This is a genomic window from Asanoa iriomotensis, from assembly GCF_016862515.1.
In the GTDB taxonomy this organism is placed as follows: Bacteria; Actinomycetota; Actinomycetes; order Mycobacteriales; family Micromonosporaceae; genus Asanoa; species Asanoa iriomotensis.
Genome location: NZ_BONC01000046.1, coordinates 1 through 56,108, shown reverse-complemented (window position 1 = coordinate 56,108; position 56,108 = coordinate 1). Strand labels below are relative to the sequence as shown.

The 56,108-nt window shown below is 71.4% G+C and carries 57 protein-coding genes and 1 riboswitch (1 of these 58 running past the window's edge); of the genes, 38 read left to right on the top strand and 19 right to left on the bottom strand.

Translation table 11 applies throughout. The features are described from left to right. The 5 genes from Air01nite_RS27625 to Air01nite_RS27605 all read right to left on the bottom strand — a co-directional run. Positions 1–695, bottom strand: partial view of an NAD-dependent epimerase/dehydratase family protein gene (locus Air01nite_RS27625; protein WP_203706237.1) — the 5' portion only. Its footprint begins 193 nt before the window's first position; only the first 695 of its 888 coding nucleotides appear in the window; its start codon is at positions 693–695; its stop codon lies off the left edge, out of view. Further along, positions 679–1,503, bottom strand: a complete 825-nt coding sequence (locus Air01nite_RS27620; RefSeq protein ID WP_203706236.1) for a carbohydrate ABC transporter permease — start codon at positions 1,501–1,503, stop codon at positions 679–681. Before Air01nite_RS27620 ends, Air01nite_RS27625 begins: the two co-directional genes overlap by 17 nt. Then, positions 1,500–2,471: a carbohydrate ABC transporter permease gene (locus tag Air01nite_RS27615; protein ID WP_203706235.1), complete on the bottom strand. Its 972-nt coding sequence runs from the start codon at positions 2,469–2,471 to the stop codon at positions 1,500–1,502. The genes Air01nite_RS27620 and Air01nite_RS27615 overlap by 4 nt, the downstream gene beginning before the upstream one ends. Beyond that, positions 2,472–3,830 (bottom strand): extracellular solute-binding protein, encoded by a 1,359-nt coding sequence (locus Air01nite_RS27610; RefSeq protein ID WP_203706234.1) that lies wholly within the window; start codon positions 3,828–3,830, stop codon positions 2,472–2,474. A gap of 113 nt (positions 3,831–3,943) precedes the next feature. Continuing rightward, a complete protein-coding gene (locus Air01nite_RS27605) occupies positions 3,944–4,951 on the bottom strand; it encodes a LacI family DNA-binding transcriptional regulator (RefSeq protein ID WP_203706233.1) in 1,008 nt (335 codons plus the stop codon). 159 nt (positions 4,952–5,110) lie between these two features. On the opposite strand from Air01nite_RS27605, the gene Air01nite_RS27600 reads away from it, so the two are divergent. From Air01nite_RS27600 to Air01nite_RS27580, 5 genes are all read left to right on the top strand, one after another. Further along, positions 5,111–5,701, top strand: coding sequence for an AMP-binding enzyme (locus tag Air01nite_RS27600; protein ID WP_203706232.1), 591 nt, complete (start codon positions 5,111–5,113; stop codon positions 5,699–5,701). A 318-nt stretch (positions 5,702–6,019) separates the two neighbouring features. Then, positions 6,020–6,394, top strand: coding sequence for a hypothetical protein (locus Air01nite_RS27595; RefSeq protein WP_203706231.1), 375 nt, complete (start codon positions 6,020–6,022; stop codon positions 6,392–6,394). A gap of 22 nt (positions 6,395–6,416) precedes the next feature. Further along, on the top strand, positions 6,417–6,851 hold the full coding sequence (locus Air01nite_RS27590) for a hypothetical protein (RefSeq protein WP_203706230.1): 435 nt from the start codon (positions 6,417–6,419) through the stop codon (positions 6,849–6,851). Positions 6,852–6,894: 43 nt separating this feature from the next. Further along, entirely contained in the window at positions 6,895–7,311 is a 417-nt protein-coding gene (locus tag Air01nite_RS27585; RefSeq protein ID WP_239091010.1) for a roadblock/LC7 domain-containing protein, read from the top strand. A gap of 71 nt (positions 7,312–7,382) precedes the next feature. Further along, positions 7,383–8,666 carry a D-alanyl-D-alanine carboxypeptidase family protein gene (locus Air01nite_RS27580; RefSeq protein ID WP_203706228.1) on the top strand — a complete coding sequence of 428 codons (1,284 nt, stop codon included), beginning with the start codon at positions 7,383–7,385 and terminating at the stop codon, positions 8,664–8,666. Between the two features lie 4 nt (positions 8,667–8,670). Here Air01nite_RS27580 and Air01nite_RS27575 read toward each other — a convergent pair whose 3' ends face one another. The 3 genes from Air01nite_RS27575 to Air01nite_RS27565 form a co-directional block, all read right to left on the bottom strand. Then, positions 8,671–10,944 carry a putative bifunctional diguanylate cyclase/phosphodiesterase gene (locus Air01nite_RS27575; protein ID WP_203706227.1) on the bottom strand — a complete coding sequence of 758 codons (2,274 nt, stop codon included), beginning with the start codon at positions 10,942–10,944 and terminating at the stop codon, positions 8,671–8,673. 61 nt (positions 10,945–11,005) lie between these two features. Further along, positions 11,006–12,190, bottom strand: a complete 1,185-nt coding sequence (locus Air01nite_RS27570) for an FIST signal transduction protein (RefSeq protein ID WP_203706226.1) — start codon at positions 12,188–12,190, stop codon at positions 11,006–11,008. Between the two features lie 148 nt (positions 12,191–12,338). Beyond that, complete coding sequence (locus Air01nite_RS27565; RefSeq protein ID WP_239091009.1) at positions 12,339–15,101, bottom strand: M14 family zinc carboxypeptidase; 2,763 nt, start codon at positions 15,099–15,101, stop codon at positions 12,339–12,341. A gap of 300 nt (positions 15,102–15,401) precedes the next feature. Here Air01nite_RS27565 and Air01nite_RS27560 point away from each other — a divergent pair, with 300 nt between their 5' ends. Together Air01nite_RS27560 and paaK are read left to right on the top strand one after the other, a co-directional pair. Then, positions 15,402–15,692, top strand: coding sequence for a DUF4287 domain-containing protein (locus Air01nite_RS27560; RefSeq protein ID WP_203706224.1), 291 nt, complete (start codon positions 15,402–15,404; stop codon positions 15,690–15,692). A gap of 8 nt (positions 15,693–15,700) precedes the next feature. Next, a complete protein-coding gene (paaK, locus tag Air01nite_RS27555) occupies positions 15,701–16,975 on the top strand; it encodes a phenylacetate--CoA ligase PaaK (RefSeq protein ID WP_203706223.1) in 1,275 nt (424 codons plus the stop codon). Here the strand turns inward: paaK and Air01nite_RS27550 are convergent. The 3 genes from Air01nite_RS27550 to Air01nite_RS27540 form a co-directional block, all read right to left on the bottom strand. After that, a complete protein-coding gene (locus Air01nite_RS27550; protein WP_239091008.1) occupies positions 16,972–18,072 on the bottom strand; it encodes an acyltransferase family protein in 1,101 nt (366 codons plus the stop codon). The two genes, paaK and Air01nite_RS27550, sit on opposite strands and share 4 nt — an antisense overlap. 99 nt (positions 18,073–18,171) lie before the next feature. Further along, positions 18,172–18,804: a maleylpyruvate isomerase N-terminal domain-containing protein gene (locus Air01nite_RS27545; RefSeq protein ID WP_203706221.1), complete on the bottom strand. Its 633-nt coding sequence runs from the start codon at positions 18,802–18,804 to the stop codon at positions 18,172–18,174. A gap of 14 nt (positions 18,805–18,818) precedes the next feature. Continuing rightward, positions 18,819–19,241 carry a TOBE domain-containing protein gene (locus tag Air01nite_RS27540; RefSeq protein WP_203706220.1) on the bottom strand — a complete coding sequence of 141 codons (423 nt, stop codon included), beginning with the start codon at positions 19,239–19,241 and terminating at the stop codon, positions 18,819–18,821. Positions 19,242–19,416: 175 nt separating this feature from the next. Between Air01nite_RS27540 and Air01nite_RS27535 the strand changes: the two genes are divergently transcribed. From Air01nite_RS27535 to Air01nite_RS27515, 5 genes are all read left to right on the top strand, one after another. Beyond that, on the top strand, positions 19,417–20,607 hold the full coding sequence (locus Air01nite_RS27535; RefSeq protein WP_239091007.1) for an acyl-CoA dehydrogenase family protein: 1,191 nt from the start codon (positions 19,417–19,419) through the stop codon (positions 20,605–20,607). After that, entirely contained in the window at positions 20,604–21,680 is a 1,077-nt protein-coding gene (locus tag Air01nite_RS27530) for an acyl-CoA dehydrogenase family protein (protein WP_203706219.1), read from the top strand. Before Air01nite_RS27535 ends, Air01nite_RS27530 begins: the two co-directional genes overlap by 4 nt. Next, positions 21,677–22,429 carry an SDR family oxidoreductase gene (locus tag Air01nite_RS27525; RefSeq protein WP_239091006.1) on the top strand — a complete coding sequence of 251 codons (753 nt, stop codon included), beginning with the start codon at positions 21,677–21,679 and terminating at the stop codon, positions 22,427–22,429. Before Air01nite_RS27530 ends, Air01nite_RS27525 begins: the two co-directional genes overlap by 4 nt. Continuing rightward, positions 22,426–23,031, top strand: a complete 606-nt coding sequence (locus Air01nite_RS27520) for a TetR/AcrR family transcriptional regulator (RefSeq protein WP_203706218.1) — start codon at positions 22,426–22,428, stop codon at positions 23,029–23,031. The genes Air01nite_RS27525 and Air01nite_RS27520 overlap by 4 nt, the downstream gene beginning before the upstream one ends. A 409-nt stretch (positions 23,032–23,440) precedes the next feature. Next, on the top strand, positions 23,441–24,022 hold the full coding sequence (locus Air01nite_RS27515; protein ID WP_203706217.1) for a GtrA family protein: 582 nt from the start codon (positions 23,441–23,443) through the stop codon (positions 24,020–24,022). A 329-nt stretch (positions 24,023–24,351) separates the two neighbouring features. On the opposite strand, the gene Air01nite_RS27510 is transcribed toward Air01nite_RS27515, so the two are convergent. From Air01nite_RS27510 to Air01nite_RS27500, 3 genes are read right to left on the bottom strand one after another with little or no spacing between them, the layout of a single operon-like run. After that, a complete protein-coding gene (locus tag Air01nite_RS27510; protein WP_203706216.1) occupies positions 24,352–25,434 on the bottom strand; it encodes an alcohol dehydrogenase catalytic domain-containing protein in 1,083 nt (360 codons plus the stop codon). After that, positions 25,431–26,882 carry an aldehyde dehydrogenase family protein gene (locus Air01nite_RS27505; RefSeq protein ID WP_203706215.1) on the bottom strand — a complete coding sequence of 484 codons (1,452 nt, stop codon included), beginning with the start codon at positions 26,880–26,882 and terminating at the stop codon, positions 25,431–25,433. Before Air01nite_RS27505 ends, Air01nite_RS27510 begins: the two co-directional genes overlap by 4 nt. Positions 26,883–26,886: 4 nt before the next feature. Next, positions 26,887–27,570 (bottom strand): TetR/AcrR family transcriptional regulator, encoded by a 684-nt coding sequence (locus tag Air01nite_RS27500; RefSeq protein ID WP_203706214.1) that lies wholly within the window; start codon positions 27,568–27,570, stop codon positions 26,887–26,889. Between the two features lie 81 nt (positions 27,571–27,651). On the opposite strand from Air01nite_RS27500, the gene Air01nite_RS27495 reads away from it, so the two are divergent. From Air01nite_RS27495 to sthA, 7 genes are all read left to right on the top strand, one after another. Further along, the gene (locus Air01nite_RS27495; RefSeq protein ID WP_203706213.1) at positions 27,652–28,800 is read left to right on the top strand and encodes an acyl-CoA dehydrogenase family protein; all 1,149 of its coding nucleotides are present in this window, start codon (positions 27,652–27,654) and stop codon (positions 28,798–28,800) included. An 18-nt stretch (positions 28,801–28,818) separates the two neighbouring features. Beyond that, the gene (locus Air01nite_RS27490) at positions 28,819–30,003 is read left to right on the top strand and encodes a thiolase family protein (protein WP_203706212.1); all 1,185 of its coding nucleotides are present in this window, start codon (positions 28,819–28,821) and stop codon (positions 30,001–30,003) included. A 30-nt stretch (positions 30,004–30,033) separates the two neighbouring features. Then, complete coding sequence (fabG, locus tag Air01nite_RS27485; protein ID WP_203706211.1) at positions 30,034–30,795, top strand: 3-oxoacyl-ACP reductase FabG; 762 nt, start codon at positions 30,034–30,036, stop codon at positions 30,793–30,795. A gap of 538 nt (positions 30,796–31,333) precedes the next feature. Then, on the top strand, positions 31,334–32,506 hold the full coding sequence (locus tag Air01nite_RS27480; protein WP_203706210.1) for an acyl-CoA dehydrogenase family protein: 1,173 nt from the start codon (positions 31,334–31,336) through the stop codon (positions 32,504–32,506). Beyond that, complete coding sequence (locus Air01nite_RS27475; protein ID WP_203706209.1) at positions 32,503–32,958, top strand: MaoC family dehydratase; 456 nt, start codon at positions 32,503–32,505, stop codon at positions 32,956–32,958. Before Air01nite_RS27480 ends, Air01nite_RS27475 begins: the two co-directional genes overlap by 4 nt. A gap of 715 nt (positions 32,959–33,673) precedes the next feature. Then, complete coding sequence (locus Air01nite_RS27470) at positions 33,674–34,711, top strand: hypothetical protein (RefSeq protein WP_203706208.1); 1,038 nt, start codon at positions 33,674–33,676, stop codon at positions 34,709–34,711. An 18-nt stretch (positions 34,712–34,729) separates the two neighbouring features. Then, a complete protein-coding gene (sthA, locus tag Air01nite_RS27465) occupies positions 34,730–36,130 on the top strand; it encodes a Si-specific NAD(P)(+) transhydrogenase (RefSeq protein ID WP_203706207.1) in 1,401 nt (466 codons plus the stop codon). A 521-nt stretch (positions 36,131–36,651) separates the two neighbouring features. On the opposite strand, the gene Air01nite_RS27460 is transcribed toward sthA, so the two are convergent. Then, positions 36,652–37,377 carry a hypothetical protein gene (locus Air01nite_RS27460; RefSeq protein ID WP_203706206.1) on the bottom strand — a complete coding sequence of 242 codons (726 nt, stop codon included), beginning with the start codon at positions 37,375–37,377 and terminating at the stop codon, positions 36,652–36,654. A gap of 263 nt (positions 37,378–37,640) precedes the next feature. Here Air01nite_RS27460 and Air01nite_RS27455 point away from each other — a divergent pair, with 263 nt between their 5' ends. From Air01nite_RS27455 to Air01nite_RS27375, 17 genes are all read left to right on the top strand, one after another. Next, positions 37,641–38,240, top strand: coding sequence for a sulfite oxidase-like oxidoreductase (locus Air01nite_RS27455; protein WP_203706205.1), 600 nt, complete (start codon positions 37,641–37,643; stop codon positions 38,238–38,240). Continuing rightward, complete coding sequence (locus Air01nite_RS27450; RefSeq protein ID WP_203706204.1) at positions 38,210–38,974, top strand: ferredoxin reductase; 765 nt, start codon at positions 38,210–38,212, stop codon at positions 38,972–38,974. The genes Air01nite_RS27455 and Air01nite_RS27450 overlap by 31 nt, the downstream gene beginning before the upstream one ends. A gap of 11 nt (positions 38,975–38,985) precedes the next feature. Further along, positions 38,986–39,267, top strand: a complete 282-nt coding sequence (locus Air01nite_RS27445; protein ID WP_203706203.1) for a DUF6510 family protein — start codon at positions 38,986–38,988, stop codon at positions 39,265–39,267. Positions 39,268–39,292: 25 nt separating this feature from the next. After that, positions 39,293–39,625 (top strand): type II toxin-antitoxin system PemK/MazF family toxin, encoded by a 333-nt coding sequence (locus tag Air01nite_RS27440; RefSeq protein WP_239091005.1) that lies wholly within the window; start codon positions 39,293–39,295, stop codon positions 39,623–39,625. Positions 39,626–39,913: 288 nt separating this feature from the next. Further along, complete coding sequence (locus Air01nite_RS27435; protein WP_203706202.1) at positions 39,914–40,690, top strand: alpha/beta fold hydrolase; 777 nt, start codon at positions 39,914–39,916, stop codon at positions 40,688–40,690. Between the two features lie 170 nt (positions 40,691–40,860). Beyond that, positions 40,861–41,466 (top strand): cardiolipin synthase ClsA, encoded by a 606-nt coding sequence (gene clsA, locus Air01nite_RS27430; protein WP_239091004.1) that lies wholly within the window; start codon positions 40,861–40,863, stop codon positions 41,464–41,466. 20 nt (positions 41,467–41,486) lie between these two features. Continuing rightward, a complete protein-coding gene (locus tag Air01nite_RS27425; RefSeq protein WP_203706245.1) occupies positions 41,487–42,341 on the top strand; it encodes a DUF881 domain-containing protein in 855 nt (284 codons plus the stop codon). Beyond that, positions 42,342–42,674, top strand: coding sequence for a small basic family protein (locus Air01nite_RS27420; protein ID WP_089243522.1), 333 nt, complete (start codon positions 42,342–42,344; stop codon positions 42,672–42,674). A gap of 16 nt (positions 42,675–42,690) precedes the next feature. Continuing rightward, positions 42,691–43,776: a DUF881 domain-containing protein gene (locus tag Air01nite_RS27415; RefSeq protein ID WP_203706200.1), complete on the top strand. Its 1,086-nt coding sequence runs from the start codon at positions 42,691–42,693 to the stop codon at positions 43,774–43,776. A gap of 21 nt (positions 43,777–43,797) precedes the next feature. Continuing rightward, positions 43,798–44,175, top strand: a complete 378-nt coding sequence (gcvH, locus tag Air01nite_RS27410; protein WP_203706199.1) for a glycine cleavage system protein GcvH — start codon at positions 43,798–43,800, stop codon at positions 44,173–44,175. 159 nt (positions 44,176–44,334) lie between these two features. Next, positions 44,335–44,787 (top strand): oxoglutarate dehydrogenase inhibitor Odhl, encoded by a 453-nt coding sequence (gene odhI / locus Air01nite_RS27405; protein WP_203706198.1) that lies wholly within the window; start codon positions 44,335–44,337, stop codon positions 44,785–44,787. A 75-nt stretch (positions 44,788–44,862) separates the two neighbouring features. After that, on the top strand, positions 44,863–45,537 hold the full coding sequence (gene ftsR / locus Air01nite_RS27400; protein WP_203706244.1) for a transcriptional regulator FtsR: 675 nt from the start codon (positions 44,863–44,865) through the stop codon (positions 45,535–45,537). A 158-nt stretch (positions 45,538–45,695) separates the two neighbouring features. Next, positions 45,696–46,163: a bifunctional nuclease family protein gene (locus tag Air01nite_RS27395; RefSeq protein ID WP_203706197.1), complete on the top strand. Its 468-nt coding sequence runs from the start codon at positions 45,696–45,698 to the stop codon at positions 46,161–46,163. A gap of 159 nt (positions 46,164–46,322) precedes the next feature. Then, entirely contained in the window at positions 46,323–46,901 is a 579-nt protein-coding gene (locus Air01nite_RS27390; RefSeq protein WP_203706196.1) for a MerR family transcriptional regulator, read from the top strand. Between the two features lie 56 nt (positions 46,902–46,957). Then, entirely contained in the window at positions 46,958–47,290 is a 333-nt protein-coding gene (locus Air01nite_RS27385; protein ID WP_203706195.1) for an ArsR/SmtB family transcription factor, read from the top strand. After that, positions 47,287–47,763 carry an SRPBCC domain-containing protein gene (locus tag Air01nite_RS27380; protein WP_203706194.1) on the top strand — a complete coding sequence of 159 codons (477 nt, stop codon included), beginning with the start codon at positions 47,287–47,289 and terminating at the stop codon, positions 47,761–47,763. Before Air01nite_RS27385 ends, Air01nite_RS27380 begins: the two co-directional genes overlap by 4 nt. Further along, on the top strand, positions 47,760–48,389 hold the full coding sequence (locus tag Air01nite_RS27375) for a dihydrofolate reductase family protein (protein ID WP_203706193.1): 630 nt from the start codon (positions 47,760–47,762) through the stop codon (positions 48,387–48,389). Before Air01nite_RS27380 ends, Air01nite_RS27375 begins: the two co-directional genes overlap by 4 nt. Here the strand turns inward: Air01nite_RS27375 and Air01nite_RS27370 are convergent. The 3 genes from Air01nite_RS27370 to mgrA form a co-directional block, all read right to left on the bottom strand. Further along, the gene (locus Air01nite_RS27370) at positions 48,361–49,179 is read right to left on the bottom strand and encodes a hypothetical protein (protein WP_203706192.1); all 819 of its coding nucleotides are present in this window, start codon (positions 49,177–49,179) and stop codon (positions 48,361–48,363) included. The two genes, Air01nite_RS27375 and Air01nite_RS27370, sit on opposite strands and share 29 nt — an antisense overlap. Before the next feature lie 256 nt (positions 49,180–49,435). Further along, complete coding sequence (locus tag Air01nite_RS27365) at positions 49,436–50,110, bottom strand: SanA/YdcF family protein (RefSeq protein WP_308439986.1); 675 nt, start codon at positions 50,108–50,110, stop codon at positions 49,436–49,438. A 31-nt stretch (positions 50,111–50,141) separates the two neighbouring features. Further along, positions 50,142–51,140, bottom strand: coding sequence for an L-glyceraldehyde 3-phosphate reductase (mgrA, locus tag Air01nite_RS27360; RefSeq protein ID WP_203706191.1), 999 nt, complete (start codon positions 51,138–51,140; stop codon positions 50,142–50,144). Positions 51,141–51,223: 83 nt separating this feature from the next. Then, a riboswitch (glycine riboswitch) is annotated at positions 51,224–51,324 on the top strand. 87 nt (positions 51,325–51,411) lie between these two features. Here mgrA and gcvP point away from each other — a divergent pair. Next, entirely contained in the window at positions 51,412–54,234 is a 2,823-nt protein-coding gene (gcvP, locus tag Air01nite_RS27355) for an aminomethyl-transferring glycine dehydrogenase (RefSeq protein ID WP_203706190.1), read from the top strand. Positions 54,235–54,334: 100 nt separating this feature from the next. Here the strand turns inward: gcvP and Air01nite_RS27350 are convergent, their stop codons facing one another. Continuing rightward, on the bottom strand, positions 54,335–54,535 hold the full coding sequence (locus Air01nite_RS27350; protein ID WP_203706189.1) for a DUF5999 family protein: 201 nt from the start codon (positions 54,533–54,535) through the stop codon (positions 54,335–54,337). Between the two features lie 123 nt (positions 54,536–54,658). Between Air01nite_RS27350 and Air01nite_RS27345 the strand changes: the two genes are divergently transcribed. Continuing rightward, the gene (locus tag Air01nite_RS27345; protein ID WP_203706188.1) at positions 54,659–55,984 is read left to right on the top strand and encodes a chorismate-binding protein; all 1,326 of its coding nucleotides are present in this window, start codon (positions 54,659–54,661) and stop codon (positions 55,982–55,984) included. The last annotated feature ends 124 nt before the right edge of the window (positions 55,985–56,108 follow it).

Below are 56,108 nucleotides of genomic sequence, written 5' to 3'. Positions count from 1 at the left end.
GGCGCCGCGACGAACAGCACGTGCGCACCGGCCGGTGGCTCCGAGAGCGCCAGCAGGCACGCCGCCGCGGCGTCGGACGTGTGCAGATACGCCCAGAGCTCCAACGCCCCCGACCGCGGCAGAGCGGCGAACTCCTCGGCGCGCCGGGCCAACCGCGCGGAGCCGCCCAGAAAAGGGAACCGCAGCGCCGTCACCGCCATACCGTGCCGCCGTGCCATCATCGCCGCGGTCGCCTCGTCCGTCTGCTTCGACAGCGCATAAGGATCGGACACCTGCAGCGGATGCCGCGCGTCGACCGGCAGGTAGACCGGCCGCAGCGGCACCTGCGCCCACGCCAGCCCGAGCACCGACATGCTGCTGGCCACGACGGCCCGCCGCACCCCGGCCGCAGCCGCCTCCGACAGCACGACGAACGTCGCCCGGGTGTTGCCGCCGAACACGGCCAGCGGCGTGTCCAGCGTCGGCGCCGGGATCGCGGCGAGGTGGATGACCCCACCGACGTCGGCCAACGCCGCCCGGACCACCGACGGGTCGCCCGCGTCCCCGACTACCACCCGATCGGCCGGCAGGTCACCCGGGTCGGTCCGATCCAGAGCGGTCACGGGCCGGCCCGCCGACGCCAGCGCCGACAGCACGGCCCGGCCCAGCAGCCCGCCGGCGCCCGTGACCAGCACCCGGTCAGTTCTTGACCGCACCGGACAGCCCGTTGACGAAGTAGCGCTGCAGCGCGAGGAAGAGCACGATCACCGGCACGACCAGGATCAACGACCCGGCCATGATCTCGTTGTACGAGGGCACCGTGCCCGACGCCAACCGTTCCAGCGCGAGCGGCAGCGTGTACCGCGACTCGTCGTTGAGCGACACCCGGGTCAGGACGTACTCGTTCCAGGTCGGCACCGCGGTCAGCACGCCGATCGTGATCAGGGTCGGTCGGGCCAGCGGCAGGTAGACCCGCCAGAAGATGCGCAACTCGCCGGCGCCGTCGGCGGTCGCCGCGTCGTGCAGGTCGTGCGGCACGGCCCGGAAGGCGGCGGTCAGCATCAGCACGGCCAGCGGCGCGGTCCCGTTGACGAACGGCAGGATCAGCCCGGTGTGCGTGCCCAGGATGTTGAGCTTGTTCTCCAGGATCGTCAGCGGCAGCAGCACGGTGATGCTCGGCACGAACAGCAGCGCGACGAAGAACCAGAACACGAAGCGCCGGCCGGGGAAGTCGACCATCGCGAACGCGTACCCGGCGAGGCTGTAGACGACCAGCACGCCCAGCACCGTCAGGCCGGTGACCTTGAGGCTGTTGAGGAAATAGTCGAAGAAATGCAGCCGGCTCCAGGTGTCGGCGAGCGTGGCCAGCGTCGGCCGCCGCGGGATCAGGTGGCCGCCTTCGAGGATCTCGAGACGGTCCTTGAACGCGCCCGACACCATCCAGGCGAACGGGTAGAGGCTGACCACCGCGTACACGGCGAGCGCCGCATAGGCGACCACCGCGCCCGCGGACAGGCGCCTCACCGCTGCCCCCGCAACAGCCGGGCGTTGACCACGGCGAGCAGGAGCGCGGCCACGAAGATGAGCCAGCCCAGGGCGCTGGCGACTCCCAGCGTCGGCGACAGGCTCTGGAAGAACGCCTGCTGGTACGCCTTGAGCCCGAGCACGTCCGTATGCCCGGCCGGCCCGCCGTTCGTCATGATCAGGAAGATCTGGAAGCCCTGCATCGTGTCGCGCAGCCCGAGCAGCACCACCGCGACCGTGATCGGCACGAGCAGCGGCCACGTGATGTGCCGCAGCCGGCGCACCGACCCCGCGCCGTCGAGCGCCGCCGCCTCCAGCACCGCCGGGTCGATAGCCTGCAGGCCGGCCAGGTAGAGCAGCATCGCGACGGGGACGCTGCCCCAGATCATGATGACGATCAGCGTCGGCAGCGCCGTGGCCGGGTCGGCGAGGAAGCCCTGCGGCCGGGCCAGGCTGCCCAGCCCGAGCGCCCGCAGCGCCAGGTTGACCGCGCCGTCGGGCTCGAGCACGTAGCGCCAGGCGTAGTAGACGGCGACGCCCGCGGTCACGTACGGCAGGAAGAAGATCGACCGCAGCGTGCCGCGCAGCCGGGTGATGCCGTTGAGCAGGCTGGCCAGCGGCAGCGCGATCAGCACCGTGCCGCACGAGACCGCCACCATCGCGATGCCCGTGTTGACGGCCGCGTTGCGCATCTCGGGCGCCAGCCGCGGGTCGGCGAACAGGATGTCCCGGTAGTTGTCCAGGCCCACCCATTCCCAGGTCGGCGAGAACCCGTTCCACTTGGCGAAGCTCAACCCGAAGCTGTAGGCGATCGTGTAGAGCCCGAGCACGAGGAACAACACGACCGCGGGCGCGATGAACGCATAGCCCACCAGCGCCCGCCGGGCCCGCACCCGGCGGGCGCTGGTGGGGCGGCGCGGCCGGGTGACCAGCCGCGCCGCCAGGGTTGTCGTCTCGGTGGCCGTCACTTATTTCGCGTCCCACATCGCCTTGATGACGGTGTCGAGCGTCTTGCCGGTGGCTGCCGCGTCGGCCTCGCCCAGTGGCGCGAGCTTCAGCAGCGGGTTGCCCATCTCGACCTCGTCGTAGTCCGGCGGCCGGAAGCCGCGGTTGGCGGCGTCGTAGGTGTTCTCCGCGGGACCGGTGAAGAACTGCTGCAGCGCGGCGAGGTCCGTGCCGATCAGCGTCTCCGCCTGCGTGCCGAGGTCGGTGGCCGGCAGGTCGAGCGAGGCCTTGGCGAAGATGCCGGCGCCCTCGGCCGAGGTGAGGAAGTCGACCCACTGGGTCGCGGCGTCCTTGTTGGTCGTGGTCGAGGTGACCGACAGGCCGGTCAGCGCCAGCGGCGCCAGCCGCAGGTCGCTCACCGCGCCGCCGGTCGCCGGCGGGATCGGGAACGTCAGCACGTTCTCGGGCTTCATCCCGTTCTGCGCGAGGAACGCCAGCGTGAACGTGCCGCCGACGTTGAACGCCGACTTGCCCTGCGCGAACGCGATGTCGGCCTCGTCGATGCCGAGGGCGCTGGCGCCCGGCATCCAGTACGGCTTGAGCTGTGCGTAGAGGTCGAGGGTGCGCAGCCCGTCCGGCGAGCCGAAGCCGGCCGTGGTGCCCTTGCCGAACAGGGCTTCGAACTTCTGCTGACCGAGGTACGCGAACGCGAGCTGCTCGTAGATCCAGTTGAAGCCGGTCTGTGTCACCTTGAGCCCGAGCGAGAGCCCGCCCGCCGTCTTGTCGGCGGTGGTGGTCGCCTTGAGGTAGGTGAGGAACTCCTCCCAGGTCGCCGGTGGCTTCGCCGGGTCGAGGCCGGCCGCCTCCAGCTTCTGCTTGTTGGCGTAGACGATGCCGAACGTGCCCGCGGTGAACGGGACGCTGTAGAGGCTGCCGACGGTCGCGGAGGACAGCTCCTCGATGCTGTCCTTGCGCTGCTGGGTGACCCGGCCCGACTCGCGGGTGCTCGGCAGGAAGCGGTCGAGCTTGCCGTCGAAGTCGCCCTTGAGGTCGGTGAGCAGCCCGCCGCCGCCGACCCGCATGTCCTCGCCGCCGGAGTGCAGCTCGAGGACGTCGGGAAGGTCCTTGGTCTGCGCCGCGCTCTGGATCTTCGCGGTGAAGACGTCGTCGGGTGTGAACGCCTCGATCCTGACGTCGATGCCGGTCTTGGCCTTGAACGCCGCGGCGGCCTGCTGGAGCGCGTCGACGTGGGTGCGCTTGAACGTCCACATCGTCAGCGCGCCGCCGGCCTCGGCGCCCCCGTCGTCGTCGCCGCACGCGGTGGCAGTCAACGCCAGGGCGGCGGCGGCCACCGCGGCGAGAATACGTCTGTTTCCGATCATGGTCTGGCCCTCCCGCTGGACGAAGGGGATCTATCGGGCTAGCAAATCGTTAAGACTGACCGGCAATCTACTCGCAACACACAGGAAGTCAAGAGGCTCGATATCGACGGCGGTCAGGCGGACTGACGCCGGACCAACCGGGTCGGAATCACGATCTCGCGCGCTGGCCCCTCGGCACCGTCGATCCGGTCGAGCAGCAGCCGGGCGCAGGCCATGCCGATCTCGCGGGCCGGGTTGGCGATCGTCGTCAGCCCCGGCGTCACCAGGCTGGCCGCGTCGATGTCGTCGAAGCCCATCACAGCGAGGTCCTCGGGCACCCGCAACCCGCGTTCCCGGGCCGCGTCCAGCGCGCCGATCGCCATCATGTCGTTGGCGCACAGCACCGCGTCGGGCCGTTTCCGTTGCCGGATCAGCTTTTCCACGCCGTGCGCGCCGCCGGCGCGGCTGAAGTCGGTGTGCACCACCATGTTCCGCGCCGCACCGAGGCCGGCCTCGGCCAGCGCGGCGCGGTAGCCGGCGACCCGCTCGGCGGCCGGACCCTCGGCCGCCGGGCCACAGATGAAGGCGATGCGCTGGTATCCACTGTGGATCAGGTACTCGACGGCCGCACGGGCGCCGCCCTCGTCGTCGCTGTGCACCAGATCGACGCCGGGCAGCGACTGCCGGCCGCCGAGCCGGACCACCGGGATCCGCGCGTCGATCACCGGCCGCAGGTCGTCGGCGTGGGTGTGGAAGACCGCGAACGCGACGCCGTCGACCTGCCGCGAGATCATCTTGTCGAGGGCGGCGCGCTCGAGGTCGCGTACCCCGTTGGTGTTGGTGATGATCTCGTCGTAGCCCGCCGGGCCGAGCACGTCCTGCACGCCGCGGGCCAGCACCGGGTAGAACGGGTTGGTGATGTCGGGGATCACGAGCCCGATCGTCAGGCTGCGGCCGGCCCGCAGGCCGCGCGCGACCACGTTCGGCCGGTAGCCGAGCTCCGCGATCGCGTCCATGATCCGCTGCCGGGTCTCCGCCGACACCGGCCGGCGCCCGTTGAGCGCGTGCGACACCGTGGTCGCGCTGACTCCGGCGAGCTCCGCGACCTGGCCGATCCGCGGCCGGTCGCCGCGAAACGCCACTCCTGACCTCCTCGATGTGTCCCCGCGGCCGGATCCTATCGCGCGTGCAGTGACGTCCGTCGAACTAGTGGTGACACGCCGGAATCGTGTGATACCCGACGGTAGTCGTCCAGTGACCTAAAGTTACCGGCGTTTGCCACAACAGGGGAGTCACGGGGAATGGGATCGTCGCGCGTCGCGCTGCCTGGGGACGGGTGGCCGCACCTGCTGCGGGAGTGGGGGCACGAACTGCCCGCCGTCAGGCGATGGGCCGCGGAGCGGGACATTCCCGTGGCCGTCGACGCCGACCCGCGGACGATCCGCGCCCTGTTGCGCGCCACCTACCCGCGATTGGTCCCGACGCGGGTCCTGGCGCCGCCGCCGCACGACACCACGTTGTGGCTTCCGCCGTCCGTGGCCCTGCTGCACGAGGCGGGCGTGCCGCTCGCGCACGTCCTGCGCGTGCCGGAGCGGCGCCGGCCCAGCGTCCGCATCCGCGGCGGCCGGTCCGACCCGGAGGTCGCCGAGGCCGCGTTGGCGGCGGCGGACGAGGTCGAGGAGTGTGCCGTCGTGGTGCGCCGGCGGGCTCCCGCCAGCGTCCTGGTCGGCTATCTGACGCTGCTGCCCGGCTGGCACGCCGAGCCGGCGGTTCTCCGGGACTACCTCCGCGACCGGCTGCCCGCCCAACGGGTGCCGGCGAGAATGGTGGTGTTGGACCGCTTCCCGCGTACGCCCGACGGCGCGATCGACCGCGCGGCCCTGCCAGACTAGCGCGGTCTCGTTGACAGGTCCCGCGGTTACCCACCGCGATCCCGTCGACCGGACTGCCTTCGCTCCGAACAGGAATGTGACTGATACGTATCGCGACTGCCGATCTTGAGCTAACAAATCGGCGGCCGTTCGGACATCGACCGAGTGGATGATCTCCCACTTACCTGCTCAGGCGATACTTCGACAGGTTTTCGCAAAGCTGGCCCGGTCATGGAACGCTGTTCGTGGCCCCATGAGGAGCAGCCGGGCCGGCGAAGACTCCTCACCATCCGTAGTCGAATCCCGGGGCCTGACAACGGGGTCACATGGAGGAGAGTCGTGGGGAACATCGAAGCCACTCTGAAGGAGGCCATGGCGATCGACGGTGCGATCGGCGTCGCCCTCGTCGACTACACCAGCGGTCTCACCCTTGGCACGCTCGGCGGCGCGCCGACGATGGACATGCAGGTCGCCGCGGCCGGTAACACCGACGTGGTGCGCGCCAAGATGCGCACCCTCGAGATGCTCGGCATGAGTGACGGCATCGAGGACATCCTGATCACCCTCGACAGCCAGATCCACCTGATCCGCCTGATCCGGCCCCGCCGCAGCGGCGAGGCGCTTTTCCTTTACCTGTCCCTCAGCAAGTCCCGTGCCAACCTCGGACTGGCCCGTCACCAGCTGCGCCGCATAGAGGCCGAGCTAGACCTCTGACCGGTGCACGGAAGGCGATGCCATGACTGACAGGACCATGACCGAGGTCGTGTACGACACGGTCCGGGACCTTCGGGCGAACGTCCCGGAATGCGTGGCGGCGGGTCTGGTCGACATGTCGACCGGCATGCTGCTCGCGGTCGAGACCCTGGAGGACCACCCGAGCGAGGTGCTGGACCTGCTGGCGGCGGCCACGTTCGACCTGTTCCAGGGTCGCAACGTAGTGATGGTCGAGGACCTCTTCAACCGCCGCCGGGGGGTGCGGAGCGAGCGGCACTACTTCCAGGAGATCGTCGTCAACAGCGACAACCTGGTGCACGTGTTCCTGCGCAGCGCCAACCAGGACCTCGTCGCCGTAGCGGTCTGCCGCCGCGCGGCCAACATGGGCATGCTCGTCGCCCAGGCGCGCCTGGTCATGAAGCAGCTGGACGCCGGCATCGGTGGGTCGCCCACCTGACCCGCAGCGCCCGCACCCGTAAGCGATCTCGTTGGAGAGCACCGTGGTTGGCACGACTCAGGACCCCTACGCCGCCGCCCGCGCCGAGCTAGCCGCCCTGCGGCAGCAGGTCAGCGGGGTCAGTGGCTGCATCATCGCCGGTGTCGACGGGCTGTTGCTCCTGCACGACATCCTCGGGCGCAACGACAGCGAACCACACGACCTCGCGGCGCTCTCGGCGGCGGCCAACGGCATCGGCCGGACGACCGCCGGGGCGCTGCGGCAGGGCGAGTTCAGCGAGTGCACGATCCGCAACCAGCGCGGCTACTTCGCGGTGTACGCGATCGGTGACCTCGCCCTGCTCGCCGTGCTCGGCGACGACGGACTCAACGTGGCCCGCCTGCACATCGAGGCCCGCGCGGCGACCGCCCGTCTCTTGGCGCTGCTGACCCTCGCCCCGCAGCCGACCGCCTTCTCCTGAAACCAGGGGCAGCGCGAACCGTCGCCCTCCCATTTAGATAGGTGCGGGCCTGTTACGGGGGAGGGACCAGATTGTCGTACGACATTGGTGACGCGCCGACGATGGTGATCGGCCGCGTGGCGCCACCGATCCGGCGCAGGCGCCGCTGGCCGTGGCTCGTCGGCGTGCTGCTGACGCTCCTGCTGCTCGCCGGGGTGGGCTACGCGGTCGCACCGCTGCGCGCGGCGCTGCCCGCCCCGACTGTCGAGCTGACCCTGCCCACGACCATGACGATCCCGGGCAAGGCGCCGAAGCTGCCCTGGCCGGCTCACGGCCAGGCGATGATCACGGTCGAGGGCGTCGGCACGGTCGGCACCTCGGGCGACGCGACGCCGCTGCCGATCGGGAGCGTTGCCAAGGTCATGACGGCGTACGTCATCCTCACCGAGCATCCGCTCAAGGCCGGCGAGCAGGGCCCGAAGCTGACGGTCAGCGCCGAGCGCGCCGCCGCGTACCCGGCGGAGAAGCGACGGGGTGAGTCGCTGGTCGGGGTCGAGGCCGGCGAGGTGATCACCGAGCGGCAGGCGCTGCAGGCCCTGCTGCTCCCGTCCGCGAACAACATGGCCCGCGTCCTCGCCGACTGGGACGCCGGCGGCGAGGAGGCGTTCGCCGACAAGATGAACGAGACCGCGGCCGACCTCGGGATGACCGACACGCATTACAGCGATCCGTCGGGCCTCGACGCGAAGACCGTGAGCACCGCGCGCGACCAGGTGATCCTCGCGAGCAAGGCGATGCGGCTGCCGGCCTTCGCGGAGATCGTCAAGCAGAAGCAGGCGACGATCCCGGTCGCCGGCAGGGTCGAGAACTACAACGAACTGGTCGGTCGGGACGGCGTCGTCGGCGTCAAGACCGGTTCGACCGACGAGGCGGGCGGGTGCCTCTCGTTCGCGGCCGTGGTCAAGGTCGGCGGGCGCCAGATCCGGATCGTCGGCGCGGTGCTCGGCCAGCCCGGCGCGGACACGCCCGTGCAACTCGACCGCGTGTTCGCCGCGACGCGTTCACTGCTGCGGGCGACGACGGCTGCGCTCGACGTGCACACGCTGGTCGAGGCCGGCGAGCAGGTCGCCACCGTGCGCTCTCCGCTGGGCGCCGGCACGACGTTGCGGGCGACCGAGGCGATCGAGGTGGTCGGCTGGCCGGGTCTCGAGGTGCCGTTGAAGGCCGAGATTCCCGTGCTGCCGGCCGGGATCGCCGCCGGCGCCACGCACGGCCAGGTGACCACCGGGACCGGGAAGCCGGTCACCACCGCCCTGCACGCCGACGCCGCGATCGAGCCACCCAGTGCCTGGGACCGGATCGTCGCGCACCGCTGACAGGCTAGGACCTGTCACGCTGTGCCCGCAGCGCGTCGGTGGACCGTTCCACCGATAGTGGCGGGGAGAGCAGGTAGCCCTGGCCGAAGCCGCAGCCGAGGTCGAGCAAGGCGTCGAGCTGGGCCTGGGTCTCGATGCCCTCGGCGAACGCCTTCATCGACAGCGAGTCGGCCACCGCCATGATGGCGCGGACGATGCCGCGGCCGTTGTTCTGGTCCTCGTTCATCGCGGCCACGAACGCCCGGTCGATCTTCAGCCCCTCGACGGGGAACCGCTGGAGGTAGGCCAGGCTGGAGTACGACATGCCGAAGTCGTCGAGCGCGAAGTGCACCCCGGCCTCGCGCAGCGCGCTGACCTGCGACGAGATGTCCTCCGCGGTGTCCATGTGCTCGGTGACCTCGAGCCAGATGTCGGAGGGGTTCACCCCGGCCGAGCGGATCACGTCGAGCAGGTCGCCGTGCCCGCGTTCGAGCTGCACCGCCGAGATGTTGACGCCCATCGTCAGGCGGGCCTCGGGGAACTCCCGCTGCCACGCCGCGAGCTGCCGGCACGCCTGGTCGAGCACCCAGGCACCGATCGGCACGATCGCGCCGGTCTCCTCGGCCAGCGGGATGAACTCGTCGGGCGGCACGTTGCCGCGTTCCGGATGCCGCCACCGGGCCAGTGCCTCGAACGAGCGGATCGTGTTGCTCTTGAGCTCCACCATCGGCTGGTAGACCACCGAGAGCTGGCCCCGGTCGAGTGCCTCGGACAGGTCCGAACGCAGGTCGAGCCGGTCGATCGAGCGGTGCGAGGCCTCGTCGTCGAAGACCTCCAACCGGCCGGTGCCGCGGGCCTTGGCCGCGTACATGGCGGCGTCGGCGTCGCGCAGCATCGCGCTGGCCGTGGCGGTGCCCCGCCGGCCGAGCACGGCGCCGATGCTCGCCGTGACCTCGACCCGCTCGCCGCGCAGCGGGAAGTCGTCGGCCAGCGCCGCCTGGATCCGGCGGCCCATGTCGGTGAGGTCGGTCAGGTCGGACGCGCCGTTGATCAGCAGGACGAACTCGTCACCGCCGAACCGGGCCAGCATGTCACCCGGCCGGACGACCTTGCGCAGCCGCTGCGCCACCTGCTGGATCAACTCGTCGCCGGCTTCGTGGCCGAGCCGGTCGTTGACCGCCTTGAACTTGTCGAGGTCGAAGAAGAGCAGCCCGGCCGCCCCCGTCGGCGAGTCGGCCAGCGTCTCGTCGATGCGCTGCGCGGCGGTCATCCGGTTGGCGAGGCCGGTCAGCGGGTCGCGCGACGCGCGCCGGTGCAGCTCCTGCTCGCGGGCCTTGAGCCGGCGGTAGAGCTCTCCGTTGCTGATCGCGACGCTCAGGTAGCTGGCCAGCACCATGGCCACCTCGACCGCGGACTTGCTGAACGACCGGGCGCGCCGGCCCTTGGCGGCCAGCACGGCGATCACGCCGCCGTCGCGCATCACCGGGACGAGCATCATCGGGTCCTCGTCGTCGCCGGGGCCGACGTACGCCTCGCCGGTCGACAGCCTGCTCCAGCCCGGCAGGTCGGCGGCCGGGATCGGCCAGCGCTTGCCGGAGTCCTCACCGGTGTCGGCGGCCGCCGACACCTCGGCGAGCTCGTCGCGGACGGTCAGGATCCAGGTGGAGTCGGTGCCGGTCAGCTCGCGCAGCAGCAGCACCGCGTCGTCGAGCAGCGAGCCGACGTCGAGGTGGCGGGCGAGCCCCGGGCCGGCCTGGGCGAGCCGTTCGATGGCGGCGCCGCGCTCGCGCGCCTCGACGGCCGAGTACATCCGGTACGCCATCGAGAGCAGCACCTGCAGGTCGGCCGGCGTGAACAGGTCGCCGCCGCTGCGGTAGAGCACGAGCAGGTCGCCGGCGTACTCGGAGCCCACGCCGGACAGGGGTATCCAGGCCGCGGAGGAGGTCGTGACGTCGCGCAACGGCGGCGGCAGGTCCTCGGGCGGCACGCCGTGCCGGGCCGCCGCGCTGCCGGAGTTGATCACCCGGCGGGCCGTCGGCCCGACCGCCCAGCCGGTGGTGAACGCCGGGTCGTCCTCGGGCAGCCCGCACGACGCGGTGACGAACAACCGGTCGTCGATGGCCTCGGCGATGCACACGACGTCGGCCGCGAACACCTCGGAGAGCACGGTGAGCGTGCGGTCGATCAGCCGGCCCGGCGACGACGGCGTGCCGATCACCGTCAGCAGCCGGATGAGCCGGGCGGTGTCCCGGTACGCCGCCGCGGCCGCGCCCTCCGCCCGGGAAAGGGCAGCCCGCATCGTCTCCGCTTCCGAGTCGAAGCGGGGTGCCTGTGCGTCCCCGTAAGCCACCATCGGGCGGTCAGAGGGCCAACGCCGCGATGGTGGCGTTGTGGTAGCCGGCGACGCCGGTGGTCCGGGCGAACTCGCCGTAGGTGTAGTAGCCGAACGTCCGCGCGCCGCGGGCGGCCTGCTGCAGGCGGCGCACCTCCTCGTGGCCGCGCTCGCCCAGGATGTCGAGCCGGGCCACGCAGTCGAAGACCAGCACCACGGACGCCTCCTCGTCGCGGACGACGGAGTCCACCACCTGCTCACCGACCTCCAGGAGGTCGTCGGGCGCGCAGGAGACCACCTGGACGGCCGAGTACGGCGGCATCGGCGAGAACGTGCGCAGGTTGCCGTCGCTGTCGATGAACGCGCCACGGATCAGCAGCGAGCCGTCGGGTTGGATGAGCCCGAACGCGTGCTCGGAGTGGTAGCCGCCGGCCTTCTTGTAGAGCTTGGTGTCGGGACCGCCGCGGGGCCGGAAGTTCTCCCAGAAGACCTCGCGCGCCGGACGCCCGCCCAGTTCCTTGACGACCTGGCCGTCGACGTCGCTGAGCATCAGCGGCAGGCTCGTCGGCTGCCAGCCGTGCCCGCCCGCGACGTGTAGCGGGCGGTCGGAGCCGATCCAGACGGCCACCGCTGCGTCGCGCAGCACCCGGTCGCCGGCGAACACGAACGTCTCGGCCAGGCTCCGGTCGTCGGCCGCCGCTCCGCCGACCACGGGGATCTGGAAGCCGGTCACCTTGTGGATGCCGTTGAGCAGCTCCTGCTGGTCGCCGGCCAGGCCGTCGGAGAAGATCAGGACCGCCTCGTGCGGCGAGCGGACCGGCCCCGCGGCGTCCAGCGCCGCCCGGGCGAGCGCCCGCCCGGCGCGGGTGGCGTCGGCCTGCACGCCGGTGGCGTGACCGAGGCCGAACCGGTAGCCGCCCCCGGCGAGCGCGAGCACGGCGATGCCCTCGCCCGGCTCGATCAGCCGGCCGCCCTCGAGCTGGCCGGACGTCGTCGCGCCGGCGATCACCGCCGACCCGGCGGCGGCGGTCACGGTCTTCAGGACAGTCGGTAGGTCATACCGGACAGAGGCGTACACCAACACCAGATCGGGCTCTCGGCCCTCCAGCGGGCGGAATGCCTCGTCGACCGCTGCTTCGACGGCCAGTCGCGTGTCGGCACCACTGCCGGTGCCGACGCCGCTGACAGCACGGTTGCTGCTCAGCGCCCTCACCCCCACACGCGTGCGTGCTTGGACAACCACCGATTGTAGTGGTGAGGAGTGTTCGTCTTCAGGGGTGAGCGCAGTGGCCGTGGTCATAACGGGAGATGCCCGGTGGTTCCGGCAAAGCCGGAACCACCGGGCGGATACCGGGCAGTAACTAACCCACGACCGACTTGAGCGGAATGCCCGCCGCGCGCAGGTCACTGACCAGGTCGCGGAGGTACGGGTGCTCGTCGGCCGTCAGGCCGTCGGGGTTGGGGATCGTCAACCGGGCCGTCCCGCCGGCCTGGCTGACCCGTGCGGTTCCGGTGTAGCGGTCGACCACCGCCTGGGCCCGGCCCAGGTCGGCGCCGGCGACGGTGATGGCGATGGGTCGCCATTCGCCGCCCAGGTTCTCCGGTGCCGGCGCGGCCGCCGCGGCGGCCCGGGCCGGGTCCACCGTCGTCGGCGCGGCCCGGCGGGCCAGAGCCGGCGCACCCGACGGGTAGAGCACGGCGTTGGCCAGCATCTGGATGCCGCTCTCGTTGTAGGCCCGGAACAGCGGGTTGAACGCGAACAGCACCGCCCGGCCGGAGCCGGTCGGCTCGTCGACGACCGCCGCCGTGCCCTTGAGCAGGTCCTCCGACACGGTGAAGCCGTTGTGCCAGAAGGTGTCGTCGGACGGGTAGGTGACGACGTTGGTGCCCGTGGTGCTGGCGGTGAGGATCGGGTCGTCGTTGTTGAACTCGAAGTCCTCGGCCGGGCGACCGGCGCCGACCGGGCTGCTCGGGTCGACGTCGACCCGGAAGTGCGAGCCGATCACCGTGTAGTCCGGCGTCTGTGCCTTCTCGGTGGTCGACGTGAGCCCGGCCGACCGGGCGACCCGGGTGCCCTCGTTGCGCAACCCGATGTAGGTGTTGCCGGCGGCCACCCAGTTACGCAGGTTCTGCTGGCCGGCGGCGGTCAGGCCGCCGGTCGCGCTGCTGCCGTCCGGCACGAGCAGCACCGTGCGCCCGGTGAACGCGGCGGTGTTGTCGTTGATGTCGGCCGTGGTGACCGGCTTGAGGTCGAGGCCCCAGCGCTTGCCGAGCACGTAACGCGCCTCGCCGTACGAGCCGGACGTGGTGGAGATGCCCGTGCCGCGGAACAGGCCGAGGTCGGGCAGGGCGACAGCCGCGCCGACCGGGGCCTTGCGGTTGGCCGACAGCGAGACGCCGAGGCCGACGGCCCGGTCGTTGAGCGCGGTGGTCAGGCCGGCCTCGGGGAAGCTGGCCACGTCGGCGGCGTCGCGCTTGACCGCCACGCCCGCGCCGAGCAGCGCGAAGGTGAACTCCGCGGCGCCGGCCGAGTCGAGCTTGTACTGGTACGAGCCGCCCGCGGGGGCGTGGGCGCCCTTGCCGCCGGTCGGGCGGGCCACCCGCTGGACCGTCGGCTTGAGGTCGTCACCGGTGTAGATGGTGTCGATGCCCATCAGCAGCGGGTTGCTCCAGGAGGAGACGTCGTAGAAGTACGGGAAGGGGACGTACGGGTCCTCGCCCAGCGTCGCCTGGATCCAGTGCTTCTGCGGCTGTGCCATCGGGATCCAGTAGGCGCCCTTGGGCACGGTCAGGTTGGTCGCCTTCCGCCCGCCGAACACGTTCGCCGACGGCACGGTGATCGGTTCCTTGACCTCGTACACCTCGACGTCCATCGCCCGCAGCCGCTCGACCAGCCGGCGCACGTCGGCGAGCTGGCGGTCGGGGAGCAGGAAGTACGACTTGATGTTGATGTCCGGCACCGGGAACTGCACCGTGTTGTCGGGCTGCACGACCTCGTTCGGCGAAAGCGTGCCGGCCTTGCCCTCGGCCAGCGCGTCCTTCCAGATCTGGAACCAGCCGTTGAGCACCTCCTTCTTGTTGGCCGTCGCCCAGCCGATCGTCGCCCACTGGGTGTTGAACTGCTGCTGCACCCGGTCCTGGACGGCCGACGCGCTGCCCTTCTCGTACGTCATGCCTGCGGCGCCGAAGCCGGCGGCCGGCACGGTGTCGCCGTAACCCATGTAGAACAGGTCGTAGACGTCGTAGTTGAAGTAGCACTCGGTCGTGACGGTGTCGGTGCAGGCGCCGTTGTAACCGAAGGCGGCCTTGTTGGCCTCACCGATCCGGTTGATCCAGTCCACCGGCTCGCTGGCGATCTCGTGGTGGATCGGGTCGGCGTTCGGCGGGAAGAAGTACCGCCGGCTGCCCATCTCGTGCGCGTCGACGAAGACCTGCGGCGGGTACTTGCGCAGCAGCTCGATCTTGCCGTCGGTCTCCGGCTGCGACCGGGCGAACCAGTCGCGGTTGAGGTCGAAGCCGTACTCGTTCTGCCGGCGGCTGGCGGCGCGGCCGTCCGGGTTCTGCGTCGGGATGATGACGGTGAGCAGGTTGTCGTTGCGGTCGCGCACGTCGCAGGACAGGCCCGCGGCGAGCTCGTAGAGCGACTTGAGCGCCGCGTCCGCGCCGCTGGTCTCGCCGCCGTGCACGTTGCCGGCGATGTAGACGATGGCCGGGTCGTCGTGCGCGATCCGGGCCGCCTTGGAGGCCGCCATGGTGCGCGGGTCGCGCAGGTCGCGGATGTTCTCCGCGATCCTGGCCAGGCCGTCGGTGGTCACGTGGGAGGGGTCGGAGACGATCGCGTACGGCAGCGGCTGGCCGGTGACGCTCGTGGCCATGACGCCGGTGGTCACGCGGTCGGAGGCGGCGTCGACCGCGGCCACGTACCGCCGGATCTCGTCGTTGGTGACGACCCGCTGCTGGCCGAGGCCGAGCGGGAAGCCGAGGAACGACTCCGGACTCGGCACGTCGGTCAGTCGGGCCTGTGGGTTGGGGTCACAGGCAGGCCGAGGGGGGTTCGCGCCCGCTGGGGCACCGTTGAGCAGCGGCAACGTGCCGGCGAGCAACAGCGCTGTCGCTGCACCCACAAGCCGTCTTGCGCGGTTCGGTAGTCGCAATTGAACCCGCTTCCCTTCCCGGAAAGGTGGAGTGAAAGGCGAAAGGAGCCTATGACCTGGCATTTCCAAGGGTCAAGATCCGAATGGCCGAGCCCATTTATCCCCGCGAATAGCTGGAAATACCACCGAACCGGGCGCAGTCTATCGTGGACGATCGGGGCACCGGGTGTCGAGGAGAAAAATCCCGTCACGTTGTCGAAACCGGCGCGGCTCGTTCGCAGCACTGGTGAAGGCCGCCCGCCGGGCGGCGCGAACCGCAAGGAGACGGACATGTCGTTCCAGGCCTACCTCGACGCCGCCGAGGACAAGACCGGCAGGACCCCGCGCCAGCTCGTCGACGAGGCGCGCGCCAAAGGCTACGACGCGCCGTCGGTCAAGGCGACCGTCATCGTCGAGTGGCTGCGCGACGAGTACGGCCTCGGCCGGGGCCACGCCATGGCGCTGGTGCACGTCATCAAGAAGGGCCCGCAGATCTCGTCGAAGCACGTCGGGCGGGCGGGATCGCACGGCGACGCGTCGGACCTGCTCTGGCTCGACGGCAAGGCGACCCGGCCGGCATAGTGGGCGGCATGCCGCTTGAACCCATCGAGCGGGCGTCGGTCGACGAGCTGCGCTCCCTCCAGCTGGAACGACTCCGCTGGTCGCTGCGGCACGCGTACGACAACGTCCCGCACTACCGGTCTTCTTTCGACGCGGCCGGCGTACACCCGGACGATCTGAAGTCCCTCGACGACCTCGCGGCGTTCCCGACGACCAGCAAGGACGACCTGCGGGCCAACTACCCGTTCGGGATGTTCGCCGTGCCACGCGAGCAGGTCGTGCGGGTGCACGCGTCGTCGGGCACGACCGGGCGGCCGACGGTGGTCGGCTACACGAAGGAAGATGTCGCCACCTGGGCCACGCTGATGGCCCGGTCGATCCGGGCCGCCGGCGGGCGCCCGGGCGACGTCGTGCACATCGCCTACGGCTACGGCCTGTTCACCGGCGGGCTCGGTGCCCACTACGGCGCCGAGGAGCTCGGCTGCACGGTGGTGCCGGTGTCGGGCGGCATGACGCCGCGCCAGGTGCAGCTCATCCAGGACTTCGAGGCGTCGATCATCATGGTGACGCCCAGCTACCTGCTCGCGATCGTCGACGAGATGGAGCGGCAGGGCGTCGACCCGCGCTCGACCTCGCTGCGGGTCGGCATCCTCGGCGCGGAGCCGTGGACCGAGGACATGCGCCGCGAGATCGAGGAGCGGCTCGGCATCGACGCGGTCGACATCTACGGCCTGTCGGAGGTGATGGGGCCGGGCGTGGCCAACGAGTGCGTGGAGACCAAGGACGGCCCGCACATCTGGGAGGACCACTTCTACCCGGAGATCATCGACCCGCTGACCGGTGCGGTGCTGCCGGACGGCTCGTTCGGTGAGCTCGTGTTCACGTCGCTGACCAAGCAGGCGATGCCGGTGGTGCGCTACCGCACCCGCGACCTGACCCGGCTGCTGCCCGGCACCGCGCGCCCGATGCGCCGGATGGCCAAGATCACCGGCCGCACCGACGACATGATGATCGTGCGTGGGGTCAACCTCTTCCCGACCCAGATCGAGGAGCTCATCCTGGGTACGCCCGAGCTGTCGCCGCATTTCCAGTGCGTGCTGACCCGTTCGGGGCGCCTTGACGAGCTGGCCGTGCGGGTCGAGCGGCGGCCGGACGCGGCGCCCGACCGGGCCGCGGCGGCCGCCGGCGCGCTGGCATCGGCGGTCAAGTCGCGGATCGGCGTGACGATCGCGGTGGAGGTGCTGGAGCCGGACCAGGTCGAGCGCTCGATGGGCAAGATGCGGCGGATCGTCGACAACCGTTAGATGGGCAACAGGCGCGGGCGGCGACGGGCCGCCAGGTCCTCCACCCAGCCGACGTGGATGACGATCAGCGCGAGCAGCCACAGGGCGATCGCGGCGTACCCGACCTCGGCCACGGTGTCGCCGACCACCCACACCTGCAGCAGGTCGCCGACCGGGAACGCAGCGGTGATCGCGGCGTTGTTCCACAGGTAGATGGTCACGGCGCGCGAGTTGAGCAGGGTCACCGTCTTGTCGGTGCGGCGATGGCGGGCGAGCCAGTCCATTCTCGGCGCCAGGCGCAGCAGGACGAGCACGAAACCGATCGAGTAGACCGCGTACGCCACCGGGCTGTCTTCCAGGTCGGTGCCGCTGGTGACCGCCCAGCCGATCGCGGCGCTCGTGGTGATCGCGGAAACCACCAGGACCAGCGGGAACCTCAACCGGCGTAGGTCGCCGTCGCGGTGCGCGAAGCCGAGCACCCAGCAGGCGGCGAAGGTCAGCACGTTCTCGACCACCGAGGCGGCGCGGTCACCGAACGGCCAGGGGGCGAGCTCGTAGAGCGGCAGCAGGACCAGCGGGGCGAGCGCGGTGAAAATGCGGGCTTTGCGATAGAGGGCGAGCAGGGCGGGGGAGAGGACCACCAGCCAGAGGTAGGTGACCAGGTACCAAAGGATGCCGCTGACGGGCGCGGCCCATTCGGTCGACGGTGGGTCGGCGACCGGCAGCAGCCACAACAGCAGCGTCGGCCAGGTCGGGTGGTCGTCCCAACCGACGACGAGCATCGCGGGTACGATCACCGCGCCGAGCACCCACAGGGCCGGCAGGAGCCGGCGCAGCCGGCTGCGGACCGCGCGGGCGGCCGAGCGGTCGACGGAGCGGGCCATCAGCGAGCCGCCGAGCGCGAACATCACGCCCATGGCGGGGTAGCCCAAGCCCAGCCAGGCCACCGGGAACAGGTGGTAGAGCACCACGCGGACGAGGGCGGCGGCGCGCAGGAGATCGAACCAGCGGTCGCGGCCGTTGCCGGTTTCGGCGGGTGCCGGCAGCGGCACTGTCGCGGTCGCGGTCACGGTGCGATGGCGTGGCGGCCCGACCCAGCCGTCCTCACTCACGGTCACCGGCCGACGGTAGCGGCGTCCGGCGTCCGGTGTGGGCTGTTGGTACTCCCGGCGGGCGACGGCCGTCCGGTCGGTCATCGCACCCGAACGAGCCGTAACTTACAGCGCCGAGATGGTCTCCGGCGCGCGCTCGCGGCGGCTGAGCGCGCGCAGCACGGCGGTCTGGCCGTAGCGGGCGACCGACAGCTCGGTCAGCAGGCCCAGCACCGGCGTGATGACCCGCGCCGGGAAGGCCGGGGTCGGCACCCCGACGCTGACGGCGAGGTCGTCGCTGTGCACGGCGATCTCCATCATGCGGGTGAGCAGCAGGTCGTCGAATCTCAGCGCCCAGCCGGTCCAGGGGAGCAGGGTCGGCCGGTCTTTGTTTGCTTCGGGCAGTCGGGTTTCGAGGGTGGCGAGCTCGGCGCGGGCCTGCGCCAGGACGGCCGCATGCCCGCCCGCGGCGAACTCGTCGCTCTGGGCGCGGATCGCCACGTTGGCGGGCGCGTCGGCGTCCTCGCCGAGCCAGGCCGCGGCGCCGTAGTGCGCGAGCAGGTCGCGCGGCTCCTGGTCGGCGACGTCGGCGTCGACCAGCGCGGCGACGAGGTGGATCTGGCGGGCGAGGTGGCCGGCGAGCCCACCGACGCTGAAGTCGGCCAGAGCGCTCGGGCCGGCCCAGCGCTCGTCCACCGCGGGGTCGGCGAGCAGGTCGACGGCGATGGCCGCCGCCTCGAGGTAGGCGCCGCTATGCATGCCCCCGACGATAGCTAGTCGATCGCCACGCTCACCTCGGTGGCCTTGACCAGGGCGAGCACCTCGTCTCCCTCGCTGAGGTCGAGGTCGTTGACGGCGTCGTTGGTGACCACCGCGGTGAGCGCGCCGCCGCCGTCGACCGCCACCTTGAGCGTGGTCATCGCGGCGCCGCCGGTCAGCGAGGTGATCCGGCCGGGGAGCTGGTTGCGGATGCTCAGGTCGCCGACCGCGCCCGTGGCGAGCGCGACGTCGGTCGACTTGACCAGCATGGTGACCTGCTGGCCGGCGATCAGCTGGAGGTCGTCGGCGCTTTCCCGGGTGATCGCCGCGGTCAGCTCCTGCCCGCTGGCGAGCTGCGCCTTCACCGAGGCCATGGCCTCGCCGCGGGACACCGAGAGGATGGTGCCGTCGAGCTGGTTGCGGATGCTCAGTCGCATTAGCCTGTCCATTCGCGATCTTTGGTATGCGTTTGTCCCCCACCATCCTCCCCTCGGGCGCGAACGCCAAACCGCGCGACACACCCCTGGCCCAGGCTGCGGATGGCTTTGTCGCCGCTCGGCCCGTAGATTGCAGTGTGAGTGCAAATTCTTGTTCGCTGGACGAGGGGGCGCGATGGCGTCGCTGATCACCGAGGCTTCTCTGCGGTCGCGGATCTCGGAGTTCCTGGCCGCCCACGACCCGGCTTCGGCGGGTCGGCTCGCGTTCCTGCGCGCCCGGTTCGACGCCGGGCTGGCCTGGGTGCACTTCCCCGAGGGGCTCGGCGGCCTCGGCGCGGGTCGGGCCCTGCAGCCGGTCGTCGACGAGGCGTTCGCCGCGGCCGGCGCGCCCGACAACCGGCCGGGGCGGATCGGGATCGGCCTCGGGATGGCGGCGCCGACCGTGCTCGCCCACGGCACCCCCGAGCAGCGGGCGCGCTGGTTGCGTCCGTTGTGGACCGGCGAGGAGGTGTGGTGCCAGCTGTTCAGCGAGCCCGGCGCCGGCTCCGACCTCGCCGGGCTGGGCACCCGCGCCCGCCGCGACGGTGACGACTGGGTGCTCGACGGCCAGAAGGTGTGGACCTCGATGGCGCACGTCGCGCGCTGGGCCATCCTGCTCGCCCGGCACGACCCTTCGCTGCCCAAGCACGCCGGTCTGACCTATTTCGTGCTTGACATGACCGCACCCGGCGTCGAAGTGCGCCCGCTGCGCCAGCTCACCGGCGAGGCCGAGTTCAACGAGGTCTACCTGACCGGTGTACGGATACCCGACGAGCATCGGCTCGGTGAGGTCGGCGAGGGCTGGAAGGTCGCGCAGACCACGCTGATGAACGAGCGGGTGTCGATCGGCGGTGGCGCGCTGCCCCGCGAGGGCGGCATGATCGGCGTCCTCGCCAAGGCGTGGCGCGACAACCCGGCGCGGCGCACCCCCGGCCTCCACGACACTGTGATGCGGCTCTGGGTGCGGGCCGAGGCGGCCCGGCTGACCGGCCTGCGGGTCCGGCAGCAGTTGGCCGCGGGAGCGCCCGGGCCGGACGGCTCGGCGGTGAAGCTCTCGTTCGCGACGCTCAACCAGCAGATCTCGGCGGCCGAGTTGGACCTGCTGGGCGACGAGGGGCTGCGCCGGGACTCGTGGGCGATGGGCCGGCCCGAGGAGGTCGACTTCACCGGCCGCGACCCGGGCTACCGCTACCTGCGGGCCAAGGGCAACTCGATCGAGGGCGGCACCTCCGAGGTGCTCCGGAACATCATCGCCGAGCGGGTGCTGGGCCTGCCCGCCGAGCCGCGGGTCGACACCCGCGTCCCGTGGAAGGATCTGCCGCGATGAGCGACGAGCTGCTGGAGTCCGCGGACGAGCGGGAACTTCGCTCCGGCGTACGCGAGATGCTCTCGGCCGAATGCCCGTGGCAGTCGGTGCTGGCGTTCGTGTCCGGCGGTGGCGACGCGTTCGACCCGAAGCTGTGGCGGACCGTGGCCACCGGGATGGGGCTGGCCGGGCTGCTCGTGCCCGAGGCGCAGGGCGGTTCGGGTGCGCAATGGCGGGCGGCGGCCGTGGTGGTCGAGGAGCTGGGCCGGGCCGTCGCGCCGGTGCCGTATCTCTCGAGCGCGGTGGTCGCGACGACGGCACTCGGCCTCGGTGAGGAGCCGTCGCTGTTGGGGCGGCTGGCATCGGGCGAGCTGACCGCGGCGCTGGCCGTTCCGTACGGGTTGTGGTCGGCGCCCCGGCTGCTGCCCGTCTCTGCTGGAGTCGTCAACGGGACGGTGCGCGGCGTCGCCGACGCCTTGGGCGCCGGGCTGCTGCTGGTGCCGTGCGAGGACGGTCTCTACGCCGTCGACGGTGCGGCGGCACGGCGTACCCGAGTGATGTCCTTGGACGAGACCCGGCCGTTGTGCGACCTGGAGTTCACCGCCGCGCCGGCCCGGCTGGTCGCCTCGCTTTCGGCGGTGCCGTGCGCGCTGCGGGTCGCGGCGACGCTGATGGCCGCGGAGCAGGTCGGTCTCGCGTCGTGGTGCCTCGACACGACGGTGGCTCATCTGCGGTCGCGGCTTCAGTTCGGGCGGCCGGTCGGTTCGTTCCAGGCGCTCAAGCACCGGCTCGCGGACCTGTGGGTGGAGCTGACCCAGGCCCGTTCGGTGGTCGCGTACGCCGTGGCGGACCTCGCGTCGGGCGGAGACGACGCGTCGGTGGCGGCGTCGCTGGCCAAGATCGTGGGGTCGGAGGTGGCGGTGCGGGCGGCCGAGGAGTGCGTCCAGATGCACGGCGGGATCGGCTTCACGTGGGAGCACCCGGCGCACCTGTACCTCAAGCGGGCCAAGGCCACTTCGGTGGCGTACGGTTCACCGGACCGGCACCGGGCCCGCCTGGCCACCCTCGTCGACCTGCCGTTGGAGGCGTCGTGACGGCATCCCTGTCGGGCAAGGTCGCGCTGGTCACCGGCGCGAGCCGGGGCATCGGCCTGGCGGTCGCGGCCCGCCTGGCGGCCGCGGGCGCCAAGGTCTGCGTGACGGCGCGCAAACCGGAGCCGCTGGCCTTGGCTGTTGCTTCGTTGGGCGGCCCGGCGGTGGCGCTGGGCGTGGCCGGCCGGTCCGACGACCCGGTGCATCGTTCCGACGCGGTCTCGGCGGTGGTCGAGGCTTTCGGCCCGGTCGACATCCTGGTCAACAACACGGGCATCAACCCGGTGTTCGGCCCGCTGCTGGAGTTGGATCTGGGTGCCGCGCGGAAGATCTTCGAAGTGAACCTGCTGTCGGCGCTCGGGTGGGTGCAGGCCGCGTTCGCGGGCCCGCCTCGGCCGGGTGTGGTGGTCAACGTGTCGTCGGTGGGCGGCCGGGTGCCGCCGCCCGGTATCTCGTTCTACGGGGTGACGAAGGCGGCGCTGGAGCACCTGACGCGCTGCCTGGCGGTGGAGATGGCGCCGCAGGTAAGGGTCAACGCGGTGGCGCCGGCGGTGGTGAAGACCAAGTTCGCGACGCTGCTGTACGAGGGCCGAGAGTCTTCTGTCGCGGCGGCGTATCCGCTCGGGCGGCTCGGCATCCCCGACGACGTCGCGGGGGCGGTGGCCTTCCTGGCGTCGGACGAGGCGGCCTGGATCACGGGCCAGACGCTGGTGATCGACGGCGGGGTCACGCTGACGGGACGTGGCGCATGACGGCGGCGCCGGGCGAGCCCGCGGAGCGGGTGGACGGTCGAACGGCACGGGCGGAACGCACGCGGGCGGCGATCGTGGACGCGCACCTGGCCTTGATCGGCGAGGGCGACCTGCGCCCGACGGGGGAGCGGATCGCGGAGCGGGCCGGGGTGTCGCTGCGGGCACTGTGGACGAACTTCAAGGACATGGAGACCCTGTTCGAGGCGTCGGGCGCGCGGGTGCTGGAGACGTACGACGCGGCTTTCAAGCCCGTACCCCCGGATTTGCCGCGGGCCGATCGGATCGCGGCCTATTGCCACCAGCGTGCGCGCCTGCTGCAACTGATCGCGGCCCCGGCCCGGGCGGCGGCGATGCGAGAGCCGTTCTCGCCGCAACTACGCCGCAACCGCCAGAAACACGTCGCCTGGCTGCGCGAGGAGGTGGACGTGTTGTTCGCCGAGGAGTTCGCGGGCCCGGACGGCCAGACCCTACGCAACGCGGTCATGGCGGCCTCGATGTGGCCGGCCTGGTCAATGCTCCGCGACGGACTCTCCCTGTCGGCCACGGAGGCCGAGACGGTGATGACCCGCACGATCACGGCGTTGCTTACGGCCGCGGGCTAGCGGTTCGAGCTCGGTGGGCGCGGCCTCAGGATTCCCGTGCCGGCGTGCCCCCGTAGTGGAGGCGGTGGTGACGGGGATCCCGGCGCGGTGCGTGGCGGTTCGCGTTCCGTGGCGGTTCGCGGCGCGTGCGGGTTCGTGGCGCGTGGCGGTTTCGCGATGCGTGCGGGTTCGCGGCGCGTGCGGGTTCGTGGCGCGTGGCGGTTGGTGGCGCGTGACGGTTCGCGATTCCAGGCCGTTCGCGATGCATGGTGGTTCGCGGCGAGTAGGGGGTCGTGGCGTGTGGCGGTTCGCGGCGCGTGAGGGCTCGCGGCGCGTGGCGGTCACGGACGGAATCCGCAGTCCCGCGTTGGCGGCGCACCACGCCGGCCGCATTCAGGCGAAACCCAGACCAAGCCGCTAGAGTGCGCCGGTGCGATTGACCGGCCGACTGCTGCGGACGCTGCCGCCACCGCTGCGCAAGCACCTGTTCCGGCGCCGCGAGGCAGTCAAGTTCCTCGCGGTAGGCGGCTTCTGCTGGATCCTGACCGCGGTGATCAACTACGGGCTCAAGGTAACGGTCTTCCCGTCCAAGCCGGTCACGGCCCTGACGCTGGCCACCATCATCGCGGCGTTCGTCTCGTACGCCCTCAACCGCGAGTGGACCTTCCGCACCCGCGGTGGCCGCCGGGCCCATCATGAGCTGGCGCTCTACATCGTCATCAACGGCATCGGCATCGCCTTGAACTCGGCGCCGCTCTACCTGGCCCGCTACGCCTTCGCCCTCCAGACCCCGCACGTCTCCCGCACGGCCCAGGAGATCTCCGACTTCGTCTGGGGCATGATCATCGGCACGCTGCTGGCCATGGTGTTCCGCCTCTGGGCCTACCGCAAGTGGGTCTTCCCGCAGGCCGACGCGCGCTCATCCAAGCTCTCACGGCGAAACCGAGCAGCAGCGGTCCGCTCGCGCGTGGTCGAGCCTCCGGCCGACGTGCCGGACCGCAGAGTCGCTTAGGCCGACGCGTCGGCGGCGCGCAACGAGCCCTCGCCCGGCGAAAGGAAGCGCCCGCCGTAATCACTTACAGCAGCGCCGGGCTGGCCGACTTCCGCTGCCGCCACGCCACCGGCTGTATCCCGACAACGGTGGGTAGCGCGCCGCGGCGGCTCCCGCTGTTGTCCCCCCGACCGCGCGCGTGGTCGAGGCCCACCCGCTTGACGAAACCGCCCGGGGTGGCGGCGCGTTGGCGGCGCTCCCAGCCGCAGGCACCACGCCTGGGCCTGGTCTGACGTCGCCGACTGCGAGCCTCAGGCGCTGGCGCGTTGACTTCCCGTCCGGCCTTCAGCTCAGTCGAAGAGGACCACGGAGCGGGCGCCGAGGCCGCGGGACATGCGGTCGAAAGCATCAGGCGCCGCCTCCAGGGAGATGCGGTCCGTGATCAGCGGCGTCAGGTCGACCGTGCCGTCGTGGACCGCGGCGGCCAGGGCCGGTAGGTCCCGGTCCGGGTCCGACGAGCCGTAGACCGACGACCGCAGGGTGCGGGCCGAATGGAAGATGTCGAGCGCGCTCAGGCTGACCATGTCATTCCTGGCGCCCATGCCGACCACCGTGACCTGGCCGCCGCGGCGGGTCGCGCGCCAGGCCGTCCCGATGGTCACGGCGCGGCCGGCGCACTCGATCGCGTGGTCGGCGCCGCGACCGCCGGTCAGGGCGCGTACCCCCTTCGCGGTCGTGTCGTCCGAGACCAGGAAATGGGTGGCGCCCGCGGCGACGGCCAGGTCGCGTTTCGCCTCGTTCAGGTCGACGCCGATGACCGGGTCGGCGCCGGCGGAGCGCGCCGCGATCAGCGCGGCTAGGCCGACACCGCCGAGGCCGATGACGACCACCGACTGGCCCGCGCGCACCTCGGCCGTCCGGTTGACCGCGCCCGTCGCCGTCAGCACCGCGCAGCCGAGCAACGCCGCCACGTCGGCGGGTATGTCGGCCGGAACCGGCACCACGGCGTGGCTCGGCACCACGACCTCCTCCGCGAGGGCGCCCAGCCCCAACGTCACGTGCGTCGCCTCGCCGGTGGCCAGATGGCCTCGCGGCACCGACGGGCGGCCGCCCTCGGCGCACAGCCACGGCTCGCCGTGCGTGCAGTGCCAGCACTCCCGGCACGGCGGTGCCCAGTTGAGCACCACGTGGTCGCCGACCGCCACCGGACCGCCGGCGCCCTCGGGACCCACCTCGATCACGACACCGGCCGCCTCGTGGCCGAGCACCAGCGGGTAGGACGGCGCCAGCGTGCCGTTGACCATCGACAGGTCGGAGTGGCACACCCCGGCCGCGCGGATCCGGACCCGCACCTCGCCGGGACCAACCGGCGGCAGCACCACGTCGGCTATCCGCGGCTGCTCGCCCGCCGCCGAAACGATCAGTGCCTTCATCGCTGGATCGTCTTGGTTTCGAGGAACTCCGCCAAGCCGTGTTCGCCGAGCTCACGGCCGACGCCCGACTGCTTGTAGCCGCCGAACGGCGCGAACGGGTTGAACGCCCCGCCGTTGATGTCGACCGCGCCCGTGCGCATCCGGCGAGCCACCGCCATCGCGCGGTCCTCGTCGGCGGACCAGACCGCCCCGGCCAGGCCATATCGTGAGTTGTTGGCGATCTCGACCGCGTGGTCGTCGTCGGAGAACGGGATGATCGACAGGACCGGCCCGAAGATCTCCTCCTGGGCGATCGTGTCATCGGGGTCGACGTCTGCGAACACCGTCGGAGCGACGAACCACCCGCGGGCCGGGACCGGCGCGTCGGGACCGCCGGACACCAGCCGGGCGCCGTCGGCCAGGCCCTTGTCGACGTAGGTGCGCACCCGGTCGCGCTGGCGTTCCGAGACCAGCGGGCCGAGCCGGGTCACGGGGTCGAACGGGTCGCCGGTCACATAGCCGGCGGACGCTTTCGCCGCGAGCTCGACCGCCTCCTCGTAGGCCGCGCGGTGCACCAGCATCCGGGTCCACGCGGTGCAGGTCTGCCCGGCGTTGAGGAACGCGTTGCCGACCCCGACCTTGACCGCCTTGGCCAGGTCGGCGTCGGGCAGGATCACGTTGGCGGACTTGCCGCCCAGCTCGAGCGTCACCCGCGCGATCCGGTCGGCGGCCAGGCGGCTGATCGCCGCACCGGTCGCCGCGGAGCCGGTGAACGAGACGACGTCGACGTCGGCATGCGCGGCCAGCGCCGCACCGGCGACCGGGCCGGAGCCGGTGACCAGGTTGACCACGCCGTGCGGCAGGCCTGCCTCGTCGATCGCGTCGAACAGCAGGAAGGCGGTGAGCGGCGTCAGTTCGGCGGGCTTGAGCACCACCGTGCAGCCGGCCGCCAGCGCCGCGCCGACCTTGGCCACCACCTGGTGCATCGGATAGTTCCACGGCGTGATCGCGCCGACGACACCGGCGGGTTCGCGTACGACAAGCGAGTTTCGGATCGTCTCCGGATCGAACCCGTCCCGCGCCCGGGCCGCGTAGCCGGCGAGCACCGTCAGCGGCAGGCCGGTCTGCACCCGTTGGGCGACCTTGATCGGCGTGCCGACCTCGATCGCGATCGTCGCGGCGACCTGCTCGGCCCGCGCACTCAGCGCGGCGTGCAGCCGGTCGAGGTGATCGGCGCGGGCGCCCGGGGACAGACCGGCCCAGGAGTCGAACGCCGCTTTTGCCGCCGCTACCGCGCGGTCGACGTCGGCGCTGCCGGCAGCAGGCACCTGGGCGACGACCTCCTCGGTCGCCGGATCCTGCACGGGCATCGGTAGCGCGTCGAGCGGGGCGACCCACTCGCCGTCGACGTAGAGCCGGTCGCGGTCCGCCACCCGCGCCGCTGCGCGGCCGGCGTCGGTCTGGTCCATCGCGTTACCTCCGGGTGGGTGCGGAGCTTTCGGTGCCGTGTGGCCGGTGGTGCGCGCCACCGACCACCTCTTCATACGTGATCTGGAGGCCCCTGATGACCGCTTCGAGCCCAAGCTCGAACGCGCCCTCGTCGACCTCGTGCTGGTGTGCCGCCAACCGGTGGGCCTGCCCGAGGTGCGGGTAGTCCGACGAGATGTAGATCGCCGGGTCGGACGCGAAACCGCGGGCGAACGAGCCCAGCGCCGAGCCGGCCACCAGGTAGCGCATGAGCGCGCCGATGTGTGTCGCCCGCGCCGGTGGCCAACCGGCCCGGACGAGGCCGCCGTAAACCGCGTCCGCCATGGCCAGGGCGCGCGGCCGCCGCCCTGGCCCGCGGGCTAGGTGCGGGACGATGTGCGGGTGCGCCGCCAGGGCCGCCCGGTAGGACCGCCCCCAGACGCGCAGGGCGTCGGGCCACTCGTGGGTGGCGAAGCAGCCGATGTCGACGTCGGCGGTGATCTCGTCGGCGACCGCGTCGAGGATCGCGTCCTTGTTGGGGAAGTGGTTATAGAGCGACGGGCCGCGGACCCCGAGCTGCGCCGCCAGCCGTCGGGTGGACACCGCGTCGAGCCCTTCGGTGTCGATCAGCTCGGCCGCGGTGTCGATGATGCGCTGCCGGGTGAGCAGCGCCTGACGCGGTCGGGGCATCGTGGCAACTCCTCTCCGGGTTATGCACAACTCGCCGTGCCGGTCTGGACAGACTAAAACTACCACCGTTAGTTTATTCGCGTGGACCTCAACTTGTCACCCGAGCACGAGGCGAGCCGTGCGCTCGCCGCCGAGTTCGTCGCCCGCGAGGTCACGCCCCACGCCGCGGAGTGGGACAGGCGCGAGGCGGTCGACCGCACGATCGTCAAACGCCTCGGTGACCTGGGCTTCCTCGGGCTGACGATCCCCGAGGAGCTGGGCGGCTCGGGCGGCGACCATCTCACCTACTGCCTTGTGCTCGAGGAGCTCGGTCGGGGCGACTCGTCGGTGCGGGGCATCGTCTCGGTCTCGCTGGGTCTCGTGGCGAAGACCATCGCAGCACACGGATCCGACAACCAGCGTTCGTCCTGGCTACCCCGGCTCTGCGCCGGCACCGCGCTCGGCTGTTTCGCGCTGACCGAGCCCGGCACCGGCTCCGACGCGGCCAATCTCGAGACCCGCGCGCTCCGCGACGGCGACGACTGGCTGCTCACCGGCTCCAAGCTGTTCATCACCAACGGCACCTGGGCCGACGTCGCGCTCGTCTTCGCGCGCACGGGCGGTCCGGGCCCGCGCGGCGTCACCGCGTTCCTGGTCGAGACCGACACGCCGGGCCTGACCCGCCGCGAGGTCCGTGGCAAGCTCGGCCTCCGCGGTCAGGCAACGGCAGAGCTGACCTTCGAGGGTGTACGCGTCAGCGACGCCGCGCGGGTCGGTGCCGAGGGCCAGGGCTTCAAGATCGCCATGGGTACGCTCGACAAGGGCCGGATGTCGCTCGCCGCCGGCTGCGTCGGGCTGGCACAGGCCTGCCTCGACGCCGCGGTGCGCTACGCGGGCGAGCGCACCCAGTTCGGCAAGCCGATCGCCGGCCACCAACTGGTCCAGCGCCATCTTGCGCAGATCGCCGTCGACACCGCGGCGGCGCGACTACTCGTCTGGCGGGTCGCCGACCTGATTGACCGCGGCCAGCCGTTCGGCACCGAGGCGTCGATGGCCAAGCTGTTCGCCAGCGAGGCCGCGGTCCGCGCCGCCGACCGTGCGCTGCAGGTGTTCGGCGGCTACGGCTACATCGACGAATACCCGGTCGGCAAATACCTGCGCGACGCCCGGGTAACCACGCTCTACGAGGGCACGAGCGAGATACAGCAACTACTCATCGGGCGGGCGCTCACCGGCGTCGCCGCCTTCTGAGAAAGGTCAGGCAGAGCAATGCGACCGGTCTACTTCGCCGCGGCGCGGCGTACACCCATCGGACGCCTGCGTGGCGCGTTGTCGGCGGTCCGCGCCGACGACCTCGCCGCGCGGGCGTTGTCGGGGGTCCTCGCCGACCTCCCGGCGCTCGACCCCGCACGGGTCGACGACGTCTACTGGGGCGCCGCCAACCAGGCGGGCGAGGACAACCGCAACGTCGCGCGGATGGCGGTGCTCCTCGCGGGCCTACCCGAGACGGTGCCGGGCGCCACCCTCAACCGGCTCTGCGCGTCCGGTCTGGAGGCCGTGACCAGCGCGGCCCGGGCGATCGCGGCCGGCGACGCCGACGTCGTGGTCGCCGGCGGGTCAGAGTCCATGAGCCGGGCGCCGTTCGTGCTGCCGCGGCCCGAGGAAGGCCTCCCGCGCGGCATGGAGATCTTCGATACCCGGCTCGGCTGGCGGCTGGTCAACCCGCGGATGCGCGAGCTGCACGGCGTGCTGAGCATGGGTGAGACGGCCGAGGAGGTGGCCCGCCGCTACGACATCGGGCGCGAGCGGCAGGACGCGTTCGCACTGCGCAGCCACCAGGCCGCCGCGGCGGCGACCGCGGCCGGTGACTTCGCCGCCGAACTGCTGCCGGTGACGCTGCCCGACGGCGCGACGATCGAGACCGACGAGGGCATCCGGTCAGACACCACGATCGAGAAGCTGGGCAAGCTCAAGCCGGTGTTCCGCAAGGACGGCACGGTCACCGCGGGCAACTCGTCCCCGCTCAACGACGGCGCCGCCGCGCTGGTGCTGGTCAGCGAAGAGGCTCTGGGCGAGCTCGGCGTCGAGCCGCTGGGCCGCTGGGTCGGCGGCGCGAGCGCCGGCGTCCACCCCGACGTGATGGGCATCGGTCCGGTGCCGGCGACCCGCCGGGTCCTCGAGCGCCGCGGCTGGAGCCTCGACGACATCGAGACCGCCGAGCTCAACGAGGCGTTCGCCGCGCAGGCGCTCGCGGTGGTCGACCAGCTGGGCATCGACGAGAAGCTGGTCAACCCGTCCGGCGGCGCGATCGCGATCGGCCACCCGCTGGGCTGCTCCGGCGCACGCATCCTCACCACGCTGCTGCACCGCATGCACCGCACGGGCGCACGGCGCGGCCTGGCCACGATGTGCGTCGGCGTCGGCCAAGGCACGTCCGTCCTCGTTGAACGCTGAGAAGACCGTAATGAGCAGGGAGATTTTGAGATGAGCGAAAGGTTCGCCGATCGGGTGGCGATCGTGACGGGAGCCGCGCAGGGCATCGGGGCGGCGACCGCGCGCCGGCTGGCCAGCGAGGGCGCCCGGGTCGCGGTGGTCGACCTCGACACCGACCGCAGCGCGGCCGCGGCCGACGAGATCAAGGCCGCGGGCGGCGTGGCCATCGGCTACGGCTGCGACGTGACCGACCCGGTGTCGGTGGCCGCGATGGTCGAGGCCGTGGCCGGCGAGCACGGCCGGATCGACATCCTGGTCAACAACGCCGGCATCACCCGCGACAACATGCTGTTCAAGATGCCGGCCGCCGAGTGGGACGCGGTGCTGACCACCAACCTGACCAGCATGTTCCACTGCTGCCAGGCGGTGCAGAAACACATGGTCGCGGCCCGCTACGGCAAGATCGTCAACCTGAGCAGCAGGTCGGCGCTGGGCAACCGGGGCCAGGTCAACTACGCGGCCGCCAAGGCGGGCGTCCAGGGCCTGACGGCGACGCTGGCGATCGAGCTGGGCCCGTTCAACATCAACGTCAACGCGGTGGCGCCGGGCTACATCGCCACAGCCATGACCGCCGCCACCGCCACCCGCGTCGGCGCCGCACCGGAAGACCACCAACGAATGGCCGCCGAGGTCACCCCACTACGCCGCGTGGGCCAGCCGGAGGAGGTCGCCGCGGTCATCGCCTTCCTGGCGAGCGACGACGCGGCCTACGTAAGCGGCCAGACCTTGTACGTCAACGGCGGCGCGCGCTAGGCCGACCCGATGGAGACCTTCACGCTCCGACCGCCAGCCGCGACCTGGCGGCTCGCGCCGGCCCTGCCGCCGCGAACCGCGGCGGCAGGTGACGCCGTGAGCGCGGACCGGCTCATGCCACGGGCCGACTCGCGACCTGGGCGGCTGGCCTGCCGCTTCACCGCGGCGTCGGGGATTGCACGGGCGGCTGGGGGTGGGTTCCGGGTTGGTCGCGGGATGCGCGGATGGCGTGCCGCGTCGGCGCGGGGTCGGGGATTGCACGGGCGGCTGGGGGTGGGTTCCGGGTTGGTCGCGGGATGCGCGGATGGCGTGCCGCGTCGGCGCGGCGTCGGGGATTGCATGGGCGGTTGGGGTGGGGTCGCTGTCCGCCGCTGGCGGACCTGTCGGTGTCGTCGCTGTAGAGGTAGCCGCTGGATCGCGGGTCGGGCGGCCGCTCCCGTGGTCCGGCTTCGGCGGCGGGGCGGGCGGCAGGGTCCGGTTGCGCGGGCTTGGCTCGTACCTGATCGATCGCAAAGGTTCGGTTCTGGGGAGGACCAACGTGGATTTCGCACTGAGCGACGAGGAGAAGGCGATCCGGGAGACCGCCCGGACGTTCATCCGCAAAGAGGTGATGCCGCTCGAGCAGGAGGTGCTTCGGCGCGAGCGGGCGCACGAACCCGGCCTGCGGCTCGACGAGCTGCGTGAGCTGCAGGGCAAGGCGCGAGCGTTCGGGTTCTGGGGGCTGGCGACGCCGGAGGAGCACGGCGGCATGGACCTGCCCGCCGTCATGCAGTCGCTGATCTGGACCGAGATCGGCCGGTCGTGGGTGCCGTTCCGGTTCGGTGGTGAGGCCGACAACATCCTCTTCTTCGCCAACGACGAGCAGAAGGCGGAATACCTCGTACCCACGATCGAGGGTGACCGGATCTCCTGCTTCGCGATCACCGAGCCCGGCGCCGGGTCCGACGCCGCCAACATCCGGATGACCGCGCGCCGTGACGGTGACGACTGGGTTCTCGACGGCGAGAAGACCTTCATCACCAACGGCAACGACGCCGACTTCGCGATCGTGGTGGCGGTTTCCGATCGTGACCAGGACGTACGCGCCGGTGGCAGCACCGCGTTCCTCGTCGACCGGTCGATGGGCTGGCGCTCGGAGTTCATCCCGACGATGGGCGAGGGCGGGCCGGCGTCGCTGGTGTTCGAGTCCGTGCGGGTGCCGGGGCGCAACGTGCTCGGCGAGGTCGGCCAGGGCTTCGCGCTCGGCATGCAGTGGATCGGCAAGGGCCGCTACATCATCCCGTCGCACGCGGTCGGTGTCGCCGAGCGGGCGCTGCGGATGGCGATCGAGCACGCCAACACCCGCGAGACATTCGGCAAGACGCTGGCCACCAACCAGGCGATCCAGTGGATGATCGCCGACTCCGAGACCGAGCTGGAGGCCGCGCGCTGGTTGATCCTGCGTGCGGCGTGGACGGTCGACCAGGGCACCGACGCGCGGCACGCGTCGTCGATGGCCAAGTTGTACGGCGCACGCATGGTCAACGACGTCGTCGACCGCGTGCTGCAGATCCACGGCGGCATGGGCTACACCCGCGAGCTGCCGATCGAACGCTGGTACCGGCAGATGCGTCTGCTCCGCATCTTCGAGGGCACCGACGAGATGCAACGGCTGATCATCTCCCGCGACCTGCTCCGCGGATACACCGAAATCGGAGGACACCTGGCATGAAACGCGAGTTCGCATCGGTGGAGGACCTGGCCGCCGCCGTCGGAGAGACCCTGGGCCCAGGGGAGTGGTTCGAGGTGGACCAGTCCCGGGTCAACCTCTTCGCCGACGCCACCGACGACCACCAGTGGATCCACATCGACCCGGAACGGGCCGCGCAGGGACCGTTCGGCGGCCCGGTCGCACACGGCTTCCTGACGCTGTCGCTGCTGCCGTCGCTGGTGGGCGCCCTCTATGCGGTCAAGGGCACGCGGATGGGCGTCAACTACGGCCTCAACCGGGTGCGCTTCCCGGCTCCGGTCCGGGTCGGCACCGCCGTCCGGGTCCGCGCCGAGATCGCCGCCGTCGATCCTGTCGCGGGCGGCGTCCAACTCGTCGCGAAGGTGACCGTCGAGAGCAACGCGGGCGACAAGCCTGTCTGCGTCGCGGAAACGGTCAGCCGCCTATACGTCTAGCGTCTGCTGCCACGACGTCGCCTCCGGAGAGTCAGGCCAGCCTGCTGGATTGGCCGACCGAGACGCGCCTCAGCGACGCGGCCGCGGCGGCGGCCAAACCCAACGTCAGAGCCATTCAGGAGGCCATCTTCAGGTCACGGTGAATCAGACTTCTCTGGCGGCGGCAGCCTGGTCTGCCGGGTTCGCGATGTGCCTCCGTTGGCTGGTGCTGTCGATCGGTGGGTGCGACGGCCTCGGGCGCGCCAGCTTCGCTGGTCGCGGCGGTGTTCGGTTGGCAGTGGGTGGCGGGCTGAGGTTGTGTTGCCTGATGCGGACGTGCGACTCGGCGGCTTCGCCGGCTGGGGCGGTGTTCGGTTGGCAGTGGGTGGCGGGCCGAGGTTGTAGCGGCTGACGCGGACGTGCGACTCGGCGGCTTCGCGGGCTGCGGCGGTGTTCGGTTGCCAGCGGGTGGCGGGCCGAGTTCGTGGCGGCTGACGCGAACGTGCGACTCGGTGGCTGCCGGCGTCGGCGATTGGTGTCGATTAGCCGACATATGCCATGCCGCTGAGGGTGGCATCACGGCACAGTACGGGCGTGCGGGCGGCCGTCCGTCGGCTAGGCGCACCCCCGTACCGCTGCAGGATCGATGTGAATTGACCGTCTTATGGATGTAGCTGCCGCTGGTTCGCGGTCCGGGCGACGCGGGCGATACGCGTTGGTGCTTGGTTTGCTCCTCGTGGTCACCGGCCTGCTCGCGCTGGTCCGGCTCGACTACCTGGCGTTCTTCGCGGGCGCGGCCGTCCTCGGTGTGGTTGCGGCCTCCCTACCGTTCGGCAGGTTCACCTCGCTGGGACACCGGCGCCACACCGGGGGCGACCAGGACACCGCGTCCGAAGTGGACCAAGCCGATCATTACCGTCGCCGAAGGTGGCGGTTGACTCGGATCTGGATCGCGGTGCTGATCGCTGTCGGGTGCGGCATCGGCTGGTTCTACGCCATTCAGGGGCCGAACTCGTCCATGGCGCTGCCCACGGTGTCGATCCGCTACGTCGCCGAGATCGAGACGTCGGGTTCGACCACCACGTTGCGCGAGACGGTCATTTGCGACAGCGCTTGCGAGACCAACATCGGTAGGACCGTCGGTCAGCCGGAGCCCGGCGGGTCGCTGGCGGCGCGGCTGGTGATGCCGGCCGGCTGGAGCCAGTCGGCGCAGGTTGACGGGTCGCCGGTCTACGCGCGGAGCAGGACGGTGCCGCACGAGGATCCTGGTCTCTTCGACGTCGTACCCGTCGATTTCCGTGTCGACATCGGGCTCGCGCACGTCGAACCCGGCGGTGAGGTCTTCGGTCTTCGGCCGGCCGACGGATCGTCGGTGACCATCACGGCCCCGAAGGGAGCCGTCGGGAAGACGGACCCGGCTACCGCGAAGACCAGCGGGCTTCCGGGCGGTGGGCGGCTCGAGTCGTCCGCGATCAGCCTCGACGTGCTGAGCGAAAGCGTCGCCTTCGAGATCCTGGGTTCGGCGTGGCGCAATCCCGCCGGACGGCAGCTCTACGACCTGGGCAGCTGGGGATACCTGCCGTGGATCCTGAGTTTTGTCGTCCTGACCTGCGCGGGGCTGGCGCGTGACTACCTTGTCGAGAAGCTGAAGGCCGTACTCACGAAGGTCTGGAAACGACGCCCGCCCGAGCGGAGCGGTCGGGAGAGGCCACGGCGCCGGATCCGGGAGCTCGCTGTCCACAGGCGAAATCCGAGATCCCAAAACTTAACGTGAGACTGTCAGACTGATCGCATGTACGACTTCGACGTGCTGGTGCTGGGTTCGGGCCCGAGCGGGCAGAAGGCGGCGATCGCGGCGGCCAAGCTGGGCCGGCGGGTCGGGGTTGTCGAGCGCGACAACATGATCGGCGGGGTGTGCATCAACACCGGCACCATCCCGTCCAAGACGTTGCGCGAGGCCGTGCTCTACCTGACGGGCCTCAACCAACGGGAGATGTACGGGCAGAGCTACCGCGTCAAGGACGACATCACGGTCGCGGATCTCGCGGCGCGGACGCAGCACGTCATCGGGCGTGAGATCGACGTCATCCGCAACCAGCTCACGCGCAACCGGGTGTCGCTGCTCAGCGGCTTCGGCAAGTTCGCCGACCCCAACACGCTGACGGTGACCGACGCGCGTGGCCGCGAGTCGCACGCCAGCGCGGCCAAGGTGGTCATCGCGTCCGGCACCCGTCCGGCGCGGCCGTCGTCGGTCGAGTTCGACGAGCGCACGATCATCGACTCCGACGGCATCGTCAACCTCGAGCGCGTGCCGCGTTCGATGGTGGTGGTCGGCGCGGGCGTGATCGGCATCGAGTACGCGTCGATGTTCGCCGCGCTCGGCACCAAGGTCACGGTCGTCGAGCGGCGCGACCGGATGCTCGAGTTCTGCGACCTCGAGGTGATCGAGGCGCTGAAATACCACCTACGCGACCTGGCGGTGACCTTCCGCTTCGGCGAGTCGGTGGCGTCCGTCGAGCGCTACGCGGAGGGCGCCGTCGCGGTGCTCGAGAGCGGCAAGAAGATCGCCGCCGACACGGTGATGTACTCCGCGGGCCGACAGGGCACGGCGTCCGACCTGGAGTTGGCCGCCGCGGGCCTGTCAGCCGACGCGCGTGGCCGGCTCACGGTCGACGAGCACTTCCGCACGGCGGTGCCGCACATCTACGCGGTCGGCGACGTGATCGGCTTCCCGGCGCTCGCCTCGACGTCGATGGAGCAGGGCCGCCTGGCCGCGCACCACGCCTGCGACGAGCCGGTCCGGGCGATGCCGGCACTGCAGCCGATCGGCATCTACACGATCCCCGAGATCAGCTTCATCGGCCGCACCGAGGACGACCTGACCGCGGAGAGCATCCCGTTCGAGGTGGGCATCGCCCGCTACCGGGAGCTGGCCCGCGGCCAGATCATCGGCGACTCCTACGGCATGCTCAAGCTCCTGGTGGCGCCGGAGGACGGCCGCCTCCTGGGCGTCCACATCTTCGGCACGGGCGCCACGGAACTCGTCCACATCGGCCAGGCCGTCATGGGTTGCAACGGCACGGTCGACTACCTGGTCGACGCGGTGTTCAACTATCCGACGTTGGCCGAGGCCTACAAGGTCGCGGCCCTGGACGCCATGAACAAGATGCGCCACCTATCCCGCCTCCAATGACGCCGGCATAAGGTCGCGCACACCGAACAGAGCACGAGGCCGGCCGGGGTCGAACCCGGTCCGCGCGAGCGACGCGGACCAGCCGCCGGCAGGTGCTTGCGCGCGGTTGGAGGACAACCCCGACCGCCTGCGGCTCGTCGCCGCCGTCTGGCGGCATGTGGTTGCTCGCCCCGGTGCTGGCCGCCGCCGTCCACCGCCGCGGCGCCCGCACCGGCGCTGGACGTCGCGGCGCACGTGAGGCGGTCGCCGGGCTCGGCTGTCAGTTCGTGGTTGGGTGGTCGTCAGCGTTCGGCTCGCTGCTCGCGGCTCGGCGACCGTGGGAACTGGCTGGTCCGCTGCCACGCCGTGGGCACGGTCAATGGCTGTCCGCCGATGCCGTGGGCGCAGTGGCTGTCGGTCCGCCGATGCCGTGGGTGGAGAGTTTCTGCCGATTGCAGTCAGCGTCCAAAGCCGTCCGGAATGCCTGCACCTGAGGCGTAGGCGACCCGCGACCTCGTGACCACAGGGCCACGTTCGGCGCCTCAGGTCCAGTCCGGTGTCCTGTTCGCGCTCGACCGCCTCCGGAGGAACACGCCCCTTGTCGACACGCCGTCGGAGGGGGCGCCGAGCTTGCTCTTGGCCAGCCACGACAGACCGAACGACCACGTGGCGATCGTCTCGCCCCAGAAGATCGAGTGGGTGGCGAAGCTGTGCAGGGCGTTTGTCAGCAGCATGAAGGCCACCGCGGCGACGATCATCAAGGCGCATCCTATGTGGAGCCACCTCCGGCCCCGGCGGCTCGGCGACTCGGCCAGGCCGAAGCGCAGGCTGATCACCGCCAGCGACAGGATGAAGATCGCGGCGCAGATGAAGTGGATCAGGCTTACCCGGTTCTCGCCCCACGCGCTCTGGAGCGGTGTCAGTGGGGAGCGGCCCGCGGTGGGGAACAGGGCCACGCCGAAGGCGGCCAGGCCCGCCACCGTGCTCAGGAGGTTGTCCCAGCCTGGCTGACTGATCATGTACGTCACCAGGAACACGGCCACCGCGCACAATGCGCCGACGAGGACGTCGCGCATTCCGGTGTGGTAGTAGGCGCTCAGCGAGCTGCGGGGGACGTCGCCGCTGGGCAGGAAAAGATAGTCGCCGACCATCAGCAGGACCGGGAGGGTCACGCCGATCACGCCGATGCCGGTGCGGACCGACAGGTACGAGCGGGTGTAGTCGTCTCTGGGTGTCGTCGCCGGCCGCGCCGGCGTCATCGTCGTCATCTGGTCCTCCTCGAAACGTCACCTGCACAAGACACGAGGACGACGGACCGCATCCTGATACGACGGGAAACGCCCATCCTAGGATGCCTTAGAGGGTGTGCCACGCCCGACGATGAGACGCCAACGAGGGAGACAACCACGCAGACGCCAGGCCGCGAGCACGGAAAGCGCCGCAATCCGTCGCGGCCACACCCGGCGGTCGACTTCACGACGGATGGTCTGGATCACCCCGGGCGGGGATCAAGCCTGGTAAGACTTTGGGGATGGGCATCGTCTCACCGGGCTTCTTCGGCCGCCGCGGATCGGGGGACACCAAGCTGCCGCCTGGGCAGTACCTCACCCACGACTTCCCCGTGCTCTCCGCCGGCCCGACACCCCGCATCGACCTCGACTCCTGGCAGTTCGTCGTCACCACCGAGATCGGGCAGCGCAAGCAGTGGTCCTGGCAGGAGCTGACCAGCCTGCCGTCCGAGGACATCACCAAGGACATCCACTGCGTCACGAAATGGTCCAAGCTCGGCACCCACTGGAAGGGCGTGCCGGTCGAGACCCTGCTCGCCGACGTGGAGACCGCGGCCGACTACGTGATGGCGCACTCGTACGGCGGCTACACCACCAACCTGCCCCTCGAAGATCTTCTCAACGGGCAGGCCTGGATCGCCTACCAGTACGACGGCGCGCCGCTCCCGCCCGAGCACGGCGGACCGGCCAGACTGCTGGTTCCACACCTGTACTTCTGGAAGTCCGCCAAGTGGGTCCGCGGCCTGGAGCTGATGCTCGCCGACGAACCGGGCTTCTGGGAGACAGCCGGCTACCACGACTACGGTGACCCATGGCGCGAGCAGCGGTACCAAGGCGACTGAGCGGCCGCCTGCAATGGCGGGTGGCGACGCTGACCGAGCGCCGGCGCGAGACCGACTCCGCCGCGACGCTGGTGTTCGACGTGCCCGACTGGCCCGGCCACCTGCCGGGGCAGCACGTCGACATCAAGCTGACGGCTGAGGACGGCTATTCGACCGAGCGCAGCTATTCCATCGCCAGCCCGGCGGAGGGCGACCGGATCGAGCTGACCATACAGCGGGTCCACGACGGGGAGGTGTCCCCATATCTGCTGGAGGGCCTCGGCGTCGGCGACCCGATCGAGATCCGCGGGCCGATCGGCGGCTGGTTCGTCTGGCGGGACACCGACCCGGATCCGGTGGTGCTGGTCGCCGGCGGGTCCGGCGTCGTGCCCCTGATGGCCATGGTCCGGGCCCGCAAGGCCGCCGGCAGCCGCATCCCGTTCCGGCTGATCTACTCGGTGCGGACGCCGGAGGACATGCTCTACGCCAACGAGCTGCGGGCGCGGGTGCGCGACGACATGGGGCTCGACATCGCGTACGCGTACACCCGGGAAGCTCCGCCCGACTGGCCCGGCGAGGTGGGCCGGCTCAAGCTCGCGACCGTCGCCACCCACGGCTGGCCGCCGGACCTCATGCCGGCGTGCTTCGTCTGCGGCCCGACCGGCTTCGTGGAGGCGGTGGCCGACATCCTCGTCGCACAGGGGCACGACCCCCGCAAGGTCAAGACCGAACGTTTCGGGCCCACCGGAACCTGAGGGAGGAACCGATGTCCGACCTCTACGTCGACGGCAACGCCATCGCCGGGCCGTTGATGGACATCTTCGCCGTCGACATGTCGATGGCACAGAGCACCTGCGCGCACTGCGGCGACCGGAAGATGGTCGCGCAGATGCACGTGTACGACCACGCGGCCGGCATGGTCGCCCGTTGCCCGAGCTGTCAGGAAGTCAACATGCGCCTGGTCCGGGGCCCGGACCGCGCGTGGCTCGACCTCCGCGGTGTGCTCGCGCTCGAAATACCACTGGCGGCACCCACCGAACGGGCCTGAGGGGCCGTACGATCGGCGGTGATTGGTGGGTGAGCGTTCGTTGAAACAAGGCGAGGTGTGGACGATCGGCCAGCGCGCCGATCTGCGCTACCGCGTGGTGGTCCTCTCCTCGGAAGCACACAACGACCGCCCCGGCGCCGCCCCGTTCTGCGCGCCCGTCGTCCGCCAGCGCGGCGACCCCGGCGACCTGCCCCCGTTCGCCATCGCGCTTGCCGAAACCGACCCGATCTCCGGCGTGGTCGTCCTCAACCGCATGCGCCGCCTCCCGGCCGCCATCGGCGCCGAACGCCTCGGCCTCCTCACCGGCGCCAGCATGGCGAAGATCGCCACCGCCCTCCGCGAGCTCTTCGACCTCTGAAACCCAGGCGGTTGCGCGCCGTCCGGTTGATCACGGTTTCTCTTGCCCGGGTCCGTCGGCGGCACGACCGTCGCTCCCGCCGGACAAATCTCGCTCCGCGTCGAGCCAGGTCCGAGGTGGCAAGCCCGAAGGCGGTCCCGGCGCGCGATGCGCACGACGTGTGGGGTGCTCTCATACCCTCTTCATCGGAACGATCATGCGATTCGGTTCGCGGTAAATCGGTCGTGCGCGGGACGGCGCTGGGGTCTACTGGCCGCCGGAATGTGTCGCTCGATCGAGGAGTGTCGTTTGTCGGACATTGAGGTTGTCGTCGAAGGTGACGGGCCGCCGGTGGTGCTGGTGCACAGCGGGGTCGCCGACCACCGCACCTGGGACCAGGTGGCCGCACGGCTGGCGCGGACCCACACCGTCATCCGCTATGACCTGCGGGGATTCGGAAAGACCCCACCGCCGACCCAGGGCTTCCGCCACCGCGACGACCTGGCCGATCTGCTCGACGGGCGAGGGATCGAGCGGGCCGCCGTCATCGGCAACTCGCTCGGCGGCTACATCTCCCTCGAGTTCGCCACGAGATGGCCCCACCGGGTCACCCACCTCGGCCTCCTCGCCGCCCCCGTCTCCGGCTGGCAGTGGGGACAGGACGTCCGGGACTACGGCGCCGCCGAGGGCAAACTGCTCGAAGCCGGCGACATCGACGGCGCGCTCGCCCTCAACCTGGACATGTGGGTGCGCGGCCCGCGCCGCGAATGGTCACCCGAGCTGAGAGAGCTCGCCGACCAGGTCGCGCCCGCGATGCGGACAAGTCTGGCAAACCAGACCGTGACCGAATCCTTCGAACTCCCCGACGACACCGCACGGCCATCGACGTTGCTGCACGTCATCGACGCGCCGACGCTGGTCGCGGTGGGTGACGCCGACGCGCCGGACTACCCGGAGATCGCTCGGATGCTGGCCGACGGCATCGCCCGCGCCCGGCTGACGACGATCGAGGGCGCCGGCCACCTCCTCCCGCTGGAACGCCCCGACGAGATCACCGCGGAGATCGACGCGCTGCTCGCCCGATGACGCGTGACGCACGCCGGCTCGGCGTGTCATGACAGGGTCGATATAGTGGCACCGCCAATGATCAGGGGGTTGGTCCCGCACGCCCTCCGCGTCCGTCCGCGGTCGCTGGTGGTGGGCGGCACTGCCGAGCCAGTGCCAGGGGAGGCCCGTCGCGGTTGAGGAGGCTCACGGTGTCGGCTACGCCCACCGTCGCGACCGATCGTGTCCTCACCCTGCCCAACCTGATCAGCTTCCTGCGCCTCCTCGGCGTCCCGGTCTTCATGTGGCTGATGATCGGCCCGCAGCACGACCTGGCCGCGGTGATCGTCCTGGCGGTAGGCGGCAGCAGCGACTGGGTCGACGGCTGGGTGGCCCGCAAGCTCGGCCAGGTCAGCCGCCTCGGTGAGCTGCTCGACCCCGCCGCGGACCGGCTCTACATCCTGGCCGTGCTGGTCACCTTCACCTACCGCGAGATCGTGCCCTGGGAGTTCACCACCGCCCTGGTCGCCCGCGAGCTGATGATGCTGGTCTGCCTGGCCGTGCTGCGCCGCAACGGCTTCGGCCCGCCGCAGGTGCACTACCTCGGCAAGACCGCCACCTTCATCCTGCTCGCCGCCTTCCCGGTGCTGCTGCTGGGCCACGCCGTGCCCGCCATCGCCACCGGCGCCGCCGCGGTCGGCTGGGGTCTGGCCTGGTGGGGCATCGTCCTGTACTGGCTCGCCGGCTTCCTCTACGTCGGCCAGGCCGCCCGGGTGATCCGCGCGGGCCGGGAACAGGCGACGCGGGAGCCGGCGTGACCGACAACAAGCACCGCTGGATGTCGCCGGACTTCCTATCCGAGCTCTTCAGCAACCCCCTTGATCCCGGGTACGCGGACGCGGCCGCCCGCCGCGCCAAGGAGGGCCCGCCGACGGGGTGGCGGCAGGGCGCCCGGCGGACCACGGCGGTGCTGGTCGCCGGGCTGATCGGCGTGCTGTTCGCCGTGGCCTACCGGCAGACCGTCGAGGACGAGCCGCGCCGCAGCCAGGCCCGGGCCGACCTGGTCAGCCAGATCAAGCAGCGCCAGGAGACCACCGACAGCCTGCGCGCCCAGGCCGACCGACTACGCGACGAGGTGGCCCGCGAACGCGACGCCGCGCTCGGCGCCGACCAGGCCGCCCAGCGGCGCGACACCGAGGCCGCCACCGGGCTGCGCCGCGTCAGCGGCGACGGGCTGGTCGTCCGCCTGGCCGACTCGCCGGACGTCGACGAGGGCGGCGACGCCAACGACCTCGGCCGGATCTTCGACCGCGACCTGCAGCTCGTGACCAACGCGCTGTGGGCGTCCGGCGCCGAGGCGATCGCGATCAACGACCAGCGGCTGACCGCGACCTCGACGATCCGCAAGGCCGGCGGCGCGATCCTGGTCGACTTCCGGCCGGTCACCAGCCCGTACGAGATCCGGGCGATCGGCGACAGCGACCTCGAGGACAAGTTCCGGGACACGACCGCGGCGGCGCTGATGCGCAAGGTCGCCGACGCCGAGCACATCGGCTTCGACACGCGCCGCGCCGACGACCTCAACCTGCCGGCGGCCACCGAGCCGCAGCTCAACTACGCGACCCGTCCGACGCCGGCCAGCGCCACGCCGACGCCGAGCGGCACCTCCTCGAAACCGTCCGGAGGCGGCTAGATGATCCCCGTTCTCGCCCTCGTCGTGGGTGTCGTCCTCGGCCTCGTGTTCGGCCCGACCGTGCCCGGCTGGCTGGAGCCGTACCTGCCGATCGCCGTCGTCGCGGCCCTCGACGCGGTGTTCGGCGGCGTCCGGGCCAAGCTCGACGGCATCTTCGACGACCAGCAGTTCGTGATCTCGTTCATCTCGAACGTGCTCGTCGCCGCCCTGATCGTCTACCTCGGCGACCAGCTCGGCGTGGGCGGGCAGCTGTCCACCGGCGTCGTGGTCGTCCTCGGGGTTCGCATCTTCGGCAACGTGGCCGCGATCCGCCGACACCTGTTCCGGGCCTGAGCGGGAGGACCATGCGATGACCGACGACCCGCGCGACAGCGCCGCCGACGAACCCACGGCCCGCATCGAGAAGCCGGCGGACCAGGAACAGGACCAGGCGCAGGACCAGACGCACGACCAGACGCCAGACCAGGACCAGGACGAGAACCAGGACGAAGAAGCGACCAGGCCCATCCCGGTACGCCCGCAGGAGCAACCGACCGCCGAGAAGCCTGCCCGCCGGCCGGCGCCCGGCCGCCCTGCACCTGCCCGCCCGGCACCCCCGCCGAGCCCGGAGCAGCAGGCGGACGCCGGACCGGACGAGGAGACGATCCGCCTCTCCCCGGTCACGGAGGGCACAACCGGGGAGGAGTCCCCAAAGAGCGACGAGCCCGTATCCGATGTGGATGAACCGGCGCCGCGGCGGAAGCGACGCGGCACCGCCGGTGTGATCATCCTGGTGCTCCTCGCGCTGCTCGGCTTCACGCTCGCCATCCAGCTGCGCGGCAAGTCCGTCGACTCCGACCTGGCCGCGATGCGCGAGGACGACCTGGTGCGCCTCCAGTCCGACCTCCAGGCGCAGGACGACCGCCTGCGGCGCGAGATCGCGTCCCTGCAGGACAGCCAGCGCCAGCTCCAGTCCGGCGCACAGGGGCGCGCCGCGGCGCTGGAGGAGGCCACGAAGCGCGCCGACGAGCTCGCGATCCTGGCGGGCACGGCCGCGGCGACCGGTCCGGGGCTGACGATCCGGTTCATCGCGGGGCCGCAGCCGATCGCGGCGTCCGACATCCTCAACGCGGTGCAGGAACTGCGCGGCGCGGACGCGGAGGCGATGCAGATCTCCGGCACGGGCGGCGGCGCGCCGGTGCGGATCGTCGCGAGCACGTACTTCATCGACTCCGATGGTGGGCTCGAGGTCTCCGGCAGGCGGCTGACCGGCCCGTACACGATCACGGTGATCGGTGATCCGCCGACCATGCGGACGGCGCTCAACATTCCGGACGGGCTGGTGCCGTCGATCAAAGCGGACGGCGGTAACGTGATCGTCGACGAGCACGACACGGTCGACGTCACGGCCACCGCCGCGCCCGTCGACCTCAAGCACGCCAAGCCGGTGAGCTGACGGACTGACGAAGGAATCACGGTGATCCCTGACGACCTGCGATACACCGCCGAGCACGAATGGGTGCGCGGCGGCGACGGCCCGGCGCGGGTGGGCATCACCCACTTCGCGCAGGACGCCCTGGGCGACATCGTCTACGTCCAGCTTCCGGAGCAGGGCGCGCAGGTCTCCGCCGGCGACTCGTTCGGTGAGGTCGAGTCGACCAAGAGCGTTTCGGAGATCTACGCACCGATCTCCGGCACGGTCGTGGCCCGCAACGACCGGCTCGTCGACGAGCCTGAGACGATCAACGCGGACCCGTACGGGGAGGGCTGGTTGGTGGAGATCGACCCCAGCGACCCGGCGGCGCTGGACGGCCTGCTCACCGCGGCCGCCTACCGCACGCTCACCGAGAGCTGACCGAGCCCTCCGGAGCGTAGGAAGTGCCCGCGCGTCCGGTTGACCCTGGATTTCAGGGCTGGCTAGGCTCGCGAGGTTGTTTTTGACTTGTTCCAAGCTGCTGCCCACTAGGGGCCGGGGTGTCCGGCGCCGCTGCCGAAAGATCCGTGAGGTGGACCGATGACGCGCCCCGACGACGAGTTTCCCCCACTCGACGTCACGTCGACGCTCAATCTGGGCTCGCTCGACGAAGTGCTGGAGGGCCCCGACGCCGACGTCGTGCCCGGCCGCATGTCGGGCTCGCTGCCGCCCGGGATGGCCTTGCTGGTCGTCCGGCGGGGGCCCAACGCGGGCGCGCGGTTCCTGTTGGACCACGACGTGACCACGAGCGGCCGGCACCCCGACAGTGACATCTTCCTCGACGACGTGACCGTCTCCCGCCGGCACGCGGAGTTCCACCGCGACGGTGGCACCTTCACGGTGCGCGACGTGGGCAGCCTCAACGGCACCTACGTCAACCGCGAGCGGGTCGAGGCCGCGACGCTCAGCAACGGCGACGAGGTGCAGATCGGCAAGTTCCGGCTGGTCTTCATCGCCGGGCCGCGCCCCGACGAGGAGTCCCCGCGCGGTTAGCGCTTCGGGAGGCGACGCGTGACCGAACGTGCCCCGGGCGCGGCGGCCGGCGCCGACCCGCGCTTGCTGCCGCGGATGAGCATCGGCGAGGTCCTGGCGGAGCTGCGCCCGGAGTTTCCCGACACCACCATCTCCAAGCTGCGCTTCCTCGAGGCCGAGGGGCTCGTCGAGCCGCAGCGCACGCCCGCCGGCTACCGCAAGTACAGCTGGCGGGACGTCGAGCGGCTGCGCTTCGTGCTGTCCGCGCAGCGTGACCGCTATCTGCCGTTGCGGGTGATCCGGGCCGAGCTCGAGGCACACGACACCGGCGCCGATGTGGCACCGCGCCGCCCCGTGCTGGTCGCCGTGCCCGACGAGCCGGCCGCGGTGCCGCCCGTCGACGCGCTCGTCCGCCGCGCGGAGCTGGTCGAGCGCACGGGCATCGATCCGGCCAGCCTCGCGGAGCTGGAGGAGCTGGGCATGGTGACGCAGCGCACCCCCGGCTGGTACGACGCGGACGCCCTCGTGATCGCCGCGGCGGTGGCCGGCCTGGCCTCCTACGGGCTCCAGGTGCGCCACCTGCGCGGCTACAAGGCGGCGGCAGACCGGGACGTGGGCCTGTTCGCACAGCTCGTGGGCCCCATGGCACGGCAGAAGGACCCCGCGGCGCGCGCCCGGGCCGCCGCAGCCGCCCAGGAGCTGACCGGTCTGGCCCAGCAACTGCGGGCCGCTCTGGTCCGCGCGGGCCTGCGGGACACCCTGGGGCGGTAGGGCTACGTGACGGCGAGATCACGTAGGCTCGAACGCGGTTCCTCCTCGGCACCGACCGCGCGTGCGGGACGCACTCCGCTCGCGCGTGTACCGTGCAAGGAAGGGGCCGGAAACGGCGCTGGGAACGACAACGGAACGACAACGACGACGGAGGCGCGGTGCGTGAGCTGAGCGTGGTCGGGGTTCGGGTCGAGTTGCCCAGCAACCAGCCGATTGTGCTGCTCCGAGAGGTCGAGGGCGACCGCTACCTGCCGATCTGGATCGGTGCGGTGGAGGCCACGGCGATCGCCTACGAGCAGCAGGGCGTGAAGCCGGCCCGGCCGCTGACCCATGATCTTCTCCGCGACGTGCTGGCCGCGCTGCAGCAGCCGCTCAACGCCGTGGAGATCGTCGAGCTGAAGGAAAACGTCTTCTACGCCGACCTGTTGATCGGCGACAACAACCTGCGCGTCTCGGCGCGCCCGAGCGACTCGATCGCTCTGGCGCTGCGCGTCGGCGCGCCGATCCGCTGCGCCGAGCAGGTGCTCTCCGAGGCCGGCATCGTCATTCCGGACGAGCAGGAGGACGAGGTCGAGAAGTTCCGGGAGTTCCTGGAGCAGGTGCGGCCGGAGGACTTCGCGGGCTGAGTCGGCGAAGTCCGAGCGTCCCTCGGGTGATGTCGTCAGATCGCGGCGTGTCGGCGCAAAGCCTGCGCCCGAAGGCTCGATCTGAGCTATAGGGTTGGCGCTGTTGACGGGGTCGCGTCCCGGCACGACGCGACACCTCGCTGGCGGGGAGGTAGCCACATGCCCGACCCACGTGATCCCGAACCCGAGGGCAGATCCGACGCCGACGCGGCGCCGGCACCCACGGACGGCGACTCCGTCGGCTACCGCGGTGTGACCGCCTGCCACGCGGTCGGCATCAGCTACCGCCAACTCGACTACTGGGCCCGCACGACACTGGTCGTGCCGAGCGTCCGTGACGCCTCCGGCTCCGGCACGCAGCGCCTCTACTCGTTCCGCGACCTCGTCGTGCTCAAGGTGGTCAAGCGCCTCCTGGACGCCGGCGTCTCGCTGCAGAACATCCGCAAGGCGATCGAGACGCTGCGCTCGCGCGGCGTCGAGGACCTCGCGGGCATCACGCTGATCTCCGACGGCACCACGGTCTACGAGTGCCGCTCGCCGGAAGAGGTCGTCGACCTGCTCCAGGGCGGCCAGGGCGTGTTCGGCATCGCGATCGGCGGCGCCTTCAAGGAGATCCAGGGCTCCCTGTCGCACCTGCCGGCCGAGCCCGCGGAGCCCGCCGGCGCCGACGACGAGGTCGACGACGCACCGGCCGGCGACGAATTGGCCGCCCGCCGCGCCCGCCGCCGCGCCGGCTGAGAACACCAACACTTAGCCCTTGCGCTAAGTGTTGAACGGCGGCAATACTTAGCCTCATGGCACAGTATTCGGCCGCGCTCGACGACGTGTTCGTCGCCCTGGCCGACCCGACCCGACGCGGCGTCGTCCGGCGCCTCGGCCGCGGTCCCACCAGCGTGGGCGACCTCGCCCGCGAGTTCCCGATGACGCTGCCGTCGTTCATGAAGCACGTGCGCACGCTGGAGGCCAGCGGCCTGATCAGCACGGTCAAGTCCGGCCGGGTCCGCACCTGCGTGCTCAACCGCGAGCGGCTCGGCCTGCTCGACGACTGGCTCGCCGAGCAGCGCCGCGTCTGGGAGGACCGCACCGACCGCCTGGAGCAGCTGCTCACCGAGGAGGACCCCGCATGAACCCCGACCTCGACCTCGCCCTCGACCGCGTGATCCGCGCGCCCCGGGCGGCCGTCTGGCGGGCCTGGACCGATCCCGACCGGCTGGCCCGGTGGTGGGTGCCGGCGCCGAGCCGCTGCCGTGTCGAGCGCCTCGACGTCCGCCCCGGCGGCGCGTTCGTCACCCGCCTGTCCGACGACGCGGACGGCGACGTGTTCGGCCCGCACCTGGACGCCGCGTTCCTCGCCGCGGACGAGCTGACCCGGATCGCGTTCACCACCGCGATCGACAGCACCTGGCGGCCGGCCGACCCGGGCGTCATCGTGATGACCGCGGAGATCACCCTGGCGGACCACCCGGACGGCACGGACTACCGCGTCCTGGTCCGGCACGGCGACCCGACCTCCCGCGAACGCCACGAGAAGCTCGGCTTCAGCGACGGCTGGGGCACCGTCACGCAACAGCTCGCCGCGATCGTGGAGGAAAACCGATGAAGGTCACGCTCACCGAGTTCGTCTCGCTCGACGGCGTCAGCCAGGGTCCTGGCTCACCCGACGAGGACACCACCGGCGGCTTCACCCGCGGCGGCTGGCTGACACCGCACGCCGACGCCCGGTTCGTCGAGGCGGCCGCGCACTGGCTCTCGCTGGCCGACGGGCTCCTGGTCGGCCGCCGCACCTACGAGGAGTTCGCCGCCGCCTGGCCGCACATCACGGACCCTGACGACCCGTTCACGGAGCGGATGAACGGCCTGCCGAAGTACGTGGTGTCTAGCACCCTGACCGAGACGCCCTGGCAGCCGGCGACCGTGCTGCGCTTGGACGAGGTGGCCGACCTCAAGCGCAAGCCCGGCCGTGAGCTGCAGATCCACGGCAGCGCCCGGCTCGGTCACGCGCTGCTCGACGCGGGCCTGGTCGACGCGGTCCGGCTCGTCGTCGCACCGACGGTCGTCGGCGCCGGGCGGCGGCTGTTCGAACACCCGGGCAGGGCGGTCGGCATGCGCCTGGTCGGCCACGAGGCGACCCCCACGGGCATGCTGCTGCTCGAGTACGAGACGACGGGCGACGCGCCGGTCGCGACGTACACGGGAGCTAGCGAACTGCCCCCGACGTCCGGCTGACCACCAGCCCGCCGGTGTCGACCACCTCGAAGTCGCTGCCCGTCAACGACTTCAGGGCGCGCAGCGCGTCGTTGTCCCACCGGTCGTCCGGCGCGCCGGAGATGTACCAGGCCGAGCCGTGGTCGGCGACGACCACGCCGTAGCGCTTCATCGCGTCGGCGACGATCCGCGCCTGCCTGGGCATCGAGCCGGTCGACACCGAGGCCTTGAGCCGCAGCCGCTGGCCGAGCTGAGGGAGATTGGCGTCGGTGGCCGACGACGCGGAGTGGGTGGCCGGCCAGGTGTAGCCGGTGCGGGTCTTCGGCACGGTGATCCGGATCGCGTGGTCGATCCGCCCGGCGGCGACCTCCTCGTAGCGGACCAGGCCCGCGAAGATCGACAGGCCGGACGCGTCGGCGGAGGTCCAGCCGGCCGGCCGCAGCTTGTTGGAGCGCAGGTCGAACACCGCCCCGGAGCCGGCCCGCCACCCGCCGCCCTGCGGGTAGGCCGAGAACAGCTCGTACACCTTGCAGGCTGTCTTGTCGAAAGCGATCACGTGCCGGTCGCCGTCGGCCTGCGGGCCACCCTCGATCTTCGCGTTGGCCGGGATCGGGTACGGCCCGCGGTCGCTCTCGTCCGCGTACTCGAAGCTGACCGTGACCTTCTTCTGTCCGGCGGGGACGGTCGTGACCGGGATGCCGATCGGCGCGCCCTCCCAGGTGCCGGAGCCGAAGTCGGGGTGCATCGCGGCGCCGGCGCCGATGCTGGCCACCATCGCCGCCGACTTCGGGTGGACGGGCAGCTTGCGCACGTCGGCACGCCAGACGTTGTCGGCGGGCAATGCACCGCTGCAGCCGGCTGCCGGCTTCGCGGAGGGCGTCGGCCGTGCCGGTCCGCGGCCGAGTGCGTCGACGCCGCCGGAAGGAGAGGCACCGACGGAAGGGGTCGGACCCGATGGTCGTGCGACAGCAGGGTCACCGCCGCACGCGCTCAACAGAGCGACGAACCCGACAACCGCCACGGTACGGAGGGCAGCACGCACGCGGGCATCCTGCCAGTCGCAACGATCAGTTGGCGAGAGCGTCCTCGACTCCGGTCTCGCGCGGCCCGAGGAACACCGGGTCGCGTCCGGTCACCACGTCCCACGCCGCCTTGACCCCGGCGAGCTGCTCGCGGAAGGCGCCGTAGTCCCACGCCCGCCCGAACCGCTTCACGGTCTCGTCGCCGACCCCGACCGTCTCGATCCCGGCGTCGCGGCACAGGGCCACCGCCCGGTCGATGTGGAACTGCTGCGTCACCACGATCATCCGGTCGACACCGAAGATCTTCTTCGCGCGTACGCACGAGTCGTAGGTGTCGAAGCCCGCGTGGTCCTGCACGATCCGGCGCTCCGGCACCCCACGCTCGACCAGCCACCGGCTCATCGCGCCCGGCTCGTCGTAGTGCCACTCGCGGTGGTCGCCGGAGACCAGCACGGCCCGCACCGTGCCGGCGTCGTAGAGCTGCCGGGCCAGGTCGAGCCGGGCGGCCAGGAACGGCGACGGCGTCCCGTCCGGGTAGACCTGCGCGCCGAGCACCATCACCACCGGAGCCGACGGCACGTCGGCCAGCGAGTAGACGTGACCGCGGGCGCCGGCGCGCAGCCACAGCCCGGCGCCGAGCACCGCCGCGGCCGCCACGACTGCGGTGGCGGCCGCGGCGATCACGCTGATCCAGAGCCAGCGGCGACGTCGGCGGGGCACGGCCCCATTGTGGATCACCGCCGCAACACCGTCAGGCGGGGTTGGTCAGCGCACCGTCGATCGCGTCCAGCTCCTGCGCTGACAGCGCCAGGTTGGCCAGCGCGCCCACGTTGTCCTCGAGCTGGGCGACGCTGCTCGCGCCGATGATCAGGCTGGTCATCCGCTCGTCCCGCAGCGCCCACGCGAGGGCGAGCTGGGCGAGGGTCTGCCCGCGCTCCCGGGCGATCTCGTTGAGCTCGCGGACGACCCGCATGGTCTGCTCGTCGAGGTGGCTCTCCTTGAGGAACCCGCCGGTCGCGACCCGGGAGTCGGTGGGGATGCCGTCGAGGTAGCGGTTGGTCAGCAGGCCCTGCTGCAGCGGGCTGAACGCGATGCAGCCGGCGCCGGCCTCTTCGAGGGTGTCGAGCAGGTTGTCGCGCTCGATCCAGCGGTTGAGCATCGAGTACGAGGGTTGGTGCAGCAGCAGCGGCGTACCCAGGTCGCGCAGGATCTTGACCGCCTCGGCGGTCTGCGCCGAGGTGTAGTTGGAGATCGCGACGTAGAGGGCGCGCCCGGACCGGACCGCGTGGTCCAGGGCCGCCATCGTCTCCTCGATCGGCGTGTCCGGGTCGGGCCGGTGGTGGTAGAAGACGTCGACGTAGTCGAGGCCCATCCGCTTCAGCGACTGGTCCAGCGACGAGATCAGGTATTTGCGGGAGCCCCATTCGCCGTAGGGCCCGGGCCACATCAGATAGCCGGCCTTCGTCGAGATGATTATTTCATCGCGGTACGGCTTGAGGTCGCGGGCCATGATCCGCCCGAAGTTCTCCTCGGCGGAGCCGGGCGGCGGGCCGTAGTTGTTGGCCAGGTCCACGTGTGTGACACCGAGGTCGAACGCCCGGTGCAGGATGGCGGCCTGGGTGTCCAGGTTGCGGCCGTGGCCGAAGTTGTGCCAGAGGCCCAGGGAGATGGCGGGGAGCCGGACACCACTGCGGCCGGCCCGGCGGTAGGTCATCGAGTCGTAACGGTCGTCGGCGGCAAGATAGGTCACGGCGGACAGCGTAGGTGAGGAGACCTCACCCACGCCGTTACCCCTTTGGATCATCAACACTGGTAGCGTTTGCGTTAAGCCGAACCATCCGCGTGGGAGAGTTCGCCGGTCCAGTCGGGCCGGACGGCGCCGAAGGGGCAAATCCTCCCCGGAACCTCTCAGGCAAAAGGACCGCGCGGGACATGGCGACTCTGGAGGACCCGTTCCGGGCCCGACAGAGGGGGAGGTTGCTAGCCGACCTCGCTCTCTCTGCCTCCAGGAGTTCCCGCCGATGACCGCTTCCTTCGCAGATCGCCACATCGGGCCGGACCGCGACAGCGAGCGCCGGATGCTCGACCAGGTCGGCTACGGCTCGGTAGACGACCTGATGGACGCCGCGATCCCCGAGGTGATCCGCTGGCACGGCACCCTCGACCTCCCGCCGGCCGCGTCGGAGGCCGAGGTGATCGCCGAGCTGCGCGCGCTGGCCGACCGCAACACCGTCAACGTCTCGATGATCGGCCTCGGCTACTACGGCACGCACACCCCGGCGGTGATCCGCCGCAACGTGCTGGAGAGCCCGGCCTGGTACACGGCCTACACGCCGTACCAGCCGGAGATCAGCCAGGGCCGGCTGGAGGCGCTGCTCAACTTCCAGACGATGGTCTCCGACCTGACCGGGCTGACCACGGCCAACGCGTCGATGCTCGACGAGGGCACCGCGGCCGCCGAGGCGATGACGCTGGCCCGGCGTTCGACCAGGAGCAAGTCCTCCGTGTACGTCGTCGACGCGGATACCCTGCCGCAGACCCTGGCCGTGATCGAGGGGCGGGCCGAGCCGCTCGGCATCACCGTCGAGGTGCGCGACCTGTCGGCGGGGCCGTCGGCGCTGCCGGCGGAGTTCTTCGGTCTGCACCTGCAGTACCCGGGCGCGTCCGGTGCCGTGCGTGACCAGGCGGCGCTGGTGGCGGCCGCGCACGAGGTCGGCGCGCTGGTCACGGTGGCGGCCGACCTGCTGGCGCTGACGCTGCTGCGGGCGCCGGGCGAGATCGGCGCCGACATCGCGGCCGGCACGACGCAGCGGTTCGGCGTGCCGATGGGCTTCGGCGGCCCGCACGCCGGCTACCTGGCCGTTCGCAAGGGTCTCGAGCGGATGCTGCCCGGGCGGCTGGTCGGGGTGTCCAAGGACGCCGACGGCGCACCGGCCTACCGGCTCGCGCTGCAGACCCGCGAGCAGCACATCCGGCGGGAGAAGGCGACCAGCAACATCTGCACCGCGCAGGTGCTGCTCGCGGTGATCGCCAGCATGTACGCGGTCTACCACGGGCCGGACGGGCTGCGGTCGATCGCCCGGCGCACCCACGCCTCCGCCGCGCGGCTCGCGGCCGGCCTGCGGGCGGGCGGCGTGACCGTCGCGTCCGACGTCTTCTTCGACACCGTCACCGCGTCGGTGCCGGGCCGGGCGGACGCCGTCGTGGCCGCCGCCGCCGAGCGGGGCGTCAACCTGCGCCGGGTCGACGCCGACAGCGTGGGCATCGCCTGTGACGAGACCACGACCGACGCGCATCTCGCCTCGGTGTGGGAGGCGTTCGGCGTCTCGCCGTACACCGGTGACGTCGCGGACGCCCTGCCCGCGGACCTGGAGCGGACCTCGGAGTTCCTCACCCACCCGGTGTTCCACGCGCACCGGTCCGAGACGGCGATGCTGCGCTACCTGCGGCGGCTCTCCGACCTCGACTACGCGCTCGACCGCGGCATGATCCCGCTGGGCTCCTGCACGATGAAGCTCAACGCGACCACCGAGATGGAGCCGATCACCTGGCCGGAGTTCGCCAACATCCACCCGCACGCGCCCGCGGCGCAGACCTCCGGCTATCAGGAGCTGATCACCTCGCTGGAGGGGTGGCTGGCCGAGGTGACCGGCTACGACACCGTGTCGGTGCAGCCGAACGCCGGGTCACAGGGTGAGCTGGCCGGGCTGCTGGCGATCCGCGGCTACCACCGGTCGCGTGGCCAGGAGGACCGCGACGTCTGCCTGATCCCGTCGTCGGCGCATGGCACCAACGCGGCGTCGGCCGTCATGGCCGGCATGCGGGTCGTCGTGGTGGCCTGCGACGACGACGGCAACGTCGACCTGGTCGACCTCGACGCCAAGATCGAGGTCCACGCCGACCGGCTCGCCGCGATCATGGTGACCTACCCGTCGACGCACGGGGTGTACGAGACCGCGATCGCGTCGCTGTGTGCGAAGGTGCACGACGCGGGCGGCCAGGTGTACGTGGACGGCGCCAACCTCAACGCGCTCCTCGGTTTCGCCAAGCCGGGCCGGTTCGGCGCGGACGTGTCGCACCTCAACCTGCACAAGACGTTCTGCATCCCGCACGGCGGCGGCGGTCCGGGTGTCGGGCCGGTGGGCGTGCGCGCGCATCTGGCGCCGTTCCTGCCCGGCGACCCGCTGGCGGCCTCCGCCGGCGGTGGCGCGGCGGTCTCCGCGGCCCGGCACGGTTCGGCCGGCATCCTGCCCATCCCGTGGGCGTACCTGCGGATGATGGGCGCCGAGGGGCTGACCCGGGCGACCGGCGTGGCGGTGCTGGCGGCCAACTACGTGGCGGCGCGGCTGCGGGAGCACTACCCGGTGCTCTACAGCGGCAACAAGGGCCTGGTCGCCCACGAGTGCATCCTGGACCTGCGGCCGCTGACCAAGGCGACCGGCGTCTCGGTCGACGACGTCGCGAAGCGGCTGATCGACTACGGCTTCCACGCGCCGACGATGTCGTTCCCTGTCGCCGGGACGCTGATGGTGGAGCCGACGGAGAGCGAGGACCTGGCGGAGCTCGACCGGTTCTGCGACGCGATGATCGCGATCCGGCAGGAGATCTCGTCGGTCGCGTCGGGCACCTGGCCCCGCGACGACAACCCGCTGGTCAACGCGCCTCACACGGCGGCGATGGTGACGGGGGACGAGTGGTCCCACGCGTACCCGCGCTCGGTGGCGGCGTACCCGTTCGGGGTGTCCCGGGTCGGGAAGTACTGGTCGCCGGTCCGCCGGATCGACGGTGCGTTCGGCGACCGCAACCTGGTCTGCGCGTGCCCGCCGCCGGAGGCGTTCGAGTAGGGCGCGCGGGGCCCCCGGTTGGTCGTGAGGGTTGCGAGCGACGGTGCTCGGAAGGGGCCTGGGCTGCCGCGGCGGTGCGGCGGCCTAGGCTGGTTGTTTGCTACGCCGCGAGGGCGTGGCGGGCGGGCCCGCGGTGGGGCGCGATGGTGCGGCCGTCGGGGAGCAGCTCTCCGGTGTCCTCGAAGAGGATCACACCGTTGCAGAGCAGGCTCCAGCCCTGCTCGGGGAACGCGGCGACTGCGCGGGCGGCGTCGCGATCCATCGCTTCAGCGGAGGGACAGGTCGGTTGGTGCTGGCACATCGGGGTCTCCGGACGATGGGGGTGCCGTGTCATGGTTCACATGACCAGTGACGGAGGCTACCCCGTTGGACGGGGCACGTACGAGCAAGTTGCGGACGTTACGCGGAAGAATCCACCCTTCGTATGAGTAACCATCGGCCACTCGTCGTGGGAACGCTTCCACATCCCGCTACCCGCTTTCAGGGTGTCGGTGGTTCGTGCACTCTCCGTATAAAAGAGCGCTCCCGAATGGAGTGGCGCTCTACGGAGGGTGGCGATCCGGCTCAGCATCTCGAAGATTTCCTTGCCGCCGACGGACTGGACGTGCGGTCGTTCTCTACCCCCACCATGTCACGCTCCGTAGCCAAAAGCGAGTCCGGATCTGTCTGCGGCGCTGCGGTGTTGATCTCCGCGGCGGGCGGCGCGGCCATGCTGGCGCGGGCGGCTGTGGGCGAACCCACCCCGGCGCCGGCGGTCCCGGACGTGGTCGCCGTGATATACGAGCACACTGAGGTGGCTGAGGCGCCTCTCTGGCTGCCAGCTGCGCGTTCGCTGGGTGGGGTCGGTCACGGCCTTCCGCCGGCCTCCGGCTCCGCGTCGTGGCGTGCGGCGCTCCGAAATCAAAGCCGTTCCGGTCCACGTGCTGAGACTGGGGGTTGGCGGCTGGGGGAGTGGGAGCCGAGCTGGACCCCGGCCGCACACGCGGCGGCCGTGTCGGCGGTCCGCGCGGCCATCGGCCGGGGCGACGTCTACCAGGTCAACGTCGTGGGGCACGCGTCCGCGCCGTACGTGGGTGACCCCCTGCCGGCGCTGGCCCGGCTGGCCGGCCTGGCGGGTGCCCGCTACGGCGGGGTGCTCTCCGGGGACGGCTGGGCGGTGGGCTGCGCGTCGCCGGAGACCTTGATCCAGGTCGTCGGGGGCCGGGTGACCACCCGCCCGATCAAGGGCACGCGCCACGCGACCGCGGCGGGCCGGCAGGAGTTGCTCTCGTCGGCGAAGGAGCGCGCCGAGCACGTGATGATCGTCGACCTGGAACGCAACGACCTGGCCCGGGTGGCCCGCACGGGCAGTGTCCGGGTCGACGAGCTGTTCGCGATCCGCCGCTGGGCCGACCTGTGGCAGGCGGAGTCGGTGGTCACGGCGGACCTGGCCGACGGCGTGGGCCTGGCCGACCTACTGCGCGCGACCTGCCCCGGCGGCTCGGTAACGGGCGCACCGAAGCTGGCGGCGCTGTCGGAGATCGCCGCGCTGGAGCCGGTGGGCCGCGGCCCGAGCATGGGCGCCCTGGGCTGGATCGACGCGAACGGCGACCTGGACCTGGGCCTGACGATCCGCACGGCGGCCGCGGACCCGGACCGCCTCCACCTGTGGGCCGGCGGCGGCATCACCTGGGACAGCGACCCGGCCGCCGAGGTAGCGGAAGCAGCCGCAAAGGCGGCCCCGATCCGCCGCCTACTGGCTTCGTCCTAGGACGCGATAGCGGCGCCACCCCGGCCGGTACCCCCTTGGTCGTGGGATCCGGGGCCGCTCATGGTGCTCGGGCGTGGTCGGGTGTGGCAGAACCGGGTGAGCGGTCCTGGTCGGGTTTCCGGGG

What these genes read in the sequence shown, in the direction of transcription:
- Air01nite_RS27610 (WP_203706234.1), bottom strand. Translation starts at nt 3,830, where the DNA reads ATGATCGGAAACAGACGTATTCTCGCCGCGGTGGCCGCCGCCGCCCTG.
- Air01nite_RS27600 (WP_203706232.1), top strand. Translation starts at nt 5,111, where the DNA reads ATGGGATCGTCGCGCGTCGCGCTGCCTGGGGACGGGTGGCCGCACCTG.
- Air01nite_RS27590 (WP_203706230.1), top strand. Translation starts at nt 6,417, where the DNA reads ATGACTGACAGGACCATGACCGAGGTCGTGTACGACACGGTCCGGGAC.
- Air01nite_RS27575 (WP_203706227.1), bottom strand. Translation starts at nt 10,944, where the DNA reads ATGCGGGCTGCCCTTTCCCGGGCGGAGGGCGCGGCCGCGGCGGCGTAC.
- Air01nite_RS27560 (WP_203706224.1), top strand. Translation starts at nt 15,402, where the DNA reads ATGTCGTTCCAGGCCTACCTCGACGCCGCCGAGGACAAGACCGGCAGG.
- paaK (WP_203706223.1), top strand. Translation starts at nt 15,701, where the DNA reads ATGCCGCTTGAACCCATCGAGCGGGCGTCGGTCGACGAGCTGCGCTCC.
- Air01nite_RS27545 (WP_203706221.1), bottom strand. Translation starts at nt 18,804, where the DNA reads ATGCATAGCGGCGCCTACCTCGAGGCGGCGGCCATCGCCGTCGACCTG.
- Air01nite_RS27540 (WP_203706220.1), bottom strand. Translation starts at nt 19,241, where the DNA reads ATGCGACTGAGCATCCGCAACCAGCTCGACGGCACCATCCTCTCGGTG.
- Air01nite_RS27535 (WP_239091007.1), top strand. Translation starts at nt 19,417, where the DNA reads ATGGCGTCGCTGATCACCGAGGCTTCTCTGCGGTCGCGGATCTCGGAG.
- Air01nite_RS27530 (WP_203706219.1), top strand. Translation starts at nt 20,604, where the DNA reads ATGAGCGACGAGCTGCTGGAGTCCGCGGACGAGCGGGAACTTCGCTCC.
- Air01nite_RS27520 (WP_203706218.1), top strand. Translation starts at nt 22,426, where the DNA reads ATGACGGCGGCGCCGGGCGAGCCCGCGGAGCGGGTGGACGGTCGAACG.
- Air01nite_RS27510 (WP_203706216.1), bottom strand. Translation starts at nt 25,434, where the DNA reads ATGAAGGCACTGATCGTTTCGGCGGCGGGCGAGCAGCCGCGGATAGCC.
- Air01nite_RS27505 (WP_203706215.1), bottom strand. Translation starts at nt 26,882, where the DNA reads ATGGACCAGACCGACGCCGGCCGCGCAGCGGCGCGGGTGGCGGACCGC.
- Air01nite_RS27500 (WP_203706214.1), bottom strand. Translation starts at nt 27,570, where the DNA reads ATGCCCCGACCGCGTCAGGCGCTGCTCACCCGGCAGCGCATCATCGAC.
- Air01nite_RS27490 (WP_203706212.1), top strand. Translation starts at nt 28,819, where the DNA reads ATGCGACCGGTCTACTTCGCCGCGGCGCGGCGTACACCCATCGGACGC.
- fabG (WP_203706211.1), top strand. Translation starts at nt 30,034, where the DNA reads ATGAGCGAAAGGTTCGCCGATCGGGTGGCGATCGTGACGGGAGCCGCG.
- Air01nite_RS27475 (WP_203706209.1), top strand. Translation starts at nt 32,503, where the DNA reads ATGAAACGCGAGTTCGCATCGGTGGAGGACCTGGCCGCCGCCGTCGGA.
- sthA (WP_203706207.1), top strand. Translation starts at nt 34,730, where the DNA reads ATGTACGACTTCGACGTGCTGGTGCTGGGTTCGGGCCCGAGCGGGCAG.
- Air01nite_RS27460 (WP_203706206.1), bottom strand. Translation starts at nt 37,377, where the DNA reads ATGACGACGATGACGCCGGCGCGGCCGGCGACGACACCCAGAGACGAC.
- Air01nite_RS27455 (WP_203706205.1), top strand. Translation starts at nt 37,641, where the DNA reads ATGGGCATCGTCTCACCGGGCTTCTTCGGCCGCCGCGGATCGGGGGAC.
- Air01nite_RS27450 (WP_203706204.1), top strand. Translation starts at nt 38,210, where the DNA reads ATGGCGCGAGCAGCGGTACCAAGGCGACTGAGCGGCCGCCTGCAATGG.
- Air01nite_RS27445 (WP_203706203.1), top strand. Translation starts at nt 38,986, where the DNA reads ATGTCCGACCTCTACGTCGACGGCAACGCCATCGCCGGGCCGTTGATG.
- Air01nite_RS27425 (WP_203706245.1), top strand. Translation starts at nt 41,487, where the DNA reads ATGTCGCCGGACTTCCTATCCGAGCTCTTCAGCAACCCCCTTGATCCC.
- Air01nite_RS27420 (WP_089243522.1), top strand. Translation starts at nt 42,342, where the DNA reads ATGATCCCCGTTCTCGCCCTCGTCGTGGGTGTCGTCCTCGGCCTCGTG.
- Air01nite_RS27415 (WP_203706200.1), top strand. Translation starts at nt 42,691, where the DNA reads ATGACCGACGACCCGCGCGACAGCGCCGCCGACGAACCCACGGCCCGC.
- odhI (WP_203706198.1), top strand. Translation starts at nt 44,335, where the DNA reads ATGACGCGCCCCGACGACGAGTTTCCCCCACTCGACGTCACGTCGACG.
- ftsR (WP_203706244.1), top strand. Translation starts at nt 44,863, where the DNA reads ATGAGCATCGGCGAGGTCCTGGCGGAGCTGCGCCCGGAGTTTCCCGAC.
- Air01nite_RS27390 (WP_203706196.1), top strand. Translation starts at nt 46,323, where the DNA reads ATGCCCGACCCACGTGATCCCGAACCCGAGGGCAGATCCGACGCCGAC.
- Air01nite_RS27385 (WP_203706195.1), top strand. Translation starts at nt 46,958, where the DNA reads ATGGCACAGTATTCGGCCGCGCTCGACGACGTGTTCGTCGCCCTGGCC.
- Air01nite_RS27380 (WP_203706194.1), top strand. Translation starts at nt 47,287, where the DNA reads ATGAACCCCGACCTCGACCTCGCCCTCGACCGCGTGATCCGCGCGCCC.
- Air01nite_RS27375 (WP_203706193.1), top strand. Translation starts at nt 47,760, where the DNA reads ATGAAGGTCACGCTCACCGAGTTCGTCTCGCTCGACGGCGTCAGCCAG.
- gcvP (WP_203706190.1), top strand. Translation starts at nt 51,412, where the DNA reads ATGACCGCTTCCTTCGCAGATCGCCACATCGGGCCGGACCGCGACAGC.
- Air01nite_RS27350 (WP_203706189.1), bottom strand. Translation starts at nt 54,535, where the DNA reads ATGTGCCAGCACCAACCGACCTGTCCCTCCGCTGAAGCGATGGATCGC.
- Air01nite_RS27345 (WP_203706188.1), top strand. Translation starts at nt 54,659, where the DNA reads ATGAGTAACCATCGGCCACTCGTCGTGGGAACGCTTCCACATCCCGCT.